Below are 56,126 nucleotides of genomic sequence, written 5' to 3'. Positions count from 1 at the left end.
GGGCCGAGCGCGTCGAGCCGCCGCCCGAGCAGCGGCGCGGTGAGCAGCCCGGCCACGCCGAACGACGCGGCCAGCAGCCCGCGCTCCCACGGCCCGAGGCCGAAGTCGTCGGCGGCACGCAGGATCGCCAGCACGGTGAGCCCGACGGCGGCCAGGTAGCACAGGAACGACAGCCCGCAGGCCAGCGCGAGGTTCCGGTTGAGCAGCGCCCGCACCGGCGGCGGCCCGGCCGGTCGCGGGCCCGCCGCGTTCATGGTCGGGGGCAGCGCCGCGAGCACCACGGCCACCAGCGCCGGGAACGCGAACGCCAGCCGCCAGTCCATCGCAGCGGACGGCCCCGACACCAGCGGGCTGGCCGCCTGCCCGGCCGCCTGCATGCCGGCGAACCACCCGAGCGCCCGCCCGAGCCCGGCCCGCGGGACGAGGTCGGTGATCGCGGCGACCAGCAGCGGGGTGGTGAACGCGTTCGTGACGCCCTGCAGGGCCCGCGCGGCGAGGAACCACTCGATCGTCGGGGCGAGCACGCACAGCCCGCACGCCACCACGAACGCCATCAGCGACAGCTGCATGGTGCGGGCCCGGCCCCAGCGCTCAGCGAGCGTCCCGGACACCAGCATCACCGCGGCGAACGGCAGCATGTACGTCGTCACGGCCGCCGTGGCGAGCTCCGGTGTGGTCGACAGCCCGGCGGCCACCTCCGGCACCATCGGCGTGACCATGGTGCTGGCATACGGCCCGAGGAAGCCACCGACGTAGAGCGGCCACGCCCGGACACCCGGGCGTGGCCGCGTACCGGTGGTCGCCGGCTCAGACATCCACCAGGTTCTTCACCAGCGAGTCGAAGGTCCGGTCGTCGTCGATCAGGCCCCAGGACACCATCCAGTCGTAGGTGCGCTGGAACTGCGCCTCGGGGTACGGCGCCGGGTCGACGTAGCGCAGCCGGCCCAGCGGGATCTCGTCCGGCGACACCGAGCCGAGCTCGGCCGGGATCTCCGCGGTCAGGTGGTGCAGGTACGGGCGCGGGTCCTCGTTGAGCTTGCGGACCGCCTTCACCACCGCACGGTTGATCCGGGCGTAGGTGTCCTCGTCGATCTGCGGGCCGGCGATCTCGGCGCCGACGTAGAACGCCTCGGCGAGGATCTTGTAGCCCTGCTTCTCGGCGAGGGTGATCCACGGCTCCATCAGCGCCGCGGCCCCGACGGTGCCGTCGCGCAGCGCCTCGAACCGGACCTGCGGGCCGCCGTAGTGCGCGACCGAGATCTCCTCCCGGGGCAGGAAGCCCTCGAGGGTCTGCAGCGCGACGTAGTGCGAGCCGTGGTGGAAGTTCACCGCCACGGTGACCCCGGCCAGGTCCTGCGGGTGGGTCGCGGGGTGGTCACCGCGGACAATGATCGCCTGGCCGTTGACGGCGGCCCGCTTGGACACCACCCGTCCGCCGACGGTGGTGTCCCCGGCGCGGCGGACCTGCCCCCACTCGCAGGCCCGGTACAGCGACGCCTCGCCGCTCTCGAAGTGCGACTTGGTCGCGCCGAACGAGCTGAGCAGCTGGTGGTCCTCCAGCGGGGAGATCCCGGCGTCGGCGTAGGCCTTGGTGACGAACTGGACGTCGACACCCTCCTCGGCGAAGTAGCCCTCGTCCTGGGCGACGAGCTGGGGCAACGAGAACACCAGGGACAGCAGCTCCATGGTGACCTGGGGACGATCGGTCATGTCCGGTTCCTTCCGGTGGGGGCCACGCTCAGGCGAGCGCGGACACGATGAGGCTGTGCAGGTCGAACAGGTGCGGGTCCTCCGCCGAGCGCGGCCGGTCCCGGTCCACCCGGTGCTCGGCGGCGATCCGGGCCGGCCGCCCCGCCAGGACGACGACCCGGTCGGCCAGCAGGGCGGCTTCGAGGGGGTTGTGCGTGACGAGCAGTCCGGTGCGCGGTCGCTGCATCCAGAGCTCCTGGAGCAGCAGGCGCAGCCGCCGGGCGGTGAGCTCGTCGAGCGCGCTGAACGGTTCGTCGAGCAGCACGAGATCCGGTTCGACCGCGAACGCGCGGGCCACGGCCACCCGTTGCCGCTGCCCGCCGGACAGCACGCTCGGGTAGGACCCGGCGTACGGGGTGAGCCCGACCGCGTCGAGGACCTCGTCGGCCGCCGCGGCGTCGAGCCCGGCCGCCTCGAGGGCGAGGACGACGTTCTGCCGGACCGGCAGCCAGTCCAGCAGCCGGGGCTGCTGGAACACCACTCCGAGCCGGGGCCGTCCGATCTCGACGGTGCCGGTGTCCGGAGTGGTCAGTCCGGCGACCACGTGCAGCAGGGTGGTCTTGCCGGTCCCCGAGGCGCCGACGAGCGCGACCAGCTCGCCGTGCTCGACGGTCAGCGAGAAGTCCTCCAGCACGGTCTGCGGGGCGCCGCTCCGGGCGTCGACGAAGGTCTTGCCGATCCCGTCCAGGCGGATGCCCGAGGTCTGCGACGTCACGGGGGTGCTCACACCGACACCACCTTCCGCCAGCGGCCGACCCGTCGCTCCAGGCCCTGCAGCACGCCGTACTCGAGCACCGCCATGACGACGGCGAACAGCAGCGTCCAGGCCAGCACCGCGGCGACGTTCTGCGCGGCGAACGCGTTGTTGAGCTGGTAGCCCACGCCGGACGACATGCCGAACACCTCGACGAGCACGATCACCTTCCAGCCCAGGGACAGGCCGAGCCGGGCACCCGCGAACAGCGACGGCGCGAGCGCGGGCAGCCAGAGCCGGCGCAGCCGGGTGGTGCCGGAGAACCGGTAGACGTGCGCCATCTCCAGCAGGTCCGGGTCGACCGAGCGGACGCCCTGGTAGATCGTCAGGACCAGCGCCGGGGCGGATGCGAGCGCGACGGCGATGACCGGGTTGGCGAGCCCGATGCCGAACCAGATGACGCACAGCAGGGCCCAGACCAGCCCCGGGATGGTCAGCCCGAGCAGCACCGCCGGTTCGAAGAACCGCTGGGCGAACTCGTTGCGCCCCATCGCGATGCCGACCGCCACGGCGACCACGAACGCCAGCGCGAAGCCGAGCGCGACCCGCAGGACTGTGATCCCGAGGTGCTCGGCGAACGAGCCGTCCAGCACGATCTCGACCAGCTCGCCACCGACGTCGCCGACCCCCGGGACCAGGACCGAGTCGAGCAGCACGGCCATGAGCTGCCAGGCCGCCGCGGCGACGACGAGGAACAGCACGGCCGGGCCCACGGCGCGCAGGCGCCGGCGCCGGCGGACCGGGGAGGCCGGGGAGGCCCGCTCCCCGGTGGTGGCGGGGGCGATGTCGGTGGCCGTCATGCCCGGCTCACCTCGATCCACGGGAGCTCGGCCGGGAGGGCCGTCACCAGGCCGACCTGCGCGGCGACCTCGACCTGGCGCCGCAGGTTCGCGAACGCCGTCTCGCCCCACTCGACGGGGTAGACGTCGCGCAGCCGCTGCGGCAGCAGCTCGATCGCGGGCCGCTCGTCGGCGGTGAAGCCGTAGACCTCGTGCAGCTCGGAGAGGATCTGCGGCCGTTCCCGGATGATCTCGTGCGCGCGGACCCGCAGGTCGGCGGCGGCGCGGACGGTCTCCGGCTCGGCGTCCACGAAGGACCGCACGGCACCTTGACCGTTGAGGATGAGCGAGTTCGGGTCCTCGCCCGTGCCCTGCGCCCACTGCTCGCCGACGGTGGCGATCTGCCGGGCGCCCCGGCCGACCAGCCGCGTCGCGTTCGGCTCGATGGTGACGATGGCGTCCACGTCGCCGCGGTCGAACAGCGCCAGCCCGGCGAGCACGGCCCCCGGGAAGAGCTCGTAGTCGGCGGTGAAGTCCGTGCCGTTGACGGCGGCGGCGAGCTGGGTGGAGCGGAACGCGTCGCTGTTGTTGGGCGGCGTCGCCACCCGGCGTCCCCGCAGGTCGGCGGGGGTGCGGTACGGGCTGTTCTCCGGCACCAGCCAGCGGACGTGGTTGGTGAGGTTCGGCGAGAACAGCACGACGTCGGACCCGGCCTCGCCGGCGACGACCGCGCCGAGCGGGCCGAAGCTCGCGACGTCGAGCGCCCGGGAGAGCAGCTTGTTCTGCACGTCGCCGGGACCCGACCCGGAGATCCAGGACACGTCGAAATCGCCGAGCAGGTCGTTGTCCTCGGCGATCGGGCGGATCGCCGACGACGCGGTCCCGGCCCCGGAGTCCTCGATCCGGGCGGTGAGCCGGCCGTCGGCGGCGCCACCGCCGCAGGCGCCGAGCAGCGGGGCGGTCGCGAGTCCGGTGGCGCCGAGCAGCGCGGCGCGCAGCACGGTGCGCCGGTCGGTGGTCAGGGGGCGTACGGGCATGCGGGGGCTCCGTAGGAGGGGGTGGGTCCGCGCGGCGCGCGGCGAGGACGGTCACGCGCTCCGGCGCGACCGGGAGGAACGGGGCCCGTCAGGGCCGGGGTGTCAGGACGGCCGGAGCGGCGGACAGCCGCCGCCGTTGATCAGGCAGAGGTCGATGTGCCGGCGGCGGGTGAGGAACCGGTTCACCGCAGCGTCCGCAGCGTCTCGTACCCGGAGCGCCCGTCGGTGAGCCGCCAGGAGCGCATCCAGGCGTAGGTCTCGGTGAACCGCTGCTCGGTGTAGGGGACCAGGTGGGTGTAGCGGAAGTGATCCTTCCGCAGGTCGGCGGGGTCCAGCCGGTCCCCGGCCTCTGCGGCGATCAGCGGCGTCCAGCGCGCGCGGTCGGCGTTGATCAGGTCGACGGCCCGGTTCACCACGTCTCGGTACCGCTCCTGCCGCTCGGGGGTCAGGTGCGGGGCGAGGACCTGCGAGCCGCGGTACGAGTAGGTGCCCAGCAGGTGCGCGCCGTGCGCGAGCGCCGCGCTGAGGAACGGCTCCATCAGCATGGTCGCGCGGCACCCGCCGGACAGCAGCGACTCCAGCCGCTCGGCCGGCGGCCCGCCGTGGGTCAGCACGATCCGCTGGCGGGGCACCGTGCCCTCGAGCAGGTGCAGGGCCGTGTAGTGCGAGCCGGTGTACTCGTTGATCACGACCGGTACGTCGGCGAGGTCGTGCGGCTCGTTCAGGCGGTCGTCGGTGCTGACCAGGGCCTGCGCGACGACGGCGGCCCGCAGGTAGCCGATCCGCGCACCGCGGGCGCCGCGTTCGAGCCGGTCGATGCCGCCCCACTCGCACACGTTGTAGACGTCGGTGCGGGCCGCGGCGAACTGCGACTCCTTGTGCCGTACGGCCGGGTTGCGCCGGTGGTCGGCGGAGCGGTCGGCCGGGTCCTCGAAGCGGACGTCCAGACCGGCTTCGGCGAACAATCCCTCCCGGACGGCGACCAGCTCGGGCAGGTCGAAGACGACGTGGTTCGGCGACACCACGATGTCGCCCTCATGAGCGTTCACGACCTGCACCTCCCTCCGGTTCGACGACCTCACCGTAGGAAGCGTTCGCCGCGCGCGTCAACAGGGTGTTTGCAGAGTGCGAAAACTGTTCGCGCATCCCGGAAATGTCCGGACAGGTGTCCATCCCTCGCCGGGTCAGAACTCCCCGAACGCCATCGACACGGGCAGCCCCTCCAGGGCGTCTGCCGCGGCGCGGACCAGCGCGCCGATCCCGTCCAGCGCGTCCTCCGGCAGCCGGCTGACCGGGCCCTGGACCTCCACCGCCATCCGGACCAGGTCCCCCGCCGCGACGACGGGCGCGGCGACCGCGCGCAACGCCTCGTCGTGCGGGTCGTCGAGCACCGCGTAGCCGCGGAACTGGGTCGCCATCAGGTCGACCTCGGTGCTCCAGGCCTCGGGCCCCTCCGGTCCGCCCATCACCTCGGCGACCTGGGCGACCGGGTCGGCCCCGAACGCAAGGATCGCGCAGCCGATCGCGGACTCCAGCAGCGGCACCCGCTCCCCCGGCCGTCCGGTGTAGCGCAGCGAGCGGGTGGAGGGCACCGACAGCACGATCAGCACCTCGTCGCCCCGGCGCATGCCGATGCTGGCCGTCTCGCCGGTGCGATCGGCGAGCTCCTTGAGTACGTCCGCGGCTTCCGGGACGCCGGACGCGCCGAGCGACTTGCGGGCCAGGCGAAGCAGCAGCGGGCCCGGCAGGAACCGGTCGGACCCGCTGTCGCGGCAGAGCAGGTTGCCGGCGACGAGGGTGTGTGCCAGCCGGTGCACGGTGGACACCGTCATCCCGGTGACCTTCGCGATCTCGGTGGTGGTGAGCCCCTCGCCGCTGTCCACCACGACGCCGAGCACCGTCGCGGCCCGCGCCACGGACTGGATCTCCGAACCGCGGGAGGGCACGGCGGACTCCGATGTCCGGCCGTTCGCTGGATCCGTCCCGGGAGTCCTCGGCATCGGTCCAGCCTAGGCACCCGGTCCCGGGCACGACATCGCCGACGGAATGCCCCGCCCGGTCCGGCTCCAGCGGCGCCCCGACGGCGTGCGTCCGCGCGCAGATCCGGCATCCGCGCACCGAACACGCACGCGCCATGGCACGCGCGGACGCACGATCGGCGCGCGGACAACGGATCACCGCGCGAGCGGGACGGGGACGGGACCGAGGTCACGTCGGCCCCGGGCCGGGCCGCGGCCACCCGTCCGTATGATCGTCGGCGTGCGACACCCCGGTTCGAGCGTCGGCGACCTCCTGGTCGGCCGGGCATGGCTCGACCTCGGGTACATCGCGAGCGCGACCTGTCGGGTCTGACCCTCCCCGACCGCTCCTCCGCGCCTCGCCCCGACAGGAATCCTCCAGTGCAGACCGTCGTGCCCTGGTCCGCACCGGCTCCTGCGCGTATCCCCGCCGCCCTCCGGTCCGAACAGGTCACACGTGGCCCGGGGAACGGCCAGCGCGCCGGACGGGGTGGTCGGGTCCCGCCCACCGTCGTGCCTGCGTGCGGCCGGCGCCGGGCGGTGCGCACCGCGACGCTGACCCACCGGTGACGACGTCGCGGCGACACCCGCCGCGATCCCGCCACCGGGCAGACATCCGAAGCCCCACTCCCAGGCCCGCCGCGTTCGGACACCCCGCCGGCCGGCCCCACCGGAAGGAATCACCCATGCGCCTGCTGCGCGCACTCACGTTGCTGATCCCCGCCGCCGTCCTGGCCGCCGGGTGCGCCGCGCCCGGCACGTCCACCGGCGACTCCGACGGTGACACCCGCACCGTCCGCATCGGTGTGGCCGACGGCGCCGAGCCGTACTGGAACGTCTTCAGCGAGAAGGCGGCGGCCGAGGGCATCACCGTCGAGCTGGTCAACTTCACCGACTACAACCAGCCGAACCCGGCGCTGTCCCAGGGTCAGCTGGAGCTCAACCAGTTCCAGCACCTGCAGTACCTGGCGAACTACAACCTGCAGAACGACGACACGCTGACGCCGATCGGCGCGACCGCGGTCTACCCGCTGCCGCTGTACTCGACCACGCACACCGATCTGGAGCAGATCCCGGACGGCGGCCAGATCGTCATCCCGAACGACGCGGTGAACCAGGCCCGCGCGCTGACCGTGCTGCAGACCGCCGGGCTGCTGACGCTCACCGACGGCGGCACGACGACCTCGACCCCGGCCGACATCGACCAGGCCGCCTCGAAGGTCACCGTCACCCCGGTGGACGCCGCGCAGACCGCGGCCAACCTGCCCAGCGCGGACGGCGCGATCGTCAACAACAACTACGCGACCGCCGCGAACCTGACCGCCGACCAGGTGCTCTACGCCGAGGACCCGGACTCGGACGCGGCCAAGCCCTACATCAACCTGTTCGTCGCCCGCGCCGACCAGGCCGACGACCCGGACTACGCCACCCTGGTGCGGATCTACCACGACCAGGAGGTTCTCGACGCGGCCCGCAAGGACCTCGGCGAGGACGGCGTCTTCCGGGACAACACCCCCGAGGACCTGCAGCAGACCCTGGCCGGCATCGAGCAGCAGTTGCAGGCCGGCTGATGAACACACCGGTGATCTCGTTCGCCGGGGCGACCCGCACGTTCCCGGCCCGCCGGGGCCCGGGGGTCACCGCCGTCGACGGCGTCGACCTCGACATCGCCGAGGGCGGGATCACCGGCGTCATCGGCTGGTCCGGGGCCGGCAAGTCCACCCTGGTCCGGATGATCAACGCCCTCGAGCTGCCCACCGCCGGCACGGTGACGGTGAGCGGCCGGGTCACCTCGGCGCTGTCCGAGCGCGGGCTCCGCGAGCTGCGCGGGGAGGTCGGGATGATCTTCCAGCAGTTCGCGCTGCTGAACTCCCGCACCGTCGCCGGGAACGTCGGCTACCCGCTCAAGGTGGCCGGCTGGTCCCGGGAGGCCCGCCGGGAGCGCGTCGCGGAGCTGCTCGAGTTCGTCGGGCTCTCCGAGCTGGCGGGGCGCTACCCGGCCCGGCTCTCCGGCGGGCAGAAACAACGGGTCGGCATCGCCCGCGCGCTCGCGACCTCGCCGCGGATCCTGCTCGCCGACGAGGCGACCAGCGCGCTGGACCCGGAGACCACCCGCGAGGTGCTCGCTCTGCTGCGGCGGGTGAACCGCGAGCTCGGCACCACCGTCGTCGTGATCACGCACGAGATGGAGGTGGTCGCGGCGATCTGCGACCGGGTCGTCGTCATGGAGCAGGGCCGGGTGATCGAGCACGGCCCGGTCTACGACGTGTTCTCCGCACCCGAGCACCCCGCGACCCGGCGGTTCGTGCACGGCGTGCTGCAGGACGTGCCCTCAGGCGAGACGCTGGACCGGCTGCGCGCCCGACACCCCGGACGGCTGGTCACCGTCGCGATCGGCGGTCCGGACACCGACGCCGCCGACGCGCAGGCGGCGATCTCCCGGGTACCGGCCGCGCACGGGGTGCGCAGCACGATCGTGCACGGCGGCATCCGGGAGCTGGCGCAGCGCCCGGTCGGGAGCCTGACCCTGGAACTGGACGGCGACCCGGACGCGGTCCAGGCGTGCGTCGACGAGCTGTCCCGGCACACCCGGGTGACCGAGCCGACAGCAGCGGAACAGACACACGTGGAGCCGAGCCGATGAACACCGACTGGTCCACGCTGCAGCCGGTGCTGTGGCTGTCCGTGCTCCAGACCGTCTACATGGTGTTCTGGACGATGCTGATCGCCGGGGCGCTCGGGCTGCTGCTCGGCGTCGCGCTGCACACCACCCGGGCCGGCGGGCTCTACGCCAACCGGGGTGTGTTCACCGTGCTCAACGTGCTGGTGAACCTGGTGCGGCCGATCCCGTTCATCATCTTCATCACCGCCGTCGGCCCGCTGACGCTGATCGTGATGGGCACGACCATCGGGACCCGCTCGGTGCTGTTCCCGATGATCGGCATGGCGACGTTCGTGATCGGCCGGATCGTCGAGCAGAACCTCGTCTCGGTCGACCCGGCCGTGGTCGAGGCGGCCCGGGCGATGGGGGCGAGCCGGTTCCGGATCGTGTGGAGCGTGCTCGTGCCCGAGGCGCTGGCGCCGCTGGTGCTCGGCTACACCTTCATCTTCATCGCTGTCGTCGACATGTCCGCGATGGCCGGCTACGTCGGCGGCGGCGGGCTGGGCGACTTCGCGATCACCTACGGGTACCAGCAGTTCGACTGGCCGGTCACCCTGGTCACGGTGGCGATCATCGTGGTGATCGTGCAGCTGGCCCAGCTGCTCGGGAACTCGATCGCCCGGCGGGTGCTGCACCGCTGAGGGCCGCGTGGCTCCGCCGGGTACCGGCCCGGTGGAGCCACGGGTTCGGTGGGGCGCTGGTGGGAGCCCCGTAGACCATCGACCGTCCGCACCATTCTGGACAGTCGCTCGTGGACCGGCACGAGCTCGCCGGTCACCGGGTTCGGTGCGTGCGGGACGATGTCGAGGACCTGGAACCTCACGTGCTCAGACGGCGGGCGGGAGCTCGGCCCGCGTCCAGTCGTTGACGAGCTCGAGTCCGCTGCGCTCGAACAGCTGGGTCACCGGGCAGCGGCGCGCGGTCTCCGACACCAGCTCGGCGAACTGCTCCTCGGTGGCGTCTGTCTCGACCGTCACGCGGACCTCGACCCGGTCGAAGTTGGCGTTGCCCTCGGCGCCGCCGACCAGGACCGCGGTGTCGAGGTCGCCGCGGGCGTCGAACGTCCAGCGGCCCAGCCGGATGCCGAGGCCCTTCGCGACGAGGCTCGCCGTGACCTGGTTGCACGAGGTCAGGGCGCCGATCGCGTAGAACAACGGGCTCGGTGCCGAGTCGGCACCGCCGAAGGCCGGGTAGGCGTCGGCCTGGAACACGTGGCCGGCGTCGCCCGCCGCGGTGAGGGTCTGGAGGACGCCGGTGCCCTCGCCGTGCACGGCGAACGGGACGACGGTCTCCTTGGGCGTAACGGTCATGACTGGTCCTCTCGGACGGCGGTCGGCATCGTCGGCGGCGGTTCCGCGACGTGCACGGGACCACCCGGCGGCGCGGACCGCGGGAGATGGGAAGGGAAACTGCAGATACGGGTCGGACGCCCGCTAGCGGAGTGCGGCCGAGCGGCGACAGCCGCTCGCCGTGACACGGACGAGATCGACGTGCATCCTGCGCACGAGTATCGATCCCGCCGGGGTCATGGTCCGATCGTCACACACCGGACGCCCGGTCGCCAGGGCTCCCGCGGCGGACGACGACGCGGCCCACCGCGAAGATCCTCCTTTATGGAGCCCGGGTGCCGGCCAGGTGGCCCGCAGGTTCCACGGAGAAGGATCATGGCGCTCGCGAGCGGCGGAGCCGCCTCACACGACGGGCGCGATCGCGCGCAGCGCCTCCGAGGAGCGCACGGCGGTGGTCAGGTCGGCCAGCGCGCGGCCGTGTGCCGCAGCCAGCTCGGCGGAGTCGGGGGTGAGGGTGTTGCGGTCCTCGTAGCCGGAGTGGTCCAGGTAGAGGCCGGGTGAGAGCACCTGGACGGCGAAGAATCCGGCGAGCACCGAGCGCAGCCCGTCGAGGGCGAGGAAGTGGTGGCCGCTGGCGCCGGTGAGCACGAGCGCGGCGGCCTTGCCCTGCAGCGGTGCGGTCTCCTCGCCCCACTTCCCGCGTTCGGTGGCCTCCAGCAGTGCCTTGAGCGATGCGGTGTGCCCGGCCCGGTGCACCGGGCTGCCGAACACGACGGCGTCGGCGTCGGCGAACGCGGCGGTGACCTCCTCGAGCGGGGCCTGCGAGAGCTCGATGAGTTCGGTGTCGGCGCCGGTGCCGGCGAGCAGGCCGGCGACGGCGGTGGCGGTGCGCCCGCCGGGTTCGGGCCCGGCGACGACGCCGATGATCCGGCTCATCGCCCGGCTCCCGGAGTGAGGGCGTAGCCGCCGCGGAAGAACAGCAGTGGCCGGCAGTCCGGATCGTCGCCGAGCGCGGAGACGCGGGCGGCGACAACAGTGTGGTCGCCGCCGTCGTACTCGTTCCACAGGGTGCAGTCGACCCAGGCGCCGACGCCCTCGAGGATCGGTGCGCCCGAGGGTGCGGGGGTCCAGGTGACGCCGGCGAACTTGTCGGTGCCGGAGCGGGCGAAGCCGGTGCTGTGGTGTTCGTGGTCCGCGGCGAGGACGTTGACGCAGAACCGGCCCACGTCGCGGATCCGGGGCCAGGTCGTCGAGCTGCGGGCGGGGGCGAAGCTGACCAGCGGCGGGTCCAGCGAGAGCGAGGAGAACGACTGGCAGGTGAACCCGAGCGGGCCGTCGGGGCCCTGCGCGGTCACGACCACGACTCCGGACGCGAACGTCCCGAGCGTGGAGCGCAGGGTCCGGCTGTCGATCACGGTCATGATGCCTCCTCGTCGGTGCGAACGGTGCCGGGTCTCCAGCCCAGTTCCGGCGCCACGGTCGTCGCCAGGTCCTCGATCAGCCGCCGGTTCGCCGGCAGCCCGAAGGCCGGCGGGAGGAACAGCACCAGCTCGTCGGCCGCGGACAGCCCGGGGTCGGCGAGCACCGCGGCGGTCACCTCGTCGGGCGTGCCGTGGTGCACCGGGCTGATCCGCTGCCCGGCCGGCAGCGCCGCGGACACGACCGGCTGGCAGGGCGCCCGGCGGCCGGGACGCGGCCATGCCGAGCGTGCGCCGCTGCAGGTCGTAGGCGGCGTAGGTCCCGCGCAGCTCCGCGGTGGTGCCGGGCAGGACCGACGCGGCCACCGCGACCGGCGGCGGATCCCCGTCCTGCACCGCGGCCCAGGTCTCCCGGTAGGTCGCGATCACCCGCGCCTGGTATTCGGAGAAGGTCTCCCCCTCGGCGATCCCGTGCAGCACGGTGCCGGTGATCAGGCCCAGGCCGCGCCGGGCGGCCGCCTCGGCCGAGCCGACGCTCGCCGCACCGATCCGCAGCCGCTCGCGCAGCCCGGGGCTGTGCGGCGTCACCCGGATCGGCGTGCCGGGCGGTGCGCCCTGACCGGGGCCGTCGACGGTGTGCAGCACCCCGCCCTCGACGCCGGTCAGGAACCGTTCCAGCCGCCGGGTCGCCTCGGTGCGCGGGTCGACCTCGACCGCGCCGAACACCGGGTCCCAGCCGGCGCTCGACCCGGTCGCCAGCGCGAGCTCGAGGCGCCCGCCGACGAGCAGGTCCGTGGTACCCGCGCCCTCGGCGAGCAGCACCGGGTCCTGGTAGCGCATCGGCAGGACCGCCGAACCCAGCCGGATCCGGCCGGTGTGCTGCCCGACCGCGGCGAAGAACGGCAGCGGCGAGGACAGGTAGTGGTCGAAGTGCCGCTGGTAGGCCCAGCCCGCCTGGTACCCGAGGTCCTCGGCGGCCCGGTAGAGCTCGATCCCGTCCCGCAGCCCGTCCGCCGGACCCACCCCGTCGCACCAGGAGACGCGGGTGTTGAACCCGAGCGTCGTGAGCGTCCGCGGCGGCGCCCCGGCCGTCACGCGACGGCCCGCACGACGCCGGGCAGCGCGTCCAGCAGCGCGCGCGTGTAGTCGTGCTCCGGGGCGTCGAACACCTGTGCCACGGTCCCCTGTTCGACGACCCGGCCGCGGCGCATGACCGAGATGGTGTGCGCGAGCTGGCGGACCAGCGAGAGGTCGTGCGAGACGAACACGTAGGTCAGTCCCAGCTCCGCCTGCAGCCGCAGCAGGGTCTCGACGATCCCGGCCTGCACGGTCACGTCGAGCGCGGAGGTCGGCTCGTCGAGCACGATCACCTCGGGCCGCAGCACCAGCGCCCGGGCGATCGCGACGCGCTGGCGCTGCCCTCCGGACAGCGCCGCCGGCCGGCGATCGAGCAGCTCCGTCGACAGACCGACCGCGGCGAGCGCGGCGCGCACCAGCGCAGCCCGTTCCCGCCGGTCCCCGATCCGGAACCGGGTCAGCGGTTCGCCCACCAGGCGTTCCACCTTCCAGGTGGGGTCGAGCGAGCTGAACGGGTTCTGGTGCACGAGCTGCAGGTTGCGGCGCAGCGCCCGCAACGCGGCCGGGGTGCGCGAGCGCAGCTCCTCCCCCGCGACGACGATGCGTCCGGTGTCCGGGCGTTCCAGCCCGAGCAGCAGGCGGACGGCCGTCGTCTTCCCCGAGCCGGACTCGCCGACCAGCGCGTGCGTGGTGCCCGCCGGCACGGTGAAGGAGACGTCCTCAGCGGCGACCACGCCGCCCGGGAACGTCTTCCCGACGCCCTCGACCTCGATCTTCGCCGGGCCGCCGGACCGGTCCGCCCCGGCCGCGCGGAGCTCGGCCCACCGGTCCGGGTGCAGCGCCGGGACGTCGGCGTGCAGCCGTCGCGCGTACATCGACGACGGCCGGGCCGACACCTCGCCGGCCGGGCCGGACTCCTGCGCGGTCCCGTCCTTCAGTACGAGCAGGTCGTCGGCCCGCTCGGCGGCCACCGCCAGGTCGTGGGTGATCAGCAGCAGGCCGACCCCCAGGTCGGAGCGCAACCGGGCCAGCAGGTCGAGCACGCCCCGCTGGATCGTGACGTCGAGCGCCGAGGTCGGCTCGTCCGCGACGAGTAGCGCCGGGCGCGGCAGCACCGCGAGTCCGATCAGGACACGCTGCAGCATGCCGCCGGAGAGCTGGTGCGGGTAGGCGTCGAACACCCGCCGCGGCTCGGTGAGCCCGACCTCGGCGAAGGTCTCCAGCACCCGCTCGGTGCGCTGCGCCTTCGGCAGGCCCTCGACCAGCTCCGCCGCCTCGAGCCCCTGGCCTCCGATGGTGCGCACCGGGTTCAGCGAGCTGCCGGGGTCCTGGGGGACGAACCCGACCGTCCGCCCGCGCAGCGGCCGGAACCGCCGCTCGGGCAGCCCCAGCACCTCCTGGCCGTCGATCTCGATCCGCCCGGTGGCCCGCCCGGACGCCGGCAGCAGCCGCAGCAGGGCCCGGGCGATGGTGGACTTCCCGGAGCCGGATTCCCCGATCACGGCCAGCGCGCGGCCGCGTTCCAGCTCGAAGTCCACATCGGATACCACGGGATCGTCGCCGTATGCCACGGACAGGCCGGTCACGCGGAGGAGCGGGGCGCTCAGTCGGTCGTTCGGAGCCATCGGCTGATCCTGTTCACGGAGAGGACGGTGACGATCGTGACGGCGGCCGGGGCCCAGACGAGCCACGGCGCCATCGGGTAGTCCTTGCCCGCGGCGACGAGCAGACCCCAGTCCGACGCCGGCGGCGGGTCGCCGTAGCCGAGGAAGGCCAGGCCGGCGATCACCAGGATCGCCAGCCCGAACTGCAGCACCGCCAGCGGCAGCACCGAGCGGGTCGCGTTCGGCAGCACGTGCCCCAGCAGCACCTGGCGGCGCGACCCGCCGAGCACGTAGGCGGCCTCGACGAACACCGCGGTCCGGGTCTTGAGCACCTCGGAGCGCACCACCCGGGCGAACACCGCGACCGCGGAGACACCGGTGGCGATCGCGGCGTTGATCGTCCGGAAACCGAGCGCGCTGACCACGATGACGGCGAGCAGGAAAATCGGGATCGCCAGCAGCACGTCGACGAACCGGGCGAGGACGACGTCGACCAGCCCGCCGAGGAATCCGGACAGCAGGCCGACCAGACCGCCCACGAACAGCCCGATGCCGACGGCGACCAGCGCGCTGGACACCGACGACGCGGTGCCGTGCACGACCCGGGCGAACACGTCGCGCCCGAGCTGGTCGGTCCCGAACACGTGCTCCGGCGACGGCGCCCGGAACAGCTCGGCCGGGATGCCGTCGACCGGGTTCTGGGACGTGAACAGCCCCGGGACGAGCGACCAGCCGAGCACGACCGCGACGACGGCGAACGAGAGCCAGACCCCGACCGGGACGGATCGCAGAGCGCCGCGGCGGCGACCAGGCGGGGCGGGACCGGCGGGTGCGGCCGGGGTGGTGACGGAGGTGACGGTCATCGGGCGGGCACTCCTGCATCCGGACGGGCCCCGACCTGCACCCGCGGGTCCAGCAGCGGGTAGACGAGGTCTGCGACCAGGTTGACGATGACGAACACCACCGCGGCCAGCGCGACGACGGCCTGCAGTACCGGGAGGTCCTGCGAGGTCACCGCCCGCTCGACGAGGCTGCCCACCCCGGTGCGGGTGAACACCGCCTCGGTGATCACCGCGCCGCCGAGCAGCTCGCCGACGGTCAGCGCCAGCACCGTCACCACCGGCAGCGCGGCCGGTTTGAGCAGGTGCACGGCCAGCAGCCGGATCCGGCCGAGCCCCCGCGAACGGGCCACCCCGGCGTAGTCCTGGCGGGCCTCGTGGTCGAGGTTGGCGATGAGCACCTCGGCGATCTGCGCGGAGACCGGGATGCCGAGGGTGATCGCGGCGAACAGGGTGGCCGAGGCGGACTCGGAGTCGATCACCCGGAACAGCCCGAGCTGGAACGCGAACAGCTGGATCAGCAGCAGGCCGATCAGGAAGTTCGGCACGGACAGGAACAGCGAGGGGAACGCGCGCAGCGCCGGGCCGAACGGGGCGGGGAGCGTGTGCACCCCCAGCGCGATACCGAAGGCCAGCACCAGCGCCACGACCAGCGCCGTACCGGCCAGCGCCAGCGTGGACGGAAGTACCTCGGCGATCATCTGCGACACCGGCAGGCTGGAGCGCAGCGAGAGGCCGAGATCGCCCATCAGGAACCGGGACAGCGACTCCCACAACTGCACCGGGATCGGCCGGTCCAGCCCGTAGTAGGCGACGATCTCCGCGATCTGCTCCTCGGTGAAGCCGTTCTCGGGGTTGCGCAGGGTGGTCGTCACCGGGTCCCCGGGCAGCACGCTGATCACCACGAAGGTGAACACGTAGGCCAGGAGCACGACGACGACGGCCTGCCCGCCGCGGCGCAGCGCGTAGCGCCGGTAGTCCCGCCGCATCGCGATCAGTCCCCGATCCAGGCGGTGTAGTAGTTGGCGTAGGCGACGCCGTTGTAGGCCTCGCCGTGCACCCGCGGCGAGTTCAGGTAGAGCCGCTGGACCTGCTGGTGCAGGGGGACGAAGTAGGCCTGGTCGAGCACGTGGGCCTGCAGCTCGTCGAGCAGCGCGTCCCGGGCCGCCGGGTCGCTGGCGTCGGCGATGCCGGTCGCGAGCCGGCTCAGCTCGGGGTCGGAGCCGCCGACGGCGAACCAGTCCTCGCCGTTGTCCGCGTCGGTGAGCACCCCCGCGACGGTGCCGGCGTCGATGATGCTGCGGGTGAGCTCGTAGGCGGGCACGTCGGAGTTGCCGAACGCGACGCGCTGGCCGTAGGTGACGACGTCGTAGGTGCGGATGTCGACCTCGAAGCCGAGCCGGCGCAGCTGCTGGGCGATCAGCTCGTCGGCGGCCCGCGAGGTCGCCAGGTACGGGTTCGGATTCAGCGTGATCGTCAGCCGCTGACCGTCCCGGGTGCGGACGCCGTCCGGGCCCGGCACCCAGCCTGCCGTGTCGAGCTCCGCGGCCGCCCGGGCCGGGTCGAACGGGAACAGGTCACTGTGGTCGGTCGCGCCGGGCACGTTGGACTGGAAGAATGACTCCGCGGGCAGCCAGTCCGGGGTGTAGACGGTCGCGAGGAGCTCGTCGCGGTCGATGCCGAACTGCAGTGCGCGGCGGACCCGCACGTCGTCGTACGGGGCGACCCCGGTGTTGATCGCCCACCCGTTGACGAAGCCGAGGTAGCGCGGCGCGGCCACCCCGAAGCCCTGCGCGGCGAAGCCCTCCAGCTCCTTGGGCGCCGGGTTGTAGGCGACGTCGGCCTGTCCCGCCTGCACCGACGACGACCGCACCTGCTGCTCGGCGACGACCTGGTAGGTGATCGAGTCGATCCGGGCGGGGCCCTGGTGGTCCAGCGCCCCGGGGGCCCAGTCGTAGTCGTCACGCTTGCGCAGCACGACACTGTCGTCGTCGCGCCAGGACTCGACCACGTACGGGCCGCTGCCGATGTCGCGGGACAGGTCGGCCTGCTGTTCGGCCGGCAGCGCCAGGCTGGCCGGTGAGATCAGGATCGAGCCGTGGTAGCCGAGCGTCGGGATGAAGCCCAGGGTCGACGAGGAGAACTGCACCCGGACCGTGCTCGCGTCGACGGCCTCGGCGCGGTCGTAGGTCTTGGGGAACAGTCCGATCGGGTTGATGCCGCGGTCCGGGTCGCCGTTCGCCCACATGTCGAGGTTGGCGACGACGGCGGCGGCGTCCAGCGGCGATCCGTCGGAGAAGGTGACGCCGGGGCGCAGGTGCAGGGTGAACTCGGTGGCCTGGTCGTTCTGCTCCCAGCGCTCCGCGATCCACGGGGAGACGGCACCTTCGTCGTCGACGTAGACCAGCTTGTCGGTGACGTGGCCCCAGATGTGGCCCTGGAAGCTGGAGATCGCCGAGTTGTTGGGGATCCAGGTGTCCCCGAGCGAGTCGATGAGGAACGTGAGGTCGCCGCCGTCGGTCGGCTCGCCGGAGCCCCCGCCGGTCTGCGCGGCGCCGGTGCCGCAGGCCGTGGCGAGGACGGCGGCGGCGAGGGTGGCGAGCGCGGCCCGGAGGGCTCGGGGCGCGGTGCGGCGGGCGGTGCGGGTGCTCATCGGGTGTCGGTCTCTCTCGGGGACGTGGTGGTGGACAGGAGGTGGCGGCCGGCACCGAGCAGCGCGGCGTCGGCCTGCGGCGGGTGCACGCGCACACAGAGGACGTCGCGCAGGTGCCGTTCGAACGGCTGGTGCCGGGTGAGCGCGGGGTTGCCGAGCGCGGCGACAGCGGTCTGGACCGCCTCGACCACCGAGTCGGCGATCCGGACCTTGAGCAGGGAGTAGTGCCGAGGGTCCAGGTCGGTGCGCAGGACCGCGCCGTAGAGCAGGGTCTCGGCCTGCGTGATCAAGGCGTCGATCTCGCCCGCGACGGTGCGGATGCGGTCGGTCTCGGCGATCGGGCGGCCGAGCGCGGCGGGCACGCGTTCGCGGGCGTAGCGGACGAACGCGGCCCGGGCCGCGCGGGCGACGCCGACGTAGAGCGCGGGGTGCCCGAAGCTCGCCGGGCCGGCGGCGGCCGCGGGATCGGTGTAGACGCCGCCGGGCCCGCGCGGGATCTCGACGAACGCGTCCGCGGGCACGGTCACGTCGTCGTAGACGACGTCGTGCGTGTTCGACGCGCGCAGGCCGAGGTGGTCCCAGGTGTCGAGCCAGGTGATGCCGGAGGCGTCGCCGGGCACGAGCAGGTGCCCGACCCGCGGGGAGGACGGGTCCCCGCCCGGCTCGTCGGCGACCACCCAGACGACGTGGTGGGCCAGCGCCGCTCCCCCGGTGGCGTAGGCCTTGTGCCCGGTCAGCGACCAGCCCTCGGGAGTGCGCCGGGCGACGGTGGCGGGCAGCCCGCCGCGAGCCGGAGCACCCAGCTCCGGCTCCGCGCGGACCGCGTTGATCAATGTCGGCCGGGCGGCGGAGCGGCGCAGAACCTCGGCGTAGGTGGCCTCGGGCCAGTGCGCGACGGCGGCCTGGCCGCGGTGGGCCTGCAGCGTGTTGGCCGCGAGCAGCGCCACCGACGGGTCGCCCTCGCCGAGCGCGACGAGGATCCGCAGCGCGTCGACCGGGGACACGTCCGGACCGCCGTGGCGGGCGGCGACCGTCGCGGTGAGCACCCCGGCCCGGTGCGCGGCGGCGATCCCGGCGGTGGGGATCTCCCCGCTGCGGTCGTGCTGCTCCGCGGTCGCGGCGACCTCGGCGGTGAGTGCGGCCAGCGCCTCGCCGGACAGGTCCGGGACCGGCAGGGTGACCGGCGGGGACGCGGTGGCCGTCACCGGACACCGGCCAACGCGTCGGCGTCGAACCCGGGGGCCAGCGCGCCGGGGTTCTCGGCCTGCAGCGTGCCCCGGCGGCCGGTCGCGGCGCGGTGCGCGAGCTCCTGGCGGACCAGGGGCAGCACGTTGCGGCCGTAGTCGGCGGCGTCGGCGAGGGTGTCATAGCCGCGGATGGAGACCAGGTCGGCCCCGACGTCGATGTAGTCCACGATGGCCGCCGCGACCGTCTCCGGAGTCCCGACGAGCGCGGTGGAGGCCCCGCCGGCATTGGTCACCGCCGCGGTGCGGGTCCACAGTGCCCGGTCGTAGACCTCGGAGCGGGCGGCGAAGTCCAGGGCGCGCTGCGAGCCGACGTTCTGCGGGGTGCCGCCCGCGATGACGTGCCGCTTGTGGAACGACCCCTCGCGGAACGTCGCCCCGATCTTCTCGGCGTAGCCGTAGGCCTTGCGCCAGGCCAGCTGGTCGGTGCGGTCGATGATCGGGCGGAAGGTGACCCAGATCCGCTGGCGGGGCCGGCCGGCGGCGTCGGCGATCGCGTGCACCCGCTCGATCTGGGCGCGGATGTCGGCGAGCGGCTCGCCCCAGAAGCTGAACACGTCGGCCTGCCGGCCGCCGATCTCGAACGCCTCGTCGGACTGGCCGCCGATCGAGATCGGGATCGTGTCGCCGTACGGGCGGAAGCCGGGCCCGAAGCCCTCGAACCTGTAGAACTCGCCGTCGTGGTCGAACGGCGCGGTCTCGGTCCAGGCCCGCCGCAGCAGGTCGACGAACTCGCTGGTCCGGGCGTAGCGGCGGGACTTGGGCAGGTAGTCGCCCTGGCGGGCCTGCTCGGCGTCGTTCCCGCCGGAGATCAGGTGGACGACGGCGCGACCCTCGGTGAGCTGGTCGAGCGTCGCCAGCTGCTGGGCGACGACCAGCGGGAACGCGGTGTTCGGCCGGACCGCCACGATCGGCCGGAGCCGTTCGGTGAGCTGCCCGACCGCCGAGGCGACGACGAACGAGTCCGCCGACGACGAACCGTAGGGCAGCAGCGTGTAGTCGTAGCCGGACTCCTCCAGGGTGGCGACGTAGCGGCGGAAGTAGTCGAGGTCGATGCCGCGGGTGGGCACCGGCGCCAGCTCGGTGGACGGGTTGAGGTGCGAGAGCGAGATGAACTCGACGGTGCGGGCGGCGGTGGTGGGCAGGTCGGTGGTCACGAGGGCCTCCTGGAGGGTGGGCGCGACGGAACGGGGGCGCACGCCGTCGTGCGTCCCGCGGGTGACGGAGGTTCAGAGGGCCTTGCCGGGATTGAGGACGCCGCCCGGGTCGAACACCGCGCGCAGCTCACGCTGCAGGTCGTGGGACACGTCGCCGAGCTCGTCGCGCAGCCACCGGCGCTTGAGCAGGCCGACGCCGTGCTCCCCGGTGAGCGTGCCGCCGAGCCGCAGCGCGGTGCCGAAGACCTCGCCGGCGGCGGCCCAGACGTGGTCGTCGAGCTCGCGGCCGGCTTCGAGGACGAGGATCGGGTGCAGATTGCCGTCGCCGGCGTGCGCCATCGTGGCGATCCGGATGCCGCTGCGGGCGGCGATACCCGCGATCGCGGTGACCGCCTCAGCCAGCCGGGACCGGGGCACGGCGACGTCCTCGACCAGCACCCGGCCGAGCCGCTCGAGGGCCGGCAGACCGGCCCGGCGGGTGGCGAGCAGCTCCTCGGCCGCGGCGTCGTCGGCCGCGATCTCGACCGAGCGTGCGAGCGGCTCGACGACCGCGCGGACGGCGTCGATCTCGGCGTCCGCGCCGAAGCCGTCGGTCTGGACCAGCAGGAACGCCCCGCCCGGCGGTGTGGTGCCGCCCGCCTCGGCGATCGCCTCCAGGCACGCGGTGTCCAGCAGCTCGGCGACAGCCGGCTGCAGCCGGGCGGCGGTGATCGCCGCGGCGGCCGCGGCGGCGGCCTCGACGTCGTCGAACCAGGCGGCCAGGGTCGCGGTGCGGACCGGGACCGGGCGCAGCCGCAGGGTCGCGCCGACGATCACCCCGAGGGTGCCCTCGGAGCCGACGAACAGGCCGGTCAGGTCGTAGCCGGCCACGCCCTTGACGGTGCGCCGCCCGGTGGAGATGCGGCGGCCGTCGGCGAGCACGACGTCGAGGCCGAGCACCGAGTCCCGGGTGACCCCGTACTTGGCGCAGCGCAGACCGCCGGCGTTGGTGGCGATGTTCCCGCCGATCGTGGAGATCGCCAGGCTGGCCGGATCGGGTGCGTAGCGCAGGCCGTGCGCGGCCGCGGCCGCGTCCAGGTCGGCGGTGATCACCCCGGGTTCGACGACGGCGAGCTCGTCGGCCGGGGAGACCTCGACGATCCGGTCGAGCCGGCTCAGGTCGAGCACGACGCTGCCCGCGCCGGCCACGGTGCCGCCGGACAGCCCGGTCCCGGCCCCGCGGACGACGACCGGGGTACCGGTGGCGTGCGCGTGGGTGAGCACGGTGGTCACGTCGTCGACCGAGCGGGCGACCACCACGGCGTCCGGGTCGGAGCCGGGGTCGAAGCCGGACCGGTCGAGCCGGGCGGCGGCCCGGGCCGCGGCGTCGTCGGTCCAGCCGGGCAGCGCGGAGAAGCCGGGCGGTCCGGCCGGCTCGGACAGCGCAGCCGGGTGGGGCGTTGCGGGCGGGAGAACTCTGGTCACGGGTTCCTGCTTCCGGGTTCGCCGCCCGGGGTGCGGGTCGGCGGCCCGCGCGGCGGCGGGACGGGGTGCGTGCGGGCACGCGGGAACCGGAGGCGACGGGGCGGCGGGCCGACCCGTCTCAGCAGGTGCGACAGCCGGTGGAGCCGACGGTGCCGTGGTCGATGACGCGACGGCGGGTGAGCGGGAAGGTCACGGCGTGTCCCCGGTGGCGACCGGTCGGGCCGGGTCGTTCGACCAGGCCGACCAGGACCCGGGGTAGAGCGCGGCCGGCACCCCGATCGACGCGAGCGCCGCGACCTGGTGCGCGGCGGTCACCCCGGATCCGCAATAGACCCCGACCGGGTCGGTGCCGGTCGCCCCGAGCGCGCCGAACCGCGTGCGCAGCTCGGCGGCGGGCCGGAACCGGCGGTCCGGGCCGAGGTTGTCGCCGGTCGGCGCGCTGCGCGCCCCGGGGACGTGCCCGGCGCGCGGATCGACCGGCTCGGTCTCGCCCCGGTACCGCTCCCCCGCGCGGGCGTCGAGCAGGACGCCGTCCCGGGCGAGCTCCGCGGCGCCGTCGGCGTCCAGTGTGGGCAGGTGCCCGCCGTCGAGGACGACGTCGCCCGGCTCGGGCACCGGCTCGTCGCCGGTGGCCAGCGGGTGTCCGGCGGCACGCCAGGCGGCCAGCCCACCGTCGAGCAGCCGCACGTCGGGGTGCCCGCCCCAGCGCAGCAGCCACCAGGCGCGTCCGGCGGCAAGCCCGCCGGCGTCGTCGAGCACGACCACGGGCCGGTCCGCCCGCACCCCCCAGCGGCGGGCGGCGGCCTGCAGGTCGGCGAGGTCGGGCAGCGGGTGGCGGCCGTCGGCGGGGTCGTCGATGTGCCGGGCCAGCTCGGTGTCCAGGTCGACGTAGACCGCGCCGGGCGGGTGGCCCGCGCGGTGGCGGTCGTGGCCGTGCGGGTCCCCGAGCGCCCACCGGACGTCGAGCAGGGTCGGTGGGTTCGGACCCGCCAGCTCGGCGGCCAGGGCGTCGGCGTCGACCAGCACCTCGACGCCCGGGAGCGTGGCGCGCAGGTCCGCGTCGTCCAGCCCGCCCGCGTCGGTCCCGGCCGCCACGGCGGCCCGCAGCCGGTCCGCGGCGGCGGCGTTCAGCGGTGCGGAGATGCCGTGCAGCGCGGCGAGCAGCACGATCTCGCCGTTGAGGAAGTCTGTCTCTGGAGAGACCCCGCGACGCAAGCTCTGCCAGGTCGACCGGCCGGATTGGGCGCGGCCCGGGATCGGGTGTGTGCTGAGCTCGCCCAGGTCCAGGGTCGTCTCGGCGCGGATGTCGGCAGGCTCGACGCCCGCGGTCCGGTAGACGCGCCGGGTCTCGCCGCGCAGCGCGGCGGCGGCGCGCTCGCGCAGCGGTCCGGCCGGGTACAGGGCGTCGAGGACGTTGCCGATGACGGCGGGGAGCTTGCCCGCCTTCCAGCGGGGCAGGTCGTCGACCACCTGGGTGGGGTGCCGGGCCGCCCGCAGGTCCTCGGCTATCCGCTCGAGCACCGCGTCGCGACTCGCGGGGTAACGCCCGACCCAGACCAGCGCGGCCGCCGGCGCGCCGGGCGCCTCGACCTCCCCCGGGGTGACGTAGGTGCTCGGTGAGAACACCACGGCCCCGTAGACGGTCGCGAAGCGGCGCAGTGCCGCCCGCTCGGTGTCGAGACCGTTCTGCAGGGTCAGCACGGGCAGCACCTCGCCCGCGGTCCGGGTCCGGCCGGACGCGTCCTTCACCGGCCGCGCGGCCCAGGTGGCGAGGGCCGCGTCGGCGTCCTGGGCCTTGGTCGCGAGCACCAGGACGTCGCCGTCGCGCAGGTCGACACCCTCGTCGCCCGAGACCGGCACGGTGACGTGATGCTCCCCGTCGGGGCCGAGCAACCGCAGCCCTCGTCGCAGGGCGGTCAGGTGCGCACCGCGGGCGACGAGCACGACCTCACGCCCGGCCCGGTGGAGCTCCGCGGCCAGTACGCCGCCGACCGCTCCGGCCCCGATGACGACGTAGCGGCTCACCTGGCGTCCGCCGTCCACTCGGTACGGGCGATCGGTCCGGTACCGCCGCGCAGTCGCTCCAGGAACAGCACCGCGGTCGCGGCCGCGGTGCGGTGGGTCCGATCGTTGAGCGCGTCGTGCACGCCGCCGTCGATGCTCACGAGCTCCCCGGTGCTCAGGCCGGCGAACCAGTCGCGCACCCCGGCCAGCGGGCTGATCGCGTCGGCCGTGCCGTGCAGCCCGAGGACCGGGAATGTGATCGCGCCGGGCCGGGCCCGCTCGGTCCACCCGGCGGGCACCGGTTCACCGACGGCGCCGCGGCGGAACGCGTCGTCGTCCGCGAGTCGCCCCTGGTGGGCCGGGCAGGACGTGCGCAGGGCCAGCTCGTCGTCCCAGCCGGCCGCCGCGGCGGTGCCGGCGCCGAGCGGGAGTCCGGCGAGGACGAGACCGTCGACGCCCGTGGGGTCCTGCGCGACGAGCCCGGCGGCGAACAGCGCGCCGGTGTCCGAGCCGACCAGCACGCGCGGCGGCGGACCGGCCTCGCCGGGCTCGTCGGACGGGGTCCGGTCGAGCAGGTCACGGATCTGGGTCCGGGTCCGGGCCTCGTCTACGGTGGGGTCGGACACCGCCCACACCCGGTACCCGTCGGCCGCGATCCGGCGCCCGAAGCGCTCGTAGACCGCGGCGTGCTCGCCGCGGCCGGGGACGACGACCACGGTGCCCCGGGGCACGATGCCCTCGGGCTCGGTCCAGGAGGAGACGACCGGAACTGCGCCCGCGACGGTCATGCGGGAACCACCCTCTCGACGGATGTCGCACGGTGCGGCACCCGGGCGGCGGCGCACCGGGCACGGCAGGACGGGACGGCCACGCCGAAGGCGGGCCGGAAGGGGACGGGCGCGGACGCGCCCGGCGGGATCAGCGACGCCGACAGGCGGCGGAGGACACGGTGCCGTGGTCGATGACCCGGCGGCGCGTCAGGGGCTCGGCACGGCGCAGGCCGGCACCCGGCAGGATGCCGGTCCGGTGAGCGTTCGTCGTGCGGGCCACGCGATCAGTAGAGCATGCGGGGTCCCCCCTGCGTCCAACGACGAATGCTCATCACAATCGATCAGCGATCGCGATCGGTGCTGTTAGCGTCGGTCCCCGTGCCCGCCGTCCTGGACATCACCGCCCTGCGCAGCATCGTGGCCGTCGCCGACCAGGGCGGGTTCCACCGGGCTGCCGCGGGTCTGAGCCTGTCCCAGTCCGCGGTCAGCCAGCACGTGCGACGGCTGGAGAAGACCCTCGGACGGCCACTGGTCCGCCGGGACGGCCGGGCCAGCCGGTTCACCCCCGAGGGCGAGGCACTGGTCGGCGAGGCCCGCCGGATCCTCGCCGCGCACGACGACGCGCTGCGCCGCCTCGGCGTCGGGGACCCCCGCGACTCGCTGGTGCTGGGCTCCACTGAGCACGCCGCGGACGAGCTGCTCCCCCGGGTGATGGAGCGGCTGCAGGAGATCTTCCCGGGCACCGCGGTCCGGTTCCGGCTCGACCGCTCCGGCCGGCTCAACGACGCGGTCGACCGCGGCACGCTGGACCTGGCGATGTACATCGGCGACGCCGTCGACGGCCACAGCGTGTCCGCCGGCGCGATCCCGCTGACCTGGTACGCCGCCCCCGGCTGGCGGCGCCCGGCCGGCGAGCCGATCCCGCTCGTCGTGATCGACAGCCCGTGCACGATCCGCCGCCGGGCCCTGCAGACGCTGACCGAGCACGGTCTGGACTGCACCGTCGTCGGGGAGGCTGCCTACCTCGCCGGGGTGCTCAACGCGGCCCGTGGCGGGCTGGGCGTCGCGCTCGTCGCGGGGCTCGGGGACCCGCCTGCGGGGCTGGAACGGTGCGCGGACCTGCCCGCGGTCCCGCCCGAGCGGCTGCACCTGCGGGCGCGGGCCGGATCCGACCCGCGCCTGCTCGACACCGCGGTCGGCGCCCTGGGCCCGCTGCTCACGTCCTGACCCGGCCACAGTCCGGTGTCGACCGCCGCCCGGTGGCGGGAACACCGGGGCACCGGACGTGTTGCAGTGGGGAGAGCCGCGTGCCGGGCCCGCGACGGGCGGGTGCCGCACTGCCGCACTGCCGCAGAGGAGACTCGATGCCGCGCAAGCAGATCCACCTCGCCGCACACTTCCCGGGCGTCAACAACACCACGGTGTGGAGCGACCCGGCGTCGGGCAGCCACATCGAGTACGACTCGTTCGCGCACTTCGCCCGGACCGCCGAACGGGCGAAGTTCGACTTCCTGTTCCTGGCCGAGGGGCTGCGGCTGCGCGAGCACCGCGGCCGGATCTACGACCTCGACGTCATGGGCCGGCCGGACACCTTCACCATTCTCAACGCGCTGGCCGCGGTCACCGACCACCTCGGGCTGGCCGGCACGATCAACTCCACCTTCACCGAGCCCTACGACGTCGCCCGCCAGTTCGCCTCGCTCGACCACCTCTCCGGCGGCCGGGCCGCCTGGAACGTGGTCACCTCCTGGGACGCCTTCACCGGCGAGAACTTCCGACGCGGAGGGTTCCTGCCGAAGGAGAAGCGCTACTCCCGGGCCAAGGAGCAGCTCGCCGCGGCGGCCGCGATCTGGGACTCCCGGGGCGGACCCGAGGACCGCTCGGAGTTCGCGTTCACCTCGGACCAGTTCGACGTGCACGGCCGGTTCGCGCTCCCCCGCAGCCCGCAGGGCCGCCCGGTGATCCTGCAGGCCGGGGACTCCGAGGAGGGGCGCGAGTTCGCCGCCGCCTCCGCCGACGCGATCTTCTCCCGGCACGCCGACCCCGAGGCCGGACGGGCGTTCCTGTCCGACGTCAAGGGCCGGCTCGCCCGCTACGGCCGCCGGTGGGACGACCTCAAGATCCTCCCGGCGGCGACGTTCGTGCTCGGCGACACCGACGCCGAGGCCGCCGAACGGGCCGAGGTCGTCCGGTACCAGCAGGTCAGCCCGCAGACCGCGATCGTGTTCGCCGAGCAGCTGTGGAACACCGACCTGTCCGACCGCGACCCGGACGGCCCGCTGCCCGAGTTCGACCCGGTCTCCGGTGAGCTGGTGTCCCAGGGCCGGGCCAGCGTCCGCCAGTACCGCGACCCGAAGGCCGACGCCGACCGCTGGCGCGCGCTGGCCGAGGAGAAGAACCTGTCGTTGCGCGAGACGGTCATCCACATGACCGGGCGGCACACGTTCGTCGGGAGCCCGGCCACGGTGGCCGCCGCGATCGACGACGCGGTGCAGTCCGACGCCGCCGACGGCTACGTGCTCGTCCCGCACGTGACGCCGGGTGGACTGGACGAGTTCGCCGACCGGGTGGTGCCGCTGCTGCAGGAGCGCGGCTCGTTCCGTACCGACTACACCGGCACGACGCTTCGGGACCACCTGGGCCTGGCGCCGGTGCCGACGGGGACCGACCCCACCGCAGCCGCGACGGAGGCCCCGCCGGCGTAGCCGCGGCCGGCCTCAGCCCTTTCGGTCCGGGTCCTCCCCCGGCTCCCCGCCCTCGGAACGCCCGTCGTAGCGGGACGGGCGGTCGTCGCCCTCCCCGGTGGTGTGCTCCCTGCGCGCCCGCGCGGCGATGAAGGCCATCACCAGCGGGATGCCCAGCAACAGCCCGAAGGACAGGATGCTGGCGACCCAGTCGGACGGCAGCAGCACCAGCACGATCACGGTGATCGCGAACGCCTGCAGGATCCGGTTGAGCCGGTCGTTGTCGGTCCTGGTGCGGCGGGCCGCCTCCAGCGACGACATCTCGGTCTCCAGCTCCGGGGCGGACCGGCGCAGCTCGTCCTCCAGGCCGGAGAGGCTCTGCTCCTCGCGGCGGTTGAGCGGCTCGGCCGACGGCCTCGGCTCAGGATCGGGTTCCGGGCCGCCCCCGGCGGGCTGCTGCGGAGGTGGCGGCACGGGTGGTGGGGTCACTGACATGGCTACCTCCTCGGTGCCGACGGCCACGGCGATCCGAGCTCCCCGGCGGACCCTTCCCAGCGTATCGAAACGGACAAACCACCGCCTGCGGCGGTGTGTCGTGTCGTCGGTCCACCCGGCCGTGACCCCACGGTAGCGGCAGGATCTTCATCATGGAGCGCCTGACCGACCTCGTGGCCCGGCACGACGCGATCGGGGTACGCGACTGGCTCGACGACCGGCCCCCGCACGAGATCGCCGACGAGCTGGCGCGACTGGAGCCCGTCGGCGCCGGATGGGCGTTCCGACTGCTCGACAAGGACCGCGCGCTGAGTGCGTTCGAGGAGCTCGACCCGGTCGACCAGCAGGAGCTGCTCGGCGGGCTGCGCGACGACGCCGCCGTCGCACTCGTCGAACGGATGGACCCCGACGACCGCGCCCGGATGCTCGGCGAGGCCCCGGCCAAGGTCGCCACCCGGATGCTGGCCGGGCTGAGCAGCGGCGAGCAGGCGATGACCGCGACGCTGCTCGGCTACCCCGACGGCTCGGTGGGCCGGGAGATGTCACCGGAGACGGTGGCGGTGCCGGTGCAGGCGACCGTCACCGAGGCACTCGCCGTGGTGCGCCGCAAGGGGGCCGACGCCGAGACCGTCTACACCCTGCCCGTCACCGACGCCGGCCGCACCGTGCTCGGCACGGTCTCGCTGCGGGAGCTCGTGCTGGCCCGCCCGCAGGCCCGGGTCGCGGACCTGGTCGACACCGGCGTCCCACGGGTGCAGGCCACCGATCCCGCCGAGTACGCCGCCCGGCTGATGGGCGAGGCGAACCTGCTGGCGCTGCTCGTGGTCGACTCCGAGGACCGGCTGCTCGGCCTGCTCACGATCGACGACGCGGTGGAGATCCTGGAGGAGGCCGACACCGAGGACGCCGCCCGCCAGTCCGGTGCGACGCCCTGGTCGGGCCACTACATGTACGTCCGGGTCACGAAGCTGGCCCGGACCCGCGCGCTGTGGCTGGCCGTGCTGCTGCTGGCCGCGGTGCTGACCGTCAACGTGCTGCAGCTCTTCGAGGACTCCCTCGAGCAGGTCACCGCGCTGGCGCTGTTCATCCCGCTGCTGGTCGGGACCGGCGGCAACGCCGGCGCCCAGGCCGCGTCGGCGGCGGTCCGGGCGATCGCGGTCGGTGAGGTCCGCCTGGCCGACCTGCCCGCCGTCGTCTGGCGGGAGCTGCGGGTCGGGCTGCTGCTCGGCGCGCTGCTCGGCGGGCTCGGGCTGGTGGTGGCCTCGGTGCTGGTGGGCGTGCAGATCGCAGGAGTGGTCGCGGTGACGCTGGTGGCGATCTGCGGCTGGGCGGCGACGGTCGGCGCGACCATGCCGCTGCTGGCCCGGCGCCTGGGCATCGACCCGGCCGTGGTGTCCGCTCCGCTGGTCACCACGCTGGTCGACGCGACCGGCCTGCTGATCTACTTCTCGGTCGCCCGGTTGCTGCTCGGCGTCTGAGCGAGATCGCCGTCGTCCTCGGTGGCCGCGGTCCCGTCGCCCTCGGCCGGCGGGGTGTCCCCCGCGGCGGCCGCGGCCTCGGCGCGGCGCCGGGTGACCATCAGGCTGGCAATCGCGGCGACCGCGATCGTGCCGGTGATGACCAGCAGCGACAGCCAGATCGGCACCTCGGGCACCGGCACCGGCTGCCCGCCGTTGATGAACGGCAGGTTGTTCTCGTGCAGGGCGTGCAGGGTCAGCTTGACGCCGATGAAGGCGAGGATGACCGACAGGCCGTGCGCCAGGTAGATCAGCTTCTCCAGCAGGCCGCCGATCAGGAAGTACAGCTGGCGCAGGCCGAGCAGGGCGAACGCGTTCGCGGTGAACACCAGGAACGGCTCCTGGGTCAGGCCGAAGATCGCCGGGATCGAGTCGAACGCGAACAGCAGGTCGGTGAAGCCGATCGCCACGATGACCAGCGCCATCGGGGTCAGCATCCGCTTGCCGTCGACCCGGGTGACCATCTTGTCGCCGTCGTAGTGCGACGAGGTCGGCAGCACCTTGCGCACGGCGCGGATCAGCTTGGTGTCCCCGGCGTCGCCGGGATCGGCCTCCTCGGAGGACATCGCCTCCTTGATCTGGGAGTACGCCAGCCAGAACAGCACGATCGCGAACAGGTAGAAGACGGCCGACCACTGCTCGATGATCACCGCACCGACCGCGATGAAGGCGCCGCGCATGACGATCGCTATGGCGATACCGATCAGCAGCACCTTCTGCTGGTGGATCTTCGGCACCGCGAACGCGGTCATGATCAGCAGGAAGACGAACAGGTTGTCGACCGACAGCGCCTTCTCGGTCATCCAGCCGGCCATGTACTCGCCGCCGTACTGCCAGCCGGAGAAGACGCCGACACCGACACCGAACAGCAGCGCGACGGCGACGTAGCCGGCCGACCAGATCGCGGACTCGCGCAGCGTCGGTTCGTGCGGCTTGCGGACGTGTCCGACGAAGTCGAACACCAGCATGCCGACCACGAAGGCACACGTGGCCAGCCAGACCCAGAGAGGGACGTTCATGAGCGGGATCCTCCAGCGCAGCATCGGGCGCTGAAGGTCTCCTCCGCCCGCATGATCGCGGACCGGCGCCACCGGGCCCAGCTCGTCCTGGTTCCGTGATGACGGCGACGCCGTGTTCGGGAGTACTCCCCTTCGCAGACCGGAACGCTAGGGCATCTGATCGAGTTCCCGATACCGGGGACCCCGGCGACCCTCGTCACAACCGTCCGATTCGCCCGATCGGCGGTCCCGCGACCGGGTCGTCGCGGGCGGTGGCTCAGCCGGCGGCGGGCCGCGCGGCGCCGTGCACCGGGGGCTGCACCGGACGGGGCAGGGCCGGCACCCGGACGGCCGGCGGACGCACCGTGCGGGTGCCGGAGCCGACCCGGTGCGCTGCGGGCACGACGGGCAGCGGGCCGGTGGCCGAGCGGCGCGGGTGGGGCACCGGCCCGGCGGACACGTGCGCCGGGCGCGCCGGGAGCTCCGGCAGGGTCCCCTCGGCGGCGCCGGCGCCCACCAGGCGCATCCTCGCCGGGGCGTCGCGGAACGGGCCGGGCACCGGCGACGGGCGGGTGTCACCGGGTCCGGGCACGTCCGCGGCGCCGGGACGGGTGCGGGCCGTCACCGCGGAGCGCAGCGCGCCCCCGGAGGCCCGCAGGTACCCGGCGAGCGCCCGGTACCCACCGCCCGGGGCGGACTCGGCACGTCCGCGGGCGAGGTCGTCGAGACCGCGGCGGGCCACCCGGGCCGGCTCCGTCCACGACGGGCCGGGCGGGTCCCCGTCCCCGCGGACCCGGCCGGGGATCGCCGCCGTCGCGGTCACCCCGGTCCCGCGCAGCGACGCGGCCACAGCGCCGGTGAAGGCGAGCACCCGGGACTGCGCACCGGGGTGGGCGACGTTGAGGACCCCGCCGCGGCCGCCGACCCGCATGGCCCCGACCGCGACGTGGGTGAGCCGCTCCAGCGCGGCGAGGCGCGGCTCGTCCGGCGGGCCGGCGTTGTTGACCAGCAGCTGGACCGGGCGGTCGGGGTCGGCGACCCGTCGCTCGACGGCGGCGAGCCCGGCCGGGTCGGTGAGATCGGCGGCCAGCGTCTCCACGATCGCTCCGGTGGCGCGCCCGACCCGCTCCGCCGCGGCGTCCAGCCGTCCGGAGTCCCGGGCGACCAGGACGATCGAGTACCCGCGCTCGGCGAGCTCCCGGGCGTAGGCCTCGCCGAGCCCGCGGCTCGCGCCGGTCACCAGTGCTGTCGGCATGGGACGGACGGTAGGGACCGGACGCTGTGGGGGCCCTGAGAACACGCCGGGCGGAGACCTGGCCGGAGGTCCGCGCGGTTGTCGCCGTCCGGACCTCTGGGTACGGTGACGGGTCCGGCTCCTCGGGCGGCGTGACGCCGCCGGCAGGGCCGGACCGGCCCGTTCAGTCACGCAGCGGACCTTGCAACTGCCATCGGCGATCGCGAGGACGCATGCACGCACTTGCCCCACCGCCGGCTCCGACGGGCTCGGCCCGTGACGGCCGGACCGGCTACGACGACCTGATCCCCCACCTCGAGCGGCTGGCGACGATCCCGTACGACGCCCCCGAGCGACCGGCGCTGCGCGATCACGTGATCACCGAGTTCCGGCCGCTGGTCCGCAACCTCTCCCGCCGGTTCGCCCCGGCGGGCCGCGGTGTCGAGGACGTCGAGCAGGCCGGGATGCTCGGCCTGGTCAAGGCCGTGGACCGGTACGACCCCGGCTCCGCGACCGGCGGCCCGCTCGGCTACCTCGTTCCCAGCATCCGCGGCGAGATGAAGCGCTACCTGCGCGACCACTCCTGGTCGGTGCGGGTGCCGCGCGACCTCAAGGAGCTGGCCGTGCGGGTGCAGCGCTCCGCGGACACGCTCGGCCAGGAGCTGGGCCGGCCGCCGCGCCCCTCCGAGCTGGCGCGCGAGCTGGGCGTGGGGGTCGACGAGATCGTCGACGCCCTCGCCGCGCTCGACTCGCACAGCGCCCGCTCGCTGGACGCCCCGGTGGGCGACGGCGAGTCCGGCGACGAGGCCCCGCTCGGCGAGCGGATCGGTGACGACGACCCGCGGCTGGACGTCGCCGCACACCGCTCGGAGATGCACGCGATGATCGGTGAGCTCCCCGAGCGGGAGCGGACGATCCTGATGATGCGGTTCTACGGCGACCGGACCCAGTCCTCGATCGCCGCCGAGATGGGCATCTCGCAGATGCACGTCTCCCGGATCCTGACCCGGACCCTGTCCCGGCTGCGCGAGCGGATGTCCGAACAGGACTCCGCGGAGGGCTGACCTCAGCCGGGCATGGTCTCCCCGCCGACGGGGGCGAACACCTCGCCGGTGTAGTACGACGACAGCGCCGGCGCCGCGAAGAACACGTAGGACGGGGCGATCTCGTCCGGCGCGGCCGGCCGGCCCATCGGGGTCTGCTCGCCGAAGCCCTCGACCTTGTCCTCCGGCATCGTGGCCGGGATCAGCGGCGTCCACACCGGACCGGGTGCGACGCAGTTCACCCGGATGCCGCGCCCGGTGAGCGACTGCGCCAGCGAGTAGGTCAGCGACTGCACGGCGCCGTTGGTGGCCGAGTAGTCGATGAGGGACTTGTTGCCGCGCAGACCGTTCACCGAGCCGGTGCTGATGATCGCGGCACCGTCGACGTCGGCCCCCTCCTTCGCGAACGCCACGCAGACCGCACGGCCGATGCCCGAGTTCCCGCCGGTGACCAGGGCGACGGTGCCGCTCAGCGGGCCCCGCCCGACCCAGTCGCGCATCTCGTCGCGGGGCCGGGGACTCATCGGGCCGGTACCCCCGGGCGCGTCCTGCTGCTGGGCGGGCGGCCTGTCGGTCACGGAGACCTCCTCGGTCGCGGTGTCATCGGACATCGGCCGGCCGCGGGCCGGCCGGCGCGGTGTGCGGTCCGGACGGGCGATCCGCCGGACCGGTCGCACGCCCGCTCGGCTACCCAGCCGCCGTCCGGGGAAACGGCGCCGCGAGCGGGCCGGGTGTCCCGCGCCGCGGACCGGGTAGTCACCCCCGCACCGGCCGAGCGGGCCGGTAGCGGCGAGAGGAGAGCCGATGGACGCGCAGCGGGCACGCACCCTGCTGGAGGACGAGCTCGCCCGGGTCGAGGAGACGGCCGACCGGGCGACCCGTGACGAGGACCCCGCGTCGGGGGCCGACCGGTCGGCAGCGGGCCAGGACTTCGGTGACGCCGGTTCTCGGGCGGCCGAGGCGATGGACCGTGACCTCACGATCGGCACGTTGCGCGGGCGGCGGGACCGCGTCCGGGCCGCGCTCGGCCGGCTGGACCGCGGGGAGTACGGACGGTGCGCGGAATGCGGCGCCGAGATCGACGACGACCGGCTGGAGCAGCGACCGGACACCGACCGCTGCCGCGACCACCCCGAGGACGACGCGCGGATGCCCGGCCCGGTCGAGTCCTGACCCGGCACCCCGCGCACGACGAGCGGCCCGGACCCTTCGGGGGTCCGGGCCGCCGGTCGTCACCGGAGCCGCGTCAGGCGGTCGCGCCCGCGGCGCGCACCGGGTGCCTGCCCTCGGCGAACTCCTCGATCAGCTTGGCGCAGAAGGCGTCGAGGTCGTCCGGGTTGCGGCTGGTCACCAGCGCCTCGTCGCAGACGACCTCCTCGTCGACGACGGTCGCGCCGGCGTTGCGCAGGTCGGTGCGGATGCTCGGGAACGAGGTCAGCGTCCGGCCCCTGACCACGTCGGCCTCGATCAGCGTCCACGGCCCGTGGCAGATCGCGCCGACCGGCTTGCCGGCGTGGAAGAACGCCTGCACGAACGACACCGCGTCGGAGTTCACCCGCAGCCCGTCCGGGTTGATGGTGCCGCCGGGCAGCACCAGGGCGTCGTAGTCGTCGGCCGACACGTCGGTGACCGCCTTGTCGACGTCGATCTTGTCCGACGGGGTGATGTCGCCGTTCATCGACTGGATCGGGTCGGTCGACAGCGACACCAGTTCGACCGTGGCCCCCGCCGCGCGGAGGTCGTCGCGCGGGCGGGTCACCTCGACCTGCTCCACGCCGTCCGTCGCCAGGATCGCGACCCTGCGGCCCGCCAGATCGTTCGACGCTGCGTCGTTCGCCACCGTGAGTTCCTCCTCGTGTCGTCGTTCGGTGTCTCCGTGACGGCTTCCCGCTGCGAGGGCGTCCAATCACCGCACGGCCGATCGGCGACCGGCGGGTGTGCGCGGACCGGCACCGGGTATGCGGTTCCGGACCCCTTTCTCACGAGGAGGACGAGGAGCCGTTGCTGGACCTGCTCCGGATCCTCCACCGCAAGGGTCGCGGCGAACCCGGCTGAGGAGCGCACATGTGGAATGTCCTGGAACGATGGATCGGGCGCTTCCGGCGGCCGCCGGTCGAGGACGTGGAACCGGACCCGAACCTGGCGAACAGCCGGGCGATCGGCGGCGCCGACACCGAGCGGGGCGACTCCGCGGCGACGACCGGGACCGGTCGCAGCGGCGAGTTCGTCGGGCGGGTCGCCGGTCGCGACGAGGGTTACGCCGGGGAGACCGGCGCGGAGGCCCGGGCCGAGGCCGGCGAGGCCACCGCCGGCGCGGACGGTGCCACCGGGGACGGTGCCGGAGGGAATCGGGCCCGGCCGGACGGTTCCGTGGCGCAGCAGGGCCACGGGGATCCGCCGCGGCCGTCCCGCTGATACCGGCCGGCCGGTAGTACGCCGGCGGTCAGCGACCGGCGACGGAGCTCGTCGGCGCCACGGGGCCCTGCCGGACCACGAGCCCGGAGGCCTCGACCCGCTCGGCTGCCTCCACACACGTCGCCACCCGGACGGCGCCGGGCGCCTCGGCGGTGACGCCGTAGGCCTGCGGCCCGGGCAGGTCCGGGGACAGCCGCCGGGCGTCGTCGGAGACCGCCGCGAAGCCCTGGCGGCCGTAGACCCACACCGCGCGGTCGCCGTCGTCGCCGGCCCCGCCGACCGGCGCCGACAGGAACGTCAGGTCGCCGTCGACGTCGAGGTAGCGCTGGTCGTCCGGCACCGCGCCCGGGCGCAGCGAGCCGGCCAGCGCGTCGAAGTCGGTGCCGCGGGCGGGCGTGCAGGACCGCAGTGCCGCAGCGGGATCGGTCGTGGCGAGCCGGGTGAAGTCGGTCAGCACCGTCTCGGGGTCCGGTTCCGAGTAGGCCTCGGGCTCACCGACGAGCGCGCCGAACCCGACGACGACCGCCGTCAGCAACCCGGCCCCCACCAGGAGGGTCCCCACGCACCAGGCCACCGTCCGCAGGACCAATGACCAGGAGTTCATGCACTCCACGCTAACCGCGGACGCCCGATCCGGCTGGTCGGAGCGTGATCGGTTACCCGGCGGTGACCTCCCGGGGGTGGTCCTCGATCGGCTGCGTCACGCGGATCTTCCGGCGGTGTCCCCGATCCGGTAGTGCGATCAGGACCCGAGCGCGAGGACGTTGCAGACGTCGCCGCGCCCGCCGGTCGAGGTGAGGCCGCGCTGCGAGCGGATCCGCTCGGCGAGGAACTCGGCGTCGTTCCCGACGCCGGAGAACCGGCCCGAGCCCCAGGTCCACTGCCACGGCAGGCCCAGGAAGTAGAGGCCCGGGGTCCCGGTGACGCCGCGGCTGTGCACCGGGCTGCCGCGCCCGGTGAACACCCCGACGTCGACCCAGCCGAAATCCTGCCGGAAGCCGATGCACCAGACCACCGAGGTGATCGACGAGCCGCTGAGGTCCAGCTCGGTGGTCTCGGACTCCGGGCGCCAGACCGGCGTGTAGCGCTCGCCGGGCGGCGCGTCGATCCCCTCCCGGTCGACGAACCCGTCGATGGAGTCCTTGATGGACTCGCTGACCTCGTCGGCGTGGTCCAGGGACGACTCCAGGTCCGGGCGGAACCGCAGTGTGCCGCCGGCGTGGTCGGTGAGCACCCCGTAGAGCCGCATGCCCTCGGTGGCGAACCGGCGCAGGTCGATGTCGCGGCCGCCGTCGCGGCCGGTCACGTAGTGGTTGGCCTGCGCGCGTACGGCCTCCCGGCGCGGGTGCTCGGTGACCGGCATCCGGTAGTAGCCCATGTCGTGCAGCCAGTCGGTGACGTCCCGGCCGCGGTAGAACCGGGACACCCGCGGCGCGTTCCCGACGACGAGGTGCACCCGCCGGCCGGCCAGGTGCAGGTCCTCGGCGATCTGGGCGCCGGACTGTCCGGAGCCGACCACGAGCACCTCCCCGGGCGGCAGCGCGCCGGGGTTGCGGTACTCGTGCGACTGCACCTGGGCGATCTGAGCGGGCAGCGGTTCGGACAGCGGCGGGACCAGCGGGGTGTGGTAGCCACCGGTGGCGACGACGACCTGGTCGGCGGTGCACTCCCCCGCCGTCGTCGTCAGGTGGAAGGTGCCGCGATCGTCGCGGGACAGCCGGGTCACGCCGACCCCTTCGTGCAGCGGCGGTTCGACGAAGCTCCGGTAGGCCTCGAGGTAGTCGACGATCTCGCTGCGCACCATGAACCCGTGCGGGTCCGGCCCGGCGTAGGGGAAGTCCGGCAGGTCGCACTGCCAGTTCGGGGTGACCAGGCAGAAGGTGTCCCAGCGGTTCCGTTTCCAGGACGAGGCGACGACGTCGCGCTCCAGCACCAGGTGGTCGATCCCGCGCCGGGCGAGGCAGCGGCTCATCGACAGGCCCGCCTGCCCACCCCCGACGACGACGACCGGGCGGTGCTCGCCCTCGAGGTCGGCGCTCATGAGGATCCTCCAGGGGTGCGGTGGGACGACGGACACCCCACCGTCCCGCCGTCGCGTTTCCGAACCGTGTCGACCGGACGGCGGGGACGTTGCCACGTGTTACGCAACGCCCCTGTCACAAAGGCGCCGACCGGCCTCGACGCCGTAGTCCGCACACAACACCCCGGAAACACGTCGCTGGTCTCGTATGCGGAACCGGCCCCACCCCTCCCTGCTAGGAGACGCATCATGACCAGCGCCGAGCTGAGCGACGTCGAGAAGAAGAGCCTCGAGGAGATCCCGCACCCCTCGCTCCCGGAGGGCTCGAGCATCTACGGCGGCACCAAGGTCTTCCCGGACCTGCAGGCCGAGGACGGCGAGACCTACTTCACCCTGGTGCACGGCATCGCGCACGAGTCCTCGGTCAGCTTCGTGGCCGTCCTGCAGGCGACCCGCGCGCTGCGCAAGGGCTTCGAGTCGGCCATGTACTTCTACGGCCCCGGCTCGCTGAACTGCCTGGCGACCCGCGGGTTCCCGACCACCGGGACCTCCGCGTTCCCGGGTGAGCACAACATCAACGACCAGCTCAAGACATTCCTGAGCGAGGGCGGCAAGGTCTACTGCTGCCGGTTCGGCCTGTCGCTGCACGGCGCCCGCGAGGAGGACCTCATCGAGGGCGTCATCCCGACCCACCCCCTCGACGTGCAGGACGCGCTCATCCACTACGCCCGCAAGGGCGCGATCATCAACTCGACCTACCAGCTCTGAGGCAGTCCCCCACCCCGCCGAGATGCAGTCCACGGCTCTCCCGAGACGGGAGCCGCGACCCTGAGCTGCATCTCGGCAGGGATCGGGCCCGGCCGCACGGCCGGGCCCGGCCCGCCGAGGCCCCGGAGGTCCGTATGGCCGCACCGTCCGTCCCGCCGTCCCGTGCCGATTCGGATCTCGGGCTGCGCGCCCGCGCGGAGCTGGCCGTCCGCGGCGTGGCGATCGACAGCGCCCCTGCATCGAGCGACACCGTGCCCGAGCCCCGCGGCGGGAGCGTCACCGAGCTCGGCTCGGTGATCCCGCTGCGCCGGCCCGGTGGCGCCGGCCCCTCGGCCGACGGGCACGTGCTGGTCGACGGGCTGAGGACGACCGTCCCGATCGTCGCCGACTCGCCCTACCGGCTGCGCGACGGCCGGCTGGTCCGCAGCGAGCCGGGTGGCGGCGTCACCGACATGGGCGTCGCCGTCGACACCGTCGCCCGTCCCGCGTTCTACGACCTGTGCACCGCCGACGGCGTCGGCTACGAGCAGATCGCCCGGCTGCACGGGAACGACGTGCTGGCCTCCACCGTCGTCCAGACCTGCGTGCGCTACGGCGCCGCCGACCGCTGCCGATTCTGCGCGATCGAGCAGTCGCTGCACTCCGGCGCGACCACCGCGGTGAAGACGCCCGATCAGCTCGCCGAGGTCGCCGAGGCCGCCGTCCGCCTGGACGGGGTGCGGCAGATGGTGCTGACCACCGGCACGTCGAACGGCCGCGATCGCGGCGCCCGGCACCTGGCCCGCTGCGTGCGCGCGATCAAGGCTGCGGTGCCGGGGCTGCCGGTGCAGGTGCAGTGTGAGCCGCCGGCGCCGGACGACCTGGCCGCGCTCGCCGCGCTGCGCGAGGCCGGCGCGGACGCGATCGGCATCCACGTCGAGTCGCTCGACGACGACGTCCGCCGACGCTGGATGCCCGGCAAGGCCACGGTCCCGCTGGCGCAGTACTGGACCGCGTGGGACGAGTCGGTGCGGCTGTTCGGCCCGGACGCGGTGTCGACGTACCTGATCGTCGGGCTCGGCGAGGACCCGGACGAGCTGGTCGCCGGCGCCGCCGCGCTGATCGCCCGCGGGGTCTACCCGTTCGTCGTCCCCTACCGGCCGATACCCGGCACCCTCGCCGCCGGCGACGGCGTCACCGGCCCCGACCCGGCGCTGCTGGCCGACGTGACCGCCCGGGTCGCCGCCGAGCTGCGCGCGGCCGGGATGCGTGGGGCCGACCAGGCCGCGGGCTGCGCGGCCTGCGGGGCCTGCAGCGCGCTGTCCGCGGTGGGGGGCTGAACCGGTGTACGACGACGGCACGCCCCGGTCGCGGGCACTCGACGGCATCGCGGTCCTGTCCGACGTGGACGGACCCGGCCCGCTGCTCCGCCCGGTCGCCGGGCGGGTCGGCGATGCCGCCCGCCTCACCCGCACCACCCGCTGGGTCGCCGACGAGCTCCTCGGCGGCCGACCGCGCCGCCTCCCCGGCACCCCGGACCTCACGATCACCGAGGTCCGCGCCGCCGACGCCGCCGACCCGCTGGTCGTCGCCTACCGGGTGCTGCGCCGGGAGGTGTTCTGCCGCGAACAGGGCCTGTTCGCCGACTCCCCCGCGGCCGACCACGACGACCACGACGACGACCCGCGCGCGGTCGTGCTGCTCGCCCACGACGGCGCCGGGGAGCTGCTCGGCGGCGTCCGGCTGGGCCCGGCGGACCCGTCCGGTGTGGACATCGGCTGGTGGACCGGCAGCCGGCTGGTCGTCGCACCGAGGGCCCGGCGCCGCGGCGGGGTCCGGGTCGGCGCCGCGCTGGTCCGGGCCGCCTGCGCCCGGGCGGAGGCGGCCGGGGCGCTGCGCTTCGACGCCGACGTGCAGGCCGCGAACGCCGTCCTGTTCACCCGTCTCGGCTGGGACCGGGTGCGCGACAACGAGATCAACGGGGCCCCGCACGTCCGGATGCGCTGGCCGATCGGTCGGATCCGGGCGCTGACCAGCGCGACGAAGGCCCCGCTGGGGGCACTGCTGGGCGCGCTCGGACCGCCCGGGTTCGTCGGCGACGACGGGGCGCCGGTGCCCGGCACCGACCTGGTCGCCTGCTGCGACGCGATCGTGCCCGCCCTGGTCGAGCGGGACCCGGAGTGGGCCGGCTGGGCCGGGGTGCTGGTCAACGTCAACGACCTGGCCGCGATGGGCGCGGCCCCGGTCGGGCTGCTCGACGCCGTCGGCGCCCGGGACGCCTCGTTCGCCCATCGGGTGCTGTCCGGGGTGCGCGCGGCCGCGGCGGCCTACCGCGTCCCGCTGCTCGGCGGGCACACCCAGCTCGACGTCCCCGCCGCGCTGTCGCTGACCGCGCTGGGCCGCACCTCGCACCCGGTGCCCGCCGGGGGTGGGCGGCCCGGGCACCGGATCCGGCTCACCACCGACCTCGGCGGCCGCTGGCGGCCCGGCCACGCGGGCCGGCAGTGGGACTCGACGACCACACGCACGTCCGACGAGCTGGCGGCGATGGTCGGCGCGATCGGCCCCGGCGCGGCGCACCGCCCGGCCGCGGCCAAGGACGTGTCGATGGCCGGGATCGCCGGGACGCTCGGGATGCTCGCCGAGGCGTCCGGTGTCGGCGCCGTCCTCGACGTCGCCGACGTGCCCCGCCCGGACGGCGCGAGCGCCGGGGACTGGTTCACCTGCTTCCCCGGGTTCGGCCTGCTCACCGCGGACGATCCGGGCGCACCGGCGCCGCAGGCCGGTCCCGCCGTGTCGGCCGCGTGCGGCGAGCTGGTCGCCGGCACCGGGGTGCGGCTGCGCTGGCCGGACGGCGAGGAGACCGAGGCCGTGCCCGGCCAGGTCACCGGCATGGGGCGCGCGTGAGCGCCGGCGGGACCACGTTCGCCGCCGCCGCGCAGGGCTTCGTGCGGGACCTGGAGGAGGACTTCGTCCGGGTCGCGGCGACGATCGCGCGGGCCCGGTCCCGCGGGGTGCAACTGCTCGCGCTGCCCGAGGCGGCGCTGGGCGGGTACCTCTCGACACTGCACGGGGACGGGACGGACACCGACACGCCGCCGCAGCTCGATCCGGACGGCCCGGAGATCCACCGGCTCGCCGCGCTGGCCGGGGACATGGTCGTCACCGCCGGGTACTGCGAGGCCCCGGACGCGGCGTCCGGCGGGCGTCCGTACAACAGCGCCGTCGCGGTCACCGGCGACGGTGTACTGGGCCGGCACCGCAAGGTGCACCAGCCGCTCAACGAGCACAGCTCGTACGCGCCCGGTGACCGGTTCGCCGCGTTCGACACGCCGGTCGGCCGGATCGGCATGCTGATCTGCTACGACAAGGCGTTCCCGGAGGCGGCCCGCGCCCTGGCGATCGACGGCGCGACCACCGTGGTCTGCATGTCGGCGTGGCCGGCCTCGCGCACGAACCGGGCCCCGGTGCTCGCCGAGGACCGCTGGGCGCGGCGGTTCGACCTGCACGACCGGGCCCGCGCGCTGGAGAACCAGATCGTGTGGGTGTCGGCGAACCAGGCCGGTACGTTCGGCGACATGCACCTCGTCGGCTCCGCGAAGATCGTCGACCCGGGCGGTGAGGTCCTCGACGGCACCGGCTCCGGGCCCGGGCTGGCCGTCGCGACCGTCGACGTCGACGCCGTGGTGGACGCCGCCCGCCGCTACATGGGGCACCTGCGCGACCGCCGGCCCGGCAGCTACGGGCCGGAGCCGGCGACCGCGGGGCGGTGACGCCGGTGCGCGTCGCCGCGGCCGCCGCCAACTTCACCCGGGACCTGGCGTTCGACCTCGACCGGATCGGTGTGATCGTCGCGCACGCCCGCGAGGCCGGGGCCGCGGTGCTCGCGCTGCCCGACGGCGCGCTCGGCGGCTACATCCACGACCTGCGCCACCCCGACCCGTCGGACCGCACCGTGCTGCCGCCCGCGCTGGACCCGGACGGTCCCGAGGTGCGCGCGGTGGCCGCGCTCGCCGGGGACCTGGTGGTGTGTCTCGGCTTCTGCGAGGCCGGGCCGGGCGAGAGCGAGCGCTACAACTCCGCCGTCTGCCTGACCGGCGACGGCGTCCTGGGCCGGCACCGCAAGGTGCACCACCCGGCCGGTGTCGCGGGGCTGTTCCGCTCCGGCGACGGGTTCACCGCGTTCGACACCCCGGCCGGGCGGATGGGGATGCTGATCGACCACGACAAGACGTTCCCGGAGTCGGCGCGCTCGCTCGCCCTGGACGGCGCGGAGACGATCGCCTGCCTGTCGGCCTGGCCGACGTCGCTGACCAACCGGGCACCGCGGATGGCGCAGGACCGCCAGGCCCGCCTGTTCGACCTCTACGACCAGTCCCGGGCCGCGGAGAACCAGGTGCTCTGGCTGTCGGCGAACCAGAGCGGGCGCAACGGGTCGCTGCACTTCCTCGGCCGCGCCAAGATCGTCGGTCCGGGTGGCGAGATCCTGGCCCGGACCTGGTCGAAGGGCGGTCTCGCGGTCGCCGACGTCGACCCGGACGCCGCGATCGGCGCGGCCCGGGCGGTGCTGCACCACCTCGAGGAACGCCGGCCCGACCTCTACCGGAGCTGAGCGGCGTGCGGATCCGGCTGTCCACCTACTCGACGAAACCGCGCGGCGGCGTCGTGCACACCCTCGCGCTGGCCGAGGCCCTCGCCGCGGCCGGCCACGACGTGGCGGTGTGGTCGCTGGCCCGCGGCGGGGACACCGGCTTCTTCCGCCGCGTCTCGTCCGATGTGGACGTCCACCTGGTACCGGTGCCGGAGGTCGACGGCGAGACCGTCGGCGCCCGGATCCTGCGCTCGATCGACCTGCTCGCCGGCGCGCTGGGCTCCGCAGGACCGGCCCCCGACATCCGGCATGCCCAGGACTGCCTGTCCGCCAACGCCGAGGGGCGCGCGCACGGCTACGGCTCGCTGCTGCGGACCGTGCACCACCTCGACGAGTTCAGCACGCCCGAGCTGGCCGCCTGCCACGAGCGGGCGCTCGTCTCCCCCGCCGCGCTGGTGTGCGTCTCGGCCGCGGTCGCCGCCGAGGTCCGCACCGGGTGGGGCCGGGACGCAGCCGTGATCGGCAACGGGGTGCACTCGGAACGCTTCGCCCGTGCGGACGGGGCATCGTGGCGCGCGCGGTTCGGGCGCTACGTGCTCTCGGTCGGCGGGATCGAGCCGCGCAAGGGCACCCGGGACCTGGTCGAGGCGATGGCGCTGCTCCCCGGGACCCCGCTGGTGATCGGCGGCGGCGACACCCTGTTCGACTACCGCTCCTACCGCGGCGACGTGCTGGCCCGGGCCGCCGAGATCGGCGTCACCCCCGAGATCCTGGGCCCGGTCGACGACGACGCGCTGCCCGGCCTGGTGGCGGGCGCGGCCGCGTTCGCGTTCCCGTCGGTCAAGGAGGGGTTCGGGCTGGCCGCGATGGAGGCCCTCGCCGCCGGGGTCCCGCTGGTCACCCGGGACCTTCCCGTGCTGCGCGAGGTGTTCGGGCCCGCGGCCCGGTTCGCGGCCGACCCGCCCGGTCTCGCGGCCGCACTGCGGACGGCGATCACGACCCCCGACCCGCGACGGGCGCAGGCCGGCCGGGCCCTCGCCGCCGCGCACTCGTGGACGACGGCCGCGGACCGGCACGCCGCGCTGTACCGGAACTTCCGCGCCGGGCGCCCCCTTGCCCGTCTCGGTAACCTCGACGACACATGACTCCGTCGACGGAGGAGGTGCCGGGATGGCCGAGCAGCCACGCGCCGCCGTCGTCGTCCCGCTGTGCCGGGCGGTCCGGCACCACGATCGCGCGGGGGTGCGCTGCCCGCACTGCGCTGCCCCGCGTCCGGGGAGCGAGCGGAACCCCCCGGCGGTGGTGCTCCCGCTGCTCCGGGACCACCACCGCGGGATCAGCGACGACGCGGTCGTCACCGGCGAACTCTGAGCCCGCTCACTCCCAGCGGAACCAGCGGGCCGCCGCGACGGAGGCGAGCACCGTCGTCACCACCAGGCCGAGCACCGGCGCGAGCTCCGGCGTCGCGCCGAGCCAGGCCGCGGACAGGACGTGCACGGTCGCGCCGAACGGCAGCACCTGCCCGACCTCGGCCAGCGGGCCCGGCAACGCGGTCGGGTCGCCGAACATGCCGCCGAGCGCCCCGGTCCCGAGGAACAGCACCAGTCCCGCCGCGATCGCGGCGTTGGTCGTCGGCGCGAGGGCGGCGACCAGCAGCCCGACGGCGAAGAAGGCCGCCGCGCCTAGCAGCAGCCCGCCCAGCGCGGTCCACACCGCGGCCGGTGCGCCGGCACCGAACGCGACCACCGCCACCCCGAACGCGAGCCCGATCCCGACGGCGACCTGCGCGAACCCGACCGCGACCTGGGCGGCGAGCACCGGCGCCGGACCGGCGGGGGTGACGCCCAGGCGTCGCAGCACCCCGCTGCGCCGGTAGTGCGCGAGGAAGCTCGGCACGTTGGTGAACCCCACCAGCCCGAGCACGGTCGCCGCGGCGACCGGCAGCCCGAACACCTCGAGCGGCGTACGGCCGTCCAGTGCCCCGGGCGGCAGCGGCGGCGCTGTCGTGCCGACCATCACCAGGATCAGCAGCGGCAGCCCCAGCGGGACGACCAGCCCGGCGGTGTCCCGGGCGACCATCCGCGCCTCGGCCGCGACCAGGGCACGCCACGCCGAGGCCGGCGGGCGGGCGGTACCGGTCGTCACCGTCTCCTCCTCGGTCCGGGTCATGCCGCCGCCCCCGCCCCGGGATCCAGCCGTCGCCCGGTGAGCTCCAGGAACGCGTCGTCCAGGGTCGGCCGCTCGATCCGCAGGCCGGTCGCGACCACGCCCTGCCGGACCAGCTCCGCACCGATCGGTCCGAGGAGGTCGCCGTCACCGGAGAGCACGAACTCCGCGCCGGTCCGCACCACGGACCCGACTCCGGGCAGGGCGCGCAACGCGTCCCGGTCGAGGTCCCCGGAGGCCCGGAACCGGACCCGCTCCCCCAGCCCCGCGGCGGCGACGAGCCCGGCCGGGTCGGCGTCGGCGACGACCCGGCCCCGGTCGAGCAGCAGCACCCGGTCGCAGAGCCGCTCGATCTCGTCCATCCGGTGGCTGACCAGCAGGACCGTGACGCCGTCGTCGGCCATCCCCTGCACCAGGTCCAGCATCTCGGCACGGGAACGCGGGTCGAGCCCGGTGGTCAGCTCGTCGAGGATCACCACCCGTGGCCGGCCGACCAGCGCGAGCGCGACCGACAGCCGTTGCTGCTGGCCGCCGGAGAGCCGGTCGAACCGGGTCCCGGCCTGCTCGGTCAGCCCGACCACGTCGATCAGCCGGGCCGGGTCGTGGCCGTCGCGGTGCAGTGCCCGGTGCAGCCGGACCAGCTCGGTCACGGTGAGCATGTCGTGCAGCGCCGCCTCCTGGAGCTGGACGCCGAGGACCGCGCGGACCGCCCGGCGGTCGCGCCACGGGTCGAGCCCGAGCACCCGCACGGTGCCGCCGTCGGGACGGCGCAGCCCGGCCACGCACTCCACGGTCGTCGTCTTGCCCGCGCCGTTGGGCCCGAGCACGCCGGTCACCGAGCCGGCGGCGACGGTGAACCCGACGTCGTCGACCGCGGTCCGGTCCCCGTAGCGCTTGCGCAGTCCGCGTACCTCGATGGCGTTCATGGCCGTCGATGCTGGTCGCCCGGACGGTCCCGGCGGCAGTGCCGGACGTCGCGACCCGGACCCGTGACTTCCGGCACTACGGCCCGGCGCCCGCTTCTCACTACCGTGTCCGCTGTGCCCAGGTTCGACCCGAACGTCGTCGCCGGCGTGATCACGAGCGCGCTCGGCGTCGTCGTCGCCGTGCCGATCGCGCTGGAACTGATCCGGACGGGCGGGCAGGCCACCACCGGGCCGCCGTGGCTGTGGTGGACCGTCTACGGCGCCTACCTCGCCGGGCTGGTGCTCGGCGGCTGGCTGGACGAGTGGGTCGGGCGTAGGGCGACGCGGGCGCTGCTCGCGGTGATGGTCGGTGCCTCCGCCGGGCTGGTGCTGCTCGCGCCGAGCTACGGATGGGTCGCGGTGCTGCTGGTGTTCACCGCGGCGCTGTCGGCCTACCACGTGCCGCTGCGGGTGACGGCCGCGATCGTCGTGCTCAACGTCGGCGTGGTCGCCGCCGCGGCCCTTCTCCAGGGCCAGGCCGTGGGGGCGGCCCTGACCGTCGGCGGCATCTACCTCATGCTGCACACCGCCTCGGTCCTCGTCGTCGTCGGGTTGCTGCGCGAGGAGGCCGCGCGGCGGCAGCTCGCCGAGGCGCACGCCGAACTGGCCGCGGCCGGCGCGGTGCTCGCCGAGACCAGCCGGGCGCAGGAACGCCTGCGGATCTCCCGCGAGCTGCACGACCTCGTCGGGCACCAGCTCACCGCGCTGGCCCTGGAGCTGGAGGTCGCCACCCACCGCGCCGACAACGCCGAGCAGGTCGGCCGGGCCCGCGGCATCGCCCGCGACCTGCTCGCCGACGTCCGCTCGACCGTCGGCGAGCTGCGCCGGCACGCGCCCGACCTGGAGACGACCCTGCGCCGGATCACCGGGCGACTCCCGCGCCCGGCCGTGCACGTCAGCATCACCGGAACGCTGCCGTCGGACGAGGACCGGACCGTCGCCGTCGTGCGGGCGGTGCAGGAGATCCTGACCAACGCGATCCGGCACGCCGACGCGCACAACGTCTGGATCGAGATCGGGCCCGCCCCCGACGGCGGGCTGCGGCTGCACGCCCGCGACGACGGCCGCGGGCCCGTCGGCGAGGTCGTGCCCGGCAACGGGCTGCGCGGGCTGACCGAACGGGCCGGCGCACTCGGCGGCACCGTCGACTTCGGACCCGTCGCGCCCCGCGGCTTCGCGGTGACGGCGGTGCTGCCGTGACGGTGCGTGTGTGCCTGGTCGACGACCAGACCCTGGTCCGGCACGGGATCCGCGGGCTGCTCGACCTGGCCCCGGACATCGAGGTCGTCGCGGAGGCCTCCGACGGCGCCGAGGCCGTCGAACGGGTGCTGGCGGACCGGCCGGACGTCGTGCTGCTGGACCTGCGGATGCCCGGCCGCGACGGACTCTGGGCGCTCGAGGAGCTCCGCGCCCGCCGCATCGACGTCCCGGTTCTCGTGCTGACCACCTTCGACGACGACGAGCTGGTGCTGCGCGCGCTGCGGGCCGGCGCCCGCGGGTACCTCCTCAAGGACGTCACGCTGGACCAGCTGGTCGGGGCGGTCCGCACGCTCGCCGAGGGCGGCACCCTGATCAGCCCCGCGATCACCGAGCGGCTGCTGCGCGTGATCCACGACGTCCCCGCCCCGCCCGACGACGGCGCCCCGCCGCAGCGGCTGTCCGGCCGCGAGCTGGACGTGCTGCGGCTGCTTGCCGGCGGCTACGCCAACCGGGAGATCGCGCAGGTGCTGGTCCTGGCCGAGGGCACGGTGAAGAACCACGTGTCGAGCCTGCTGCTCAAGCTCGGCACCCGGGACCGGACCCGCGCCGTGCTGCGCGCGCTGCACCTCGGGCTGCTCGACCCACCCCGCGCCGGCGAGGGGCGGCCGGGATGACCGGCGACCGGCTGCTGCCCGCGGGCGCACGCGAGGTGTTCCTGCCGTTCGAGGGCGGCACGGTACGGCTGCTCACCGGCGGCGCCGGTCCGGGCACCCCGGTCGTGCTGCTGCACGGCGGCGGCTCGGACAACGCCGCGATCTCCTGGTACCCGGTGCTCGCCGAGCTGGCCCGGGACCGTCCGGTGCTGGCACTCGACCTGCCCGGGTTCGGGTACACGACCGGGATCGAGCCCGCCGGGCCGCCGGGGACGACGGCCGACCTGGCCGTCCGGATCGCGGCCGCGGCCGGTCATCCGCGCGCGGTCTGGGGCGGGGTGTCCATGGGCGGCGACATCGCGCTGCGTGTCGCGCTGCGCCGGCCCGGCGCGGTGGCCGGGCTGCTCCTCGTCGCGCCGGGCGGGCTCACCGGCCTGGCCGGCGGCTCCCGAACCCGGCACGCCGCGGCGTGGCTGGGCACCCGGATCCCGGAACCGGTGATGCGCCCGCTCGCCCGTCTGGCCGGGCTCGGCGCCCGGGCCACGGCGCGCGCGGTGGTGCACGACCCGGACACGATGCCCGCCCCGGTGGTCGACGAGTTCGTGCGCGAGTCGCGCCGGCCCGGCGCCGGGATCGGCTTCTACCGCTACAACCGGGCGACCGTCGGGCCCGGCGGGATGCGCGACGACCTCTCGGAGCAGGTCCGCGCGATCAGCGCGCCGGCACTGTTCGTGCACGGGCTGCAGGACCGGTGGGTCTCCCCCGGGGATTCCCGGCGGGCCGCCGCGGCGATGCCGGACGCCGAGCTCGTCGAGGTCGGCCGGTGCGGCCACTGGGCACAGCTGGAGCGGGCCGGGGCGTTCCTGGAGTCGGCCGCACGGCTGCTGACCCGGGTCGACGACGCCGAGCGCAAGCCCCCCGCAGGTGATGATCACCACGCGTGACGACGGAGCACCCGGGTACTCCCGATGCGGTCCGGAGGAGAAGCGGGAGCGGAGGCGGCGATGAGCGGCAGCACGACGGTGCGTGTGTCGGGACGGTGCGCGGGAGCGGGCTTCCGCGCACGTGCGGACCGGATGTGCCGGCCGGCGTCCGCACGCGTGCGGGCCGCCGCGTGACGACGGCCCCCGACCTCGCCCTCACATCCAGCACCGTGGCCCGCCTGCTCGCCGAGCTGGGCCCGGCCGGCTGCCCCGACGCCGTCGCCGAGATCGTCCGGGAGTGCTTCGAGGACCTGCGCGGCAGCCCGGCCGGCGCCCTCCCGGAGCTGGTCGAGCGGCTCGCCCGGGTCCGGCTGAGCTCCTCGCCCGCCGAGTCCTGAGCCGGGTCCCGAGCCTCGCGCCGGTCACCCCGCCGGGCATGCGGACCGGCTGATCCGGGTATCCCCGGGTGTGACGCGCGGCGACAGCACCACCGGCGACGACCGGGACACGAACACCGCGGCCGGGCAGGCGACGGACCCTGGAACCGACGCTCCGGCCGACCCGCGGCAGGATCCGGAGCGGGCCGTGGACGAGGCCGAGGAACGCATCCTCGGCCCGGACGCGCGGGCCGCCGTCCACGCCGCGGGGGATCGCGAGGACACCGCCGACCCGGCCGGGGACGGCACCGGAACCGACGCGGAACCCACCGACTGACGCCCCGGAGAGTCAGCGCTCCCGCCCCTGGCCTCCGAGCCGGTGCAGGCGCAGCGCCAGCTGCACCTCCAGCGACCGGTCCGGCTCCTGCCAGCCCGGACCGAGCAGGGTGCCGACCCGCTCGAGGCGCTGCGCCACCGTGTTGACGTGCACGTGCAGCGTCGCGGCGGCGCGGGTCGGGCTGGCCCCGGCCGCGTAGTAGGCCTCCAGGGTCCGCACCAGCTCGCTGCCCCGTCGCTCGTCGTGCTCGGCGACCGGGCCGAGGATCCCGGTGACGTACCCCGCCACATCCGGGCGCTCCCCGAGCAGCAACCCGGCGAACCCCAGGTCGGAGGCGGCGGCCGCCTCCCCGACCCGGTCGAGCGCCACCAGCGCCTCGACCGAGCGGCGGGCCTCGGCCAGGGCGGCGTCGGTGCCGTCGGCCGGACGGAACGGGCCCGCGGCGCCCACGGTGACCGCGCCGTCGGGATCCTGTGTGGACGCCGGGCGGGCCAGCCGGGCGCCGGACGCACCCGGGTCGTCCCCGGGCAGCAGCGCCACCACCGCACCGTCCCGCTCCCCCACCAGTCCGGACCGGCCGCCGAGCGCGGCAGCCTCCCGGGCGACGGCCCGGCGACGGCCCGGCGCGCACCGGCAGACCAGCAGCACGTGCGGGCGGCGGGCGGAGATGCCGAGTCCGGAGACCCGGGTCAGCGCCGCCGGGCGCGGTGGCCCGACGGCAGCGAGCAGCTCGTCGAGCGCGTCCGCGCGGTCGAGCCGGTCGGTCTCGTCCGCGCGCTGGGTGAACAGCATGACCAGAGCGGTGACCATCCCGGCCCGCTCGACGGTGCGGATCTGGGCCGCCGAGAGCTCGCCGTCGGTGCCCGCGCCGGGCCCGCCGATCCCGCCGAGCAGCAGCGTCCCCAGCCGCTGCCCACCGGCGATCACGGCGATCACCCAGGCACCGCCCGCGCACGGCACCGCGACCGGCCGGCCGCCGAGGTCCCCGGTCTCCCGGCCGGCGCGGCGCAGCGCCGCGGTGGTGTCCAGGTCGTCGGGCACCGGTCCGTGCCGGGCGGTGGGGGTGCCGTCCAGGTCGAGCACCGTCACCCAGCCACCGAGCAGCCGGCCGAGCGCCTCGGCGATGTCGGCGACGTCGCCACCCTCCAGCACGACGCCGGCGAACCGGTCGTGCGCGTCGGCGGCCTCGGCGATGGCGGCATGCGCGCCACGCAGCGCGTCCAGCGCCGTCGCGGTGTCGGCCAGCCGCCGGGTCTGGACGATCGACACGGCCGCCAGCGCGGCCAGCGAGCCGAGCAGCGCGACGTCGTCGGGGCCGAACGGCCGCGCCGAGCGGTTCGCGGCGAACAGCACGCCGACGAACTCGTCGGCCACCAGCAGCGGGGTCCCGCAGATCGCGACGATGCCCTCCTCGGCGACCGCGGTGTCGATCTCGGTCGTGTGCCGGTAGCGGCCGTCGCCGGCGTAGCGCCCGGTCCAGTGCGGTGTGCGGCTGGCGGCGACGAGCCCACCGAGGCCGGCTCCCAGTGGCAGGCGCAGGCTCTGGAAGCGGCGCGACACCGAGCCGGAGGTGACCCGCATGTAGGTGTCGCCGCGCTCGGCGTCGTAGAGCGTCAGGTAGGCCAGGTCGGTGCCGAGCAGGGCACGGGCCCGGCGGACGATCGCGTCGTGCACCGAGCCGCTGTCTGGTTCGGACGTCAGGTCGCGTGCGATCTCGACGAGCGCGGCGAGCTCGGACTCGCGCCGGCGCCCGGCGTCCATCGCGGCGCGGATCCGCAGCGCCAGCGCGCCCGCCTCGGGCTGCGACGCGGCGAGCTCGGCGGCGGTGCGCTCCAGATCGTCACCGGGGGCGTCGGAGCCCACGCCCTCGTCGGTCCGGTCGGCGAGCAGCCGGAGCAGGTCGAGGACGGTGTGCACGCCAACATCCTGCCGCACCGCATCGCATCGTCACTTCTGAGGAGACGGACCGTTCCGGGTTAACGACACGTTTCCGAGGCCCGACGAACCGGTCGAATCCGGCATCCGCCGGTCACCTCGCTCCCCCACATCCGGAGGAACCCGTGTCCAAGGTCGGCCTGATCGGCTCCGTCCTGCTCGTCGCCGCCGTCACCTGTGCGTGCGGCGACACCGGAGCGCGGGAGGACGCCGCCCTTCCGGCGGCCGCCACGTCGTCCCCGGCGGTGGCCCCGGCGCAGGCCGCCGTCCCGGGCGCCGCGTCCGCGGCGTCGGCGGACACGGCGTCCGGTGCGGGGACGTCGGGTGTGGCGGGTGCGGCGGCCGTCCTCGGCGTCGGCGCCGAGACCGTGCGGGTCACCTCGATCACCGACGGCGACACCTTCCGGGTCGGCGACCGCCGGATCCGGGTGATCGGCATCGACTCCTGCGAGACCGGCACCACCGGCGGCGACGCCGCCACCGCCGAGGCGCGCCGCCTGCTGACCGGCGTCCCGGTGACGCTGAGCCGGGAGCCGGGCGTCGACAAGGACCGCTACGACCGCGAGGTCCGCTACGTCGGGACGCCGTCGGGCGACTTCGGCCGGCTCATGGTTCCGGGGACGCACACGAACGTCTACAACGGCGGCAACAACGCCTCGGAGTCCTACCTGTCCGGGCTGCGCGCGCTCGACCGCGGCCGGAGCTGCGGCGCGTCCGCCGCGCCGGAGCGGAACACGGCGACGCAGCAGCCCGCGCCGAAGCTCCAGGCCGCCCCGAAGACCTCGGCGCCGACGGCGCAGCAGGCTCCCCGCCCGGTGGCCGCCGCCCCGAAGCCCGCGCCGGCACCGGCGCCAGCCCCGAAGCCGGCCCCGGCCCCCGCGCCCGCTCCCGCTGCCGGTGGCGGCGGCGCCTACTTCAAGAACTGCAGCGCGGCCCGTGCCGCGGGCGCCGCGCCGCTCCTGCGCGGCCAAGCCGGCTACCGGTCCGCGCTGGACCGCGACAACGACGGCGTCGCCTGCGAGTGAGCGGGGTGATCACGGATCGGGCGCACATCCGGCCGGCCACGGCCGCTCCTGCGCCCGATCCGTGATCAGCCGCCGGGGCCGTTAGCGTGGCGGGCGTGCTGATGACCGCCGACGACGCCGTCCTGCTGCTCATCGACCTGCAGGAACGCCTCATGCCCGCCATCGACGACGGCGACCGGGTGATCGCCAGGGCCGTCCGGCTCGCCGAGGCCGCCACCCTGCTCGACGTCCCGGTGATCGCCACCGAGCAGGTCCCGGACAAGCTCGGCCCGACCGTCGAACCGCTGCGCGGCTACCCGCACCTGGTGGCGCCGAAGTCCCGCTTCGCCGCCGACGACGCGGCCCTGGTGCCGCCCGGCCGGACCGAGGTCGTCCTCGCGGGCGCCGAGGCGCACGTGTGCGTCCTGCAGACCGCGCTGCGGCTGGTCGCCGACGGGCACCGGGTGCTGCTGGCCGCCGACGCCGCCGGCTCACGGTTCCCCGAGGACCGGACCGCCGCGCTGGAACGGGCGCGGGGCGCCGGCGTCGAGGTGGTGACGTCGGAGATGGTGCTGTTCGAGTGGCTGCGCGACGCGGCCCACCCGCGGTTCCGCGAGGTGCAGAAGCTGCTGCGGTGACGCGCTACCGGGCGGGGGTGTAGGCGGGGTCGGGCGGCGGCAGCGGGACGTCCGGCGCGGTCCCGAGGGCCGTGCCGACGGCGTCGAACCAGGGTGGCGCGGCAACCGTCCCGCCGAACGCGCCCTTCCCGCAGTCCTGCCCGAGGTGCACCGGGGTGCCGGGGCAGATCTGGCTGGGGTGCGCCCCGTCGGCGAACACCATCGACGACCCGGCGATGCCGTCGATGCCGCCGGTCGCGCCGACGAACGCGACGGACTCGCTGGTGTTGGTGGTACCGGTCTTGCCGATCGTCGGCCGCGTCCAGTGCGCGTTGCGGGCGGCCGCCGCGGAGGTCCCGGTGATGGTGTCCCTGCCCAGGCCCGCCGCCATCGTGTGCGCGATCCCGGGGGCGACGGCCTGGTCGCACGCGGTCCGCGCGACCGGCACGTCCGCGCCGGTGCGGTCGGTCACCGACAGCACCGCGTCGGGCCGGCACCAGGTGCCGTCGCTCTGGATCGTCGCCGCGACGTTGGCCATCTCCAGTGTGGACACCGGGCTCACGCCGAGGGTGAACGAGAGCAGGTTCTGGAAGTACTGCGACTGCGGCTGGTTCCAGCGCGGATCCTGCGACCGGGGGTCGGCGGGGTCGGTGATCGGGGTGCCGCCGGCGAGCGGAGCGGCCAGCGTGTCGCGCAGTCCGAGCCGGCGCGCCATGTCGATCACCTTGGGGACGCCGGTGCGGGCCTCCAGCTCGACGAATGCGGTGTTCGGCGACGTCGCCAGCGCGTCCGGGAGGCTGATCGGGTCCGGGTAGCGCGGGTTGTCGTTGGCGACCGGGTAGCAGCGGGTGTACTGGTTGGTCACCGGCGGCGTGACACAGGTCGAGGTGGGGTCGGGCAGCGTGCTGTCGAACCCGACCGTGCCGGCCTCCAGCGCGACCGCGGTGGTGAAGATCTTGAACGACGAGCCCGCGCCGAACACGTTGCTCGGGTCCGCGACGAGGTCGGTCGTGGTCTGCCCGGCGCCACCGTCGGTCCCGGGCGTCCGGTTGGACACCATGGCGAGGATCTGATGGTCGTCGTGCCCGGGCCGGATCAGCGCGAGAGTGTTGGCGACGCCGTCCTGGGCCGGGGGCACGTTCCGGTCGACGGCGGCCTGCGCCGCGGCCGTGACCTTCGGGTCGAGGGTGGTGCGGACGGTGTACCCACCGGTGTCGAGCTGGTGCTCAGTGATCCCGGCCTTCTGCAGCTGGTCGACGACGTACTCGCAGACGAAACCGGCACCCGGCGTCGCGCCGTAGCAGTTGCCCCCCGGGGTGACCGGGCCGCCCGGCAGCACGCCGAGCGGTGCGGCGGTCGCCGCGGCGGCCTGGGCCGGGGTGATCGAGCCGGCGGCGCGCATCGCCACGATCACCGTGTCGCGCCGGTCGGTCGCCGCCGCCGGATGCCGGTACGGGTCGTAGCGGGTCGGGTTGTTGACCATCCCGGCGAGCAGCGCGGCGCGGGGTACGTCGAGGTGCGCGGCGTCGGTGCCGAAGTAGGCGCGGGACGCGGCCTCGACGCCGTAGAGGTTCCCGCTGAACTCGAGGGTGTTCAGGTAGCCGGCGAGGACGTCCTGCTTCGACGCCGAGTGGGCCAGCCGCTGGGCGAGCACCGCCTCCCGGATCTTGCGGCCGATGCTGTCGGCCCGGTCGGCCTGCTGCGCGGCGGGGTCGTCGGCGTCGACGACGTCGATCAGCCAGTTCTTGACGTACTGCTGGGTGATCGTGGAGCCGCCCTGGACGTCGCCGCCCGCGGCGTCGGTGACCAGCGCCCGGGCCGTGCCGATGGGGTCCACCCCGGACTCGGAGAAGAACCGCCGGTCCTCGACGTCGACGACGGCGGCGACCATCGCCGTCGAGATCCGCGAGTAGGGCACCGGGAGCCGGTACTGCTCGTCGAGGTAGGCGATCGGGGTGCCGTCGCGGTCGGTGAGGGTGGTCGCGGCGGGGACGGCGCCCGGGTCCGGGAGCTCCCCCGCGGCCGCCGGCCGGTCCGGGACCGCCGAGGCCACCACGGCCACCCCGGCCGCGGCCGGCGCGCCGCACGCGGCGAGCACCAGTCCCCCGGCCAGGACCGCGACGGCCAGCCGCCGCCACACGGACCCGTTCCGTCCCCGCCGACCCCCCACGATCGACCATTGTGCACTGCAACGGTGACTCTCGCCTGAGATCGGTCTGAGAGACCGCGGGGTGGGGTCAGACAGGTGGGGTGCCCGGGACCCGGGGCCCCGCCGAGACCACGATCCACACCCAGGTCGCGGTCAGGACGCCCGCCACCAGGACGGCGACGACGAGACCGGGACCGACGTCGGCGCCGGCCACCGTTCCGGTCCGCGCGGACCACACCGCCCACAGCCCGGTGACGGGGCCCGCCGCGCACACCAACGCCGCGGCGCAGGCGAGCGGCCAGAACCGGGCGAGCAGCGCCAGACCGGAGACGACGAGCGCGGCCACCGCGACCCAGACCGCCACCTGCGGCAACGCCCCCGCCGGGGCGTCGCCGGTCAGCACCTGCAGCCCCGAGGACCGGCCCCACCAGGGCATCGCGAACGCCGCGGCCACCGCGGCGACGGCCGCGCCCACGACGACGCCGGCCGGGCCGGGGTCGATCCACCGCTCGACCCGCCAGGCGATCCGGGTGAGCTCCTGCTCCAGCTCCGTCTCGTGAGACGCGTCCGGAACCTGTAGCCGGGTCATCGGCGGTACCGGATCATCACGGTCGTCCTTCGATGCGTGGAGTACGTGGACGCGTGACATGTGGCGGCCGGGATCGGCTGCGTCCGCGGTCGCCACGGACCGGCGACGGTGCTCCAGCCTGCCACGCCGGCCTGTGTCCGGACAGAGATGCCCGCGCCGGCGTGGGGGCGCCCGTCAGGCGGCGCGGGTTCCGCAGCGGCACGGCGAGCCCTGCTGGCAGCCGCAACCGCAGCTCGCGGAACAGCCGCAGGCGGCGCCGGCCGTGGCGAGGACGGCGACGGTGCCGGTGCCGGTGCCACAGCAGCCCGGCACGCTGGTCAGCACCGGTCGCTCGGACTCCCGGGCGGGTGCGACGCCGGCGTCGAGACCGATCGAGGCGAGCAGCGTCGCGACGTCCGGCACGGGCTCCGCGGGGCGGACCCGGGCCAGGCGGGTGATCCGCTCCGCGGCACCGGCGAAGGCGCGGCAGTCCGCGCACCGCGCGAGGTGCTCGTCGCGCGCCGCCCGTTCCGCTCCGCTCGCCTCGCCGTCGAGGGATGCGGACACGAGGTCCCGGCACTGCTGACAGTCCATACACCTACTGTCGTACAGGACCCTGGTCCGGTTCCATCCGGCCTCGATCCGTGCCGTGAACGGTCGCGCGGCTCGCCCGGACGCTCCCCTCGAGGCCGCCGCAGCTCGACGCGCGGTCGAGGGGAACCTCAGCGTCGTTCGATCAGGAGTTGACAGCGCTGGTTTCCCCTCGGCGCCGGACCGCAGCCGGTCCGGACACGCAGAAAACGCCCCCGGACTACAAGTCCGGGGGCGTCTCTGATCTTTCACGTTGAATGTCGGCGGCGACCTACTCTCCCACACCCTGTCGAGTGCAGTACCATCGGCGCAGGAAGGCTTAGCTACCGGGTTCGGAATGGGACCGGGCGTTCCCCTACCGCAATGACCACCGACAACA

55 protein-coding genes and 1 rRNA gene (1 of these 56 running past the window's edge) are annotated in these 56,126 nt (G+C 74.8%); 23 read left to right on the top strand and 33 right to left on the bottom strand.

What is annotated here, in order from left to right:
- The 7 genes from WIS52_RS28000 to WIS52_RS27970 all read right to left on the bottom strand — a co-directional run.
- Positions 1–815 carry the 5' portion of an MFS transporter gene (locus tag WIS52_RS28000; RefSeq protein WP_349301399.1) on the bottom strand. It extends 337 nt beyond the left edge of the window, so 815 of the gene's 1,152 nt are visible here — the first part of the coding sequence; its start codon is at positions 813–815; its stop codon lies off the left edge, out of view.
- The gene (locus WIS52_RS27995) at positions 808–1,710 is read right to left on the bottom strand and encodes an ABC transporter substrate-binding protein (protein WP_349301398.1); all 903 of its coding nucleotides are present in this window, start codon (positions 1,708–1,710) and stop codon (positions 808–810) included. The genes WIS52_RS28000 and WIS52_RS27995 overlap by 8 nt, the downstream gene beginning before the upstream one ends.
- A 28-nt stretch (positions 1,711–1,738) precedes the next feature.
- Positions 1,739–2,476: an ABC transporter ATP-binding protein gene (locus tag WIS52_RS27990; RefSeq protein ID WP_349301397.1), complete on the bottom strand. Its 738-nt coding sequence runs from the start codon at positions 2,474–2,476 to the stop codon at positions 1,739–1,741.
- Positions 2,473–3,303, bottom strand: coding sequence for an ABC transporter permease (locus WIS52_RS27985; protein WP_349301396.1), 831 nt, complete (start codon positions 3,301–3,303; stop codon positions 2,473–2,475). The genes WIS52_RS27990 and WIS52_RS27985 overlap by 4 nt, the downstream gene beginning before the upstream one ends.
- Positions 3,300–4,319: an ABC transporter substrate-binding protein gene (locus WIS52_RS27980; RefSeq protein ID WP_349301395.1), complete on the bottom strand. Its 1,020-nt coding sequence runs from the start codon at positions 4,317–4,319 to the stop codon at positions 3,300–3,302. The genes WIS52_RS27985 and WIS52_RS27980 overlap by 4 nt, the downstream gene beginning before the upstream one ends.
- 182 nt (positions 4,320–4,501) lie before the next feature.
- A complete protein-coding gene (locus WIS52_RS27975; protein ID WP_349301394.1) occupies positions 4,502–5,368 on the bottom strand; it encodes a substrate-binding domain-containing protein in 867 nt (288 codons plus the stop codon).
- A 135-nt stretch (positions 5,369–5,503) separates the two neighbouring features.
- Entirely contained in the window at positions 5,504–6,265 is a 762-nt protein-coding gene (locus WIS52_RS27970; RefSeq protein WP_349301393.1) for an IclR family transcriptional regulator, read from the bottom strand.
- A 758-nt stretch (positions 6,266–7,023) separates the two neighbouring features.
- Here WIS52_RS27970 and WIS52_RS27965 point away from each other — a divergent pair.
- From WIS52_RS27965 to WIS52_RS27955, 3 genes are read left to right on the top strand one after another with little or no spacing between them, the layout of a single operon-like run.
- The gene (locus WIS52_RS27965; RefSeq protein ID WP_349301392.1) at positions 7,024–7,908 is read left to right on the top strand and encodes a MetQ/NlpA family ABC transporter substrate-binding protein; all 885 of its coding nucleotides are present in this window, start codon (positions 7,024–7,026) and stop codon (positions 7,906–7,908) included.
- Entirely contained in the window at positions 7,908–8,981 is a 1,074-nt protein-coding gene (locus WIS52_RS27960) for a methionine ABC transporter ATP-binding protein (RefSeq protein ID WP_349301391.1), read from the top strand. The genes WIS52_RS27965 and WIS52_RS27960 overlap by 1 nt, the downstream gene beginning before the upstream one ends.
- Positions 8,978–9,640, top strand: coding sequence for a methionine ABC transporter permease (locus WIS52_RS27955; protein ID WP_349301390.1), 663 nt, complete (start codon positions 8,978–8,980; stop codon positions 9,638–9,640). Before WIS52_RS27960 ends, WIS52_RS27955 begins: the two co-directional genes overlap by 4 nt.
- A 186-nt stretch (positions 9,641–9,826) precedes the next feature.
- On the opposite strand, the gene WIS52_RS27950 is transcribed toward WIS52_RS27955, so the two are convergent.
- From WIS52_RS27950 to WIS52_RS27895, 12 genes are all read right to left on the bottom strand, one after another.
- Complete coding sequence (locus tag WIS52_RS27950; RefSeq protein WP_349301389.1) at positions 9,827–10,309, bottom strand: OsmC family protein; 483 nt, start codon at positions 10,307–10,309, stop codon at positions 9,827–9,829.
- A gap of 381 nt (positions 10,310–10,690) precedes the next feature.
- The gene (locus tag WIS52_RS27945) at positions 10,691–11,224 is read right to left on the bottom strand and encodes an NAD(P)H-dependent oxidoreductase (RefSeq protein WP_349301388.1); all 534 of its coding nucleotides are present in this window, start codon (positions 11,222–11,224) and stop codon (positions 10,691–10,693) included.
- Positions 11,221–12,801 (bottom strand): LLM class flavin-dependent oxidoreductase, encoded by a 1,581-nt coding sequence (locus WIS52_RS27940; RefSeq protein ID WP_349301387.1) that lies wholly within the window; start codon positions 12,799–12,801, stop codon positions 11,221–11,223. Before WIS52_RS27940 ends, WIS52_RS27945 begins: the two co-directional genes overlap by 4 nt.
- Positions 12,798–14,408, bottom strand: coding sequence for an ABC transporter ATP-binding protein (locus WIS52_RS27935; protein ID WP_349301386.1), 1,611 nt, complete (start codon positions 14,406–14,408; stop codon positions 12,798–12,800). Before WIS52_RS27935 ends, WIS52_RS27940 begins: the two co-directional genes overlap by 4 nt.
- Positions 14,387–15,250 carry an ABC transporter permease gene (locus WIS52_RS27930; protein WP_349301385.1) on the bottom strand — a complete coding sequence of 288 codons (864 nt, stop codon included), beginning with the start codon at positions 15,248–15,250 and terminating at the stop codon, positions 14,387–14,389. Before WIS52_RS27930 ends, WIS52_RS27935 begins: the two co-directional genes overlap by 22 nt.
- On the bottom strand, positions 15,247–16,215 hold the full coding sequence (locus WIS52_RS27925) for an ABC transporter permease (protein WP_349301384.1): 969 nt from the start codon (positions 16,213–16,215) through the stop codon (positions 15,247–15,249). The genes WIS52_RS27930 and WIS52_RS27925 overlap by 4 nt, the downstream gene beginning before the upstream one ends.
- A gap of 5 nt (positions 16,216–16,220) precedes the next feature.
- Positions 16,221–17,879, bottom strand: a complete 1,659-nt coding sequence (locus WIS52_RS27920) for an ABC transporter substrate-binding protein (RefSeq protein WP_349301383.1) — start codon at positions 17,877–17,879, stop codon at positions 16,221–16,223.
- Positions 17,876–19,084: an acyl-CoA dehydrogenase family protein gene (locus WIS52_RS27915; protein WP_349301382.1), complete on the bottom strand. Its 1,209-nt coding sequence runs from the start codon at positions 19,082–19,084 to the stop codon at positions 17,876–17,878. Before WIS52_RS27915 ends, WIS52_RS27920 begins: the two co-directional genes overlap by 4 nt.
- Positions 19,081–20,280 (bottom strand): LLM class flavin-dependent oxidoreductase, encoded by a 1,200-nt coding sequence (locus WIS52_RS27910; protein WP_349301381.1) that lies wholly within the window; start codon positions 20,278–20,280, stop codon positions 19,081–19,083. Before WIS52_RS27910 ends, WIS52_RS27915 begins: the two co-directional genes overlap by 4 nt.
- Positions 20,281–20,352: 72 nt before the next feature.
- Positions 20,353–21,744: an FAD-binding oxidoreductase gene (locus WIS52_RS27905; protein ID WP_349301380.1), complete on the bottom strand. Its 1,392-nt coding sequence runs from the start codon at positions 21,742–21,744 to the stop codon at positions 20,353–20,355.
- A gap of 189 nt (positions 21,745–21,933) precedes the next feature.
- Complete coding sequence (locus WIS52_RS27900; RefSeq protein WP_349301379.1) at positions 21,934–23,769, bottom strand: rhodanese-like domain-containing protein; 1,836 nt, start codon at positions 23,767–23,769, stop codon at positions 21,934–21,936.
- Positions 23,766–24,536 (bottom strand): alpha/beta hydrolase, encoded by a 771-nt coding sequence (locus tag WIS52_RS27895; protein ID WP_349301378.1) that lies wholly within the window; start codon positions 24,534–24,536, stop codon positions 23,766–23,768. The genes WIS52_RS27900 and WIS52_RS27895 overlap by 4 nt, the downstream gene beginning before the upstream one ends.
- A 360-nt stretch (positions 24,537–24,896) precedes the next feature.
- On the opposite strand from WIS52_RS27895, the gene WIS52_RS27890 reads away from it, so the two are divergent.
- Positions 24,897–25,745, top strand: coding sequence for a LysR family transcriptional regulator (locus WIS52_RS27890; RefSeq protein WP_349301377.1), 849 nt, complete (start codon positions 24,897–24,899; stop codon positions 25,743–25,745).
- A gap of 137 nt (positions 25,746–25,882) precedes the next feature.
- Positions 25,883–27,223: an NtaA/DmoA family FMN-dependent monooxygenase gene (locus WIS52_RS27885; protein ID WP_349301376.1), complete on the top strand. Its 1,341-nt coding sequence runs from the start codon at positions 25,883–25,885 to the stop codon at positions 27,221–27,223.
- Between the two features lie 12 nt (positions 27,224–27,235).
- On the opposite strand, the gene WIS52_RS27880 is transcribed toward WIS52_RS27885, so the two are convergent.
- Positions 27,236–27,697 carry a hypothetical protein gene (locus WIS52_RS27880; RefSeq protein WP_349301375.1) on the bottom strand — a complete coding sequence of 154 codons (462 nt, stop codon included), beginning with the start codon at positions 27,695–27,697 and terminating at the stop codon, positions 27,236–27,238.
- Positions 27,698–27,849: 152 nt separating this feature from the next.
- Between WIS52_RS27880 and mgtE the strand changes: the two genes are divergently transcribed.
- On the top strand, positions 27,850–29,175 hold the full coding sequence (gene mgtE / locus WIS52_RS27875; RefSeq protein WP_349301374.1) for a magnesium transporter: 1,326 nt from the start codon (positions 27,850–27,852) through the stop codon (positions 29,173–29,175).
- Here mgtE and WIS52_RS27870 read toward each other — a convergent pair.
- Both WIS52_RS27870 and WIS52_RS27865 read right to left on the bottom strand, forming a co-directional pair.
- A complete protein-coding gene (locus WIS52_RS27870; protein ID WP_349301373.1) occupies positions 29,139–30,233 on the bottom strand; it encodes a TerC family protein in 1,095 nt (364 codons plus the stop codon). The genes mgtE and WIS52_RS27870 overlap by 37 nt on opposite strands.
- A 256-nt stretch (positions 30,234–30,489) precedes the next feature.
- On the bottom strand, positions 30,490–31,467 hold the full coding sequence (locus WIS52_RS27865) for an SDR family NAD(P)-dependent oxidoreductase (RefSeq protein ID WP_349301372.1): 978 nt from the start codon (positions 31,465–31,467) through the stop codon (positions 30,490–30,492).
- A gap of 212 nt (positions 31,468–31,679) precedes the next feature.
- Between WIS52_RS27865 and WIS52_RS27860 the strand changes: the two genes are divergently transcribed.
- Positions 31,680–32,510 carry a SigB/SigF/SigG family RNA polymerase sigma factor gene (locus tag WIS52_RS27860; protein WP_349301371.1) on the top strand — a complete coding sequence of 277 codons (831 nt, stop codon included), beginning with the start codon at positions 31,680–31,682 and terminating at the stop codon, positions 32,508–32,510.
- 2 nt (positions 32,511–32,512) lie between these two features.
- Here WIS52_RS27860 and WIS52_RS27855 read toward each other — a convergent pair whose 3' ends face one another.
- Positions 32,513–33,013 (bottom strand): SDR family oxidoreductase, encoded by a 501-nt coding sequence (locus WIS52_RS27855; protein ID WP_349301546.1) that lies wholly within the window; start codon positions 33,011–33,013, stop codon positions 32,513–32,515.
- Between the two features lie 280 nt (positions 33,014–33,293).
- Between WIS52_RS27855 and WIS52_RS27850 the strand changes: the two genes are divergently transcribed.
- A complete protein-coding gene (locus WIS52_RS27850; protein ID WP_349301370.1) occupies positions 33,294–33,662 on the top strand; it encodes a TraR/DksA family transcriptional regulator in 369 nt (122 codons plus the stop codon).
- Between the two features lie 73 nt (positions 33,663–33,735).
- Here the strand turns inward: WIS52_RS27850 and WIS52_RS27845 are convergent, their stop codons facing one another.
- A complete protein-coding gene (locus tag WIS52_RS27845) occupies positions 33,736–34,329 on the bottom strand; it encodes a type 1 glutamine amidotransferase domain-containing protein (protein ID WP_349301369.1) in 594 nt (197 codons plus the stop codon).
- 224 nt (positions 34,330–34,553) lie between these two features.
- Here WIS52_RS27845 and WIS52_RS27840 point away from each other — a divergent pair, with 224 nt between their 5' ends.
- Entirely contained in the window at positions 34,554–34,904 is a 351-nt protein-coding gene (locus WIS52_RS27840) for a hypothetical protein (RefSeq protein ID WP_349301368.1), read from the top strand.
- A gap of 28 nt (positions 34,905–34,932) precedes the next feature.
- Here the strand turns inward: WIS52_RS27840 and WIS52_RS27835 are convergent, their stop codons facing one another.
- Positions 34,933–35,508, bottom strand: coding sequence for a hypothetical protein (locus WIS52_RS27835; RefSeq protein WP_349301367.1), 576 nt, complete (start codon positions 35,506–35,508; stop codon positions 34,933–34,935).
- Positions 35,509–35,646: 138 nt separating this feature from the next.
- Entirely contained in the window at positions 35,647–36,945 is a 1,299-nt protein-coding gene (locus WIS52_RS27830) for an MSMEG_0569 family flavin-dependent oxidoreductase (RefSeq protein WP_349301366.1), read from the bottom strand.
- Between the two features lie 228 nt (positions 36,946–37,173).
- On the opposite strand from WIS52_RS27830, the gene WIS52_RS27825 reads away from it, so the two are divergent.
- The 7 genes from WIS52_RS27825 (at position 37,174) to WIS52_RS27795 (ending at position 43,633) form a co-directional block, all read left to right on the top strand.
- The gene (locus tag WIS52_RS27825; protein ID WP_349301365.1) at positions 37,174–37,692 is read left to right on the top strand and encodes an MSMEG_0572/Sll0783 family nitrogen starvation response protein; all 519 of its coding nucleotides are present in this window, start codon (positions 37,174–37,176) and stop codon (positions 37,690–37,692) included.
- A gap of 134 nt (positions 37,693–37,826) precedes the next feature.
- Complete coding sequence (locus tag WIS52_RS27820) at positions 37,827–39,011, top strand: MSMEG_0568 family radical SAM protein (protein ID WP_349301364.1); 1,185 nt, start codon at positions 37,827–37,829, stop codon at positions 39,009–39,011.
- A gap of 4 nt (positions 39,012–39,015) precedes the next feature.
- Positions 39,016–40,578: an MSMEG_0567/sll0787 family protein gene (locus WIS52_RS27815; protein WP_349301363.1), complete on the top strand. Its 1,563-nt coding sequence runs from the start codon at positions 39,016–39,018 to the stop codon at positions 40,576–40,578.
- Positions 40,575–41,444, top strand: coding sequence for a carbon-nitrogen hydrolase family protein (locus tag WIS52_RS27810; protein WP_349301362.1), 870 nt, complete (start codon positions 40,575–40,577; stop codon positions 41,442–41,444). Before WIS52_RS27815 ends, WIS52_RS27810 begins: the two co-directional genes overlap by 4 nt.
- Entirely contained in the window at positions 41,441–42,283 is an 843-nt protein-coding gene (locus tag WIS52_RS27805; RefSeq protein WP_349301361.1) for a carbon-nitrogen hydrolase family protein, read from the top strand. Before WIS52_RS27810 ends, WIS52_RS27805 begins: the two co-directional genes overlap by 4 nt.
- A 5-nt stretch (positions 42,284–42,288) precedes the next feature.
- Positions 42,289–43,407, top strand: coding sequence for an MSMEG_0565 family glycosyltransferase (locus WIS52_RS27800; RefSeq protein ID WP_349301360.1), 1,119 nt, complete (start codon positions 42,289–42,291; stop codon positions 43,405–43,407).
- Between the two features lie 25 nt (positions 43,408–43,432).
- Positions 43,433–43,633 (top strand): hypothetical protein, encoded by a 201-nt coding sequence (locus WIS52_RS27795; protein ID WP_349301359.1) that lies wholly within the window; start codon positions 43,433–43,435, stop codon positions 43,631–43,633.
- Positions 43,634–43,639: 6 nt separating this feature from the next.
- On the opposite strand, the gene WIS52_RS27790 is transcribed toward WIS52_RS27795, so the two are convergent.
- Together WIS52_RS27790 and WIS52_RS27785 are read right to left on the bottom strand one after the other, a co-directional pair.
- Positions 43,640–44,407 (bottom strand): ABC transporter permease, encoded by a 768-nt coding sequence (locus WIS52_RS27790; RefSeq protein WP_349301358.1) that lies wholly within the window; start codon positions 44,405–44,407, stop codon positions 43,640–43,642.
- Between the two features lie 20 nt (positions 44,408–44,427).
- Positions 44,428–45,354, bottom strand: coding sequence for an ABC transporter ATP-binding protein (locus WIS52_RS27785; RefSeq protein WP_349301357.1), 927 nt, complete (start codon positions 45,352–45,354; stop codon positions 44,428–44,430).
- Positions 45,355–45,468: 114 nt separating this feature from the next.
- Between WIS52_RS27785 and WIS52_RS27780 the strand changes: the two genes are divergently transcribed.
- From WIS52_RS27780 to WIS52_RS27760, 5 genes are all read left to right on the top strand, one after another.
- Positions 45,469–46,593, top strand: a complete 1,125-nt coding sequence (locus tag WIS52_RS27780; RefSeq protein ID WP_349301356.1) for a sensor histidine kinase — start codon at positions 45,469–45,471, stop codon at positions 46,591–46,593.
- Complete coding sequence (locus WIS52_RS27775) at positions 46,590–47,267, top strand: response regulator transcription factor (protein WP_349301355.1); 678 nt, start codon at positions 46,590–46,592, stop codon at positions 47,265–47,267. The genes WIS52_RS27780 and WIS52_RS27775 overlap by 4 nt, the downstream gene beginning before the upstream one ends.
- Positions 47,264–48,190 carry an alpha/beta fold hydrolase gene (locus tag WIS52_RS27770; RefSeq protein ID WP_349301354.1) on the top strand — a complete coding sequence of 309 codons (927 nt, stop codon included), beginning with the start codon at positions 47,264–47,266 and terminating at the stop codon, positions 48,188–48,190. The genes WIS52_RS27775 and WIS52_RS27770 overlap by 4 nt, the downstream gene beginning before the upstream one ends.
- A gap of 170 nt (positions 48,191–48,360) precedes the next feature.
- Positions 48,361–48,567 (top strand): hypothetical protein, encoded by a 207-nt coding sequence (locus WIS52_RS27765; protein WP_349301353.1) that lies wholly within the window; start codon positions 48,361–48,363, stop codon positions 48,565–48,567.
- A 70-nt stretch (positions 48,568–48,637) separates the two neighbouring features.
- A complete protein-coding gene (locus tag WIS52_RS27760; protein ID WP_349301352.1) occupies positions 48,638–48,883 on the top strand; it encodes a hypothetical protein in 246 nt (81 codons plus the stop codon).
- Between the two features lie 12 nt (positions 48,884–48,895).
- Here WIS52_RS27760 and WIS52_RS27755 read toward each other — a convergent pair whose 3' ends face one another.
- Positions 48,896–50,800 carry a helix-turn-helix domain-containing protein gene (locus WIS52_RS27755; RefSeq protein WP_349301351.1) on the bottom strand — a complete coding sequence of 635 codons (1,905 nt, stop codon included), beginning with the start codon at positions 50,798–50,800 and terminating at the stop codon, positions 48,896–48,898.
- 143 nt (positions 50,801–50,943) lie between these two features.
- Between WIS52_RS27755 and WIS52_RS27750 the strand changes: the two genes are divergently transcribed.
- A complete protein-coding gene (locus tag WIS52_RS27750; RefSeq protein WP_349301350.1) occupies positions 50,944–51,843 on the top strand; it encodes a thermonuclease family protein in 900 nt (299 codons plus the stop codon).
- A 101-nt stretch (positions 51,844–51,944) separates the two neighbouring features.
- Positions 51,945–52,460 carry an isochorismatase family protein gene (locus WIS52_RS27745; protein ID WP_349301545.1) on the top strand — a complete coding sequence of 172 codons (516 nt, stop codon included), beginning with the start codon at positions 51,945–51,947 and terminating at the stop codon, positions 52,458–52,460.
- Positions 52,461–52,464: 4 nt separating this feature from the next.
- Here the strand turns inward: WIS52_RS27745 and WIS52_RS27740 are convergent, their stop codons facing one another.
- The 4 genes from WIS52_RS27740 to rrf all read right to left on the bottom strand — a co-directional run bounded on the left by WIS52_RS27740 (position 52,465) and on the right by rrf (position 56,122).
- Positions 52,465–54,579 (bottom strand): transglycosylase domain-containing protein, encoded by a 2,115-nt coding sequence (locus WIS52_RS27740; RefSeq protein WP_349301349.1) that lies wholly within the window; start codon positions 54,577–54,579, stop codon positions 52,465–52,467.
- Between the two features lie 97 nt (positions 54,580–54,676).
- A complete protein-coding gene (locus WIS52_RS27735) occupies positions 54,677–55,177 on the bottom strand; it encodes an Rv2732c family membrane protein (protein ID WP_349301348.1) in 501 nt (166 codons plus the stop codon).
- Positions 55,178–55,351: 174 nt separating this feature from the next.
- Entirely contained in the window at positions 55,352–55,750 is a 399-nt protein-coding gene (locus WIS52_RS27730; protein ID WP_349301347.1) for a zf-HC2 domain-containing protein, read from the bottom strand.
- 255 nt (positions 55,751–56,005) lie between these two features.
- Positions 56,006–56,122: ribosomal RNA gene (gene rrf / locus WIS52_RS27725) — 5S ribosomal RNA — on the bottom strand.
- Positions 56,123–56,126 lie beyond the last annotated feature (4 nt).

Source organism: Pseudonocardia nematodicida (assembly GCF_040105385.1).
Taxonomy (GTDB): Bacteria; Actinomycetota; Actinomycetes; order Mycobacteriales; family Pseudonocardiaceae; genus Pseudonocardia; species Pseudonocardia nematodicida.
This window is presented reverse-complemented; position numbering and strand designations above follow the sequence as displayed.

Excerpts from the sequence above, each read along its gene's own strand:
- WIS52_RS27995 (WP_349301398.1), bottom strand. The coding sequence starts at position 1,710 with ATGACCGATCGTCCCCAGGTCACCATGGAGCTGCTGTCCCTGGTGTTC.
- WIS52_RS27985 (WP_349301396.1), bottom strand. The coding sequence starts at position 3,303 with ATGACGGCCACCGACATCGCCCCCGCCACCACCGGGGAGCGGGCCTCC.
- WIS52_RS27980 (WP_349301395.1), bottom strand. The coding sequence starts at position 4,319 with ATGCCCGTACGCCCCCTGACCACCGACCGGCGCACCGTGCTGCGCGCC.
- WIS52_RS27965 (WP_349301392.1), top strand. The coding sequence starts at position 7,024 with ATGCGCCTGCTGCGCGCACTCACGTTGCTGATCCCCGCCGCCGTCCTG.
- WIS52_RS27960 (WP_349301391.1), top strand. The coding sequence starts at position 7,908 with ATGAACACACCGGTGATCTCGTTCGCCGGGGCGACCCGCACGTTCCCG.
- WIS52_RS27955 (WP_349301390.1), top strand. The coding sequence starts at position 8,978 with ATGAACACCGACTGGTCCACGCTGCAGCCGGTGCTGTGGCTGTCCGTG.
- WIS52_RS27950 (WP_349301389.1), bottom strand. The coding sequence starts at position 10,309 with ATGACCGTTACGCCCAAGGAGACCGTCGTCCCGTTCGCCGTGCACGGC.
- WIS52_RS27945 (WP_349301388.1), bottom strand. The coding sequence starts at position 11,224 with ATGAGCCGGATCATCGGCGTCGTCGCCGGGCCCGAACCCGGCGGGCGC.
- WIS52_RS27935 (WP_349301386.1), bottom strand. The coding sequence starts at position 14,408 with ATGGCTCCGAACGACCGACTGAGCGCCCCGCTCCTCCGCGTGACCGGC.
- WIS52_RS27930 (WP_349301385.1), bottom strand. The coding sequence starts at position 15,250 with ATGACCGTCACCTCCGTCACCACCCCGGCCGCACCCGCCGGTCCCGCC.
- WIS52_RS27925 (WP_349301384.1), bottom strand. The coding sequence starts at position 16,215 with ATGCGGCGGGACTACCGGCGCTACGCGCTGCGCCGCGGCGGGCAGGCC.
- WIS52_RS27920 (WP_349301383.1), bottom strand. The coding sequence starts at position 17,879 with ATGAGCACCCGCACCGCCCGCCGCACCGCGCCCCGAGCCCTCCGGGCC.
- WIS52_RS27895 (WP_349301378.1), bottom strand. The coding sequence starts at position 24,536 with ATGACCGTCGCGGGCGCAGTTCCGGTCGTCTCCTCCTGGACCGAGCCC.
- WIS52_RS27885 (WP_349301376.1), top strand. The coding sequence starts at position 25,883 with ATGCCGCGCAAGCAGATCCACCTCGCCGCACACTTCCCGGGCGTCAAC.
- WIS52_RS27880 (WP_349301375.1), bottom strand. The coding sequence starts at position 27,697 with ATGTCAGTGACCCCACCACCCGTGCCGCCACCTCCGCAGCAGCCCGCC.
- mgtE (WP_349301374.1), top strand. The coding sequence starts at position 27,850 with ATGGAGCGCCTGACCGACCTCGTGGCCCGGCACGACGCGATCGGGGTA.
- WIS52_RS27870 (WP_349301373.1), bottom strand. The coding sequence starts at position 30,233 with ATGAACGTCCCTCTCTGGGTCTGGCTGGCCACGTGTGCCTTCGTGGTC.
- WIS52_RS27865 (WP_349301372.1), bottom strand. The coding sequence starts at position 31,467 with ATGCCGACAGCACTGGTGACCGGCGCGAGCCGCGGGCTCGGCGAGGCC.
- WIS52_RS27860 (WP_349301371.1), top strand. The coding sequence starts at position 31,680 with ATGCACGCACTTGCCCCACCGCCGGCTCCGACGGGCTCGGCCCGTGAC.
- WIS52_RS27855 (WP_349301546.1), bottom strand. The coding sequence starts at position 33,013 with ATGAGTCCCCGGCCCCGCGACGAGATGCGCGACTGGGTCGGGCGGGGC.
- WIS52_RS27850 (WP_349301370.1), top strand. The coding sequence starts at position 33,294 with ATGGACGCGCAGCGGGCACGCACCCTGCTGGAGGACGAGCTCGCCCGG.
- WIS52_RS27840 (WP_349301368.1), top strand. The coding sequence starts at position 34,554 with ATGTGGAATGTCCTGGAACGATGGATCGGGCGCTTCCGGCGGCCGCCG.
- WIS52_RS27835 (WP_349301367.1), bottom strand. The coding sequence starts at position 35,508 with ATGAACTCCTGGTCATTGGTCCTGCGGACGGTGGCCTGGTGCGTGGGG.
- WIS52_RS27830 (WP_349301366.1), bottom strand. The coding sequence starts at position 36,945 with ATGAGCGCCGACCTCGAGGGCGAGCACCGCCCGGTCGTCGTCGTCGGG.
- WIS52_RS27825 (WP_349301365.1), top strand. The coding sequence starts at position 37,174 with ATGACCAGCGCCGAGCTGAGCGACGTCGAGAAGAAGAGCCTCGAGGAG.
- WIS52_RS27820 (WP_349301364.1), top strand. The coding sequence starts at position 37,827 with ATGGCCGCACCGTCCGTCCCGCCGTCCCGTGCCGATTCGGATCTCGGG.
- WIS52_RS27795 (WP_349301359.1), top strand. The coding sequence starts at position 43,433 with ATGGCCGAGCAGCCACGCGCCGCCGTCGTCGTCCCGCTGTGCCGGGCG.
- WIS52_RS27785 (WP_349301357.1), bottom strand. The coding sequence starts at position 45,354 with ATGAACGCCATCGAGGTACGCGGACTGCGCAAGCGCTACGGGGACCGG.
- WIS52_RS27770 (WP_349301354.1), top strand. The coding sequence starts at position 47,264 with ATGACCGGCGACCGGCTGCTGCCCGCGGGCGCACGCGAGGTGTTCCTG.
- WIS52_RS27745 (WP_349301545.1), top strand. The coding sequence starts at position 51,945 with ATGACCGCCGACGACGCCGTCCTGCTGCTCATCGACCTGCAGGAACGC.
- WIS52_RS27735 (WP_349301348.1), bottom strand. The coding sequence starts at position 55,177 with ATGACCCGGCTACAGGTTCCGGACGCGTCTCACGAGACGGAGCTGGAG.
- WIS52_RS27730 (WP_349301347.1), bottom strand. The coding sequence starts at position 55,750 with ATGGACTGTCAGCAGTGCCGGGACCTCGTGTCCGCATCCCTCGACGGC.